Annotated in this window: 57 protein-coding genes (2 of these 57 cut by a window edge); 21 read left to right on the forward strand and 36 right to left on the reverse strand. The window is 68.6% G+C overall.

Features of this window, described 5'->3' with window-relative positions; genetic code table 11:
* Positions 1–34: the 3' end of a hypothetical protein gene (locus A5760_RS17330; protein WP_082279507.1), read on the forward strand. It extends 1,328 nt beyond the left edge of the window; the window shows 34 of its 1,362 coding nt (coding positions 1,329–1,362); its start codon lies beyond the left edge, outside the window; the stop codon is at positions 32–34.
* A gap of 5 nt (positions 35–39) precedes the next feature.
* Here the strand turns inward: A5760_RS17330 and A5760_RS17335 are convergent, their stop codons facing one another.
* Genes A5760_RS17335 through A5760_RS17345 form a run of 3 tightly spaced genes read right to left on the reverse strand, consistent with a single transcriptional unit; the run spans position 40 to position 3,106 of the window.
* Positions 40–702, reverse strand: a complete 663-nt coding sequence (locus A5760_RS17335) for a TIGR04282 family arsenosugar biosynthesis glycosyltransferase (RefSeq protein WP_064882950.1) — start codon at positions 700–702, stop codon at positions 40–42.
* The gene (locus A5760_RS17340; protein WP_064882952.1) at positions 699–1,361 is read right to left on the reverse strand and encodes a glycosyltransferase family 2 protein; all 663 of its coding nucleotides are present in this window, start codon (positions 1,359–1,361) and stop codon (positions 699–701) included. Before A5760_RS17340 ends, A5760_RS17335 begins: the two co-directional genes overlap by 4 nt.
* Positions 1,362–1,363: 2 nt before the next feature.
* Entirely contained in the window at positions 1,364–3,106 is a 1,743-nt protein-coding gene (locus A5760_RS17345) for a hypothetical protein (protein WP_064882953.1), read from the reverse strand.
* 311 nt (positions 3,107–3,417) lie between these two features.
* Between A5760_RS17345 and A5760_RS17350 the strand changes: the two genes are divergently transcribed.
* Positions 3,418–5,139 carry a hypothetical protein gene (locus tag A5760_RS17350; protein WP_064882955.1) on the forward strand — a complete coding sequence of 574 codons (1,722 nt, stop codon included), beginning with the start codon at positions 3,418–3,420 and terminating at the stop codon, positions 5,137–5,139.
* Here A5760_RS17350 and A5760_RS17355 read toward each other — a convergent pair.
* Complete coding sequence (locus tag A5760_RS17355; protein WP_064882957.1) at positions 5,136–6,164, reverse strand: NAD-dependent epimerase/dehydratase family protein; 1,029 nt, start codon at positions 6,162–6,164, stop codon at positions 5,136–5,138. The two genes, A5760_RS17350 and A5760_RS17355, sit on opposite strands and share 4 nt — an antisense overlap.
* Positions 6,161–6,937: an S-methyl-5'-thioadenosine phosphorylase gene (locus A5760_RS17360; protein ID WP_231122655.1), complete on the reverse strand. Its 777-nt coding sequence runs from the start codon at positions 6,935–6,937 to the stop codon at positions 6,161–6,163. The genes A5760_RS17355 and A5760_RS17360 overlap by 4 nt, the downstream gene beginning before the upstream one ends.
* A gap of 85 nt (positions 6,938–7,022) precedes the next feature.
* Here A5760_RS17360 and A5760_RS17365 point away from each other — a divergent pair, with 85 nt between their 5' ends.
* A complete protein-coding gene (locus A5760_RS17365) occupies positions 7,023–7,895 on the forward strand; it encodes a 1,4-dihydroxy-2-naphthoate polyprenyltransferase (RefSeq protein WP_064882961.1) in 873 nt (290 codons plus the stop codon).
* A 98-nt stretch (positions 7,896–7,993) separates the two neighbouring features.
* Positions 7,994–9,001, forward strand: coding sequence for a beta-ketoacyl-ACP synthase III (locus A5760_RS17370; protein WP_064882963.1), 1,008 nt, complete (start codon positions 7,994–7,996; stop codon positions 8,999–9,001).
* On the opposite strand, the gene A5760_RS17375 is transcribed toward A5760_RS17370, so the two are convergent.
* A complete protein-coding gene (locus A5760_RS17375) occupies positions 8,998–9,390 on the reverse strand; it encodes a DUF4229 domain-containing protein (protein ID WP_064882965.1) in 393 nt (130 codons plus the stop codon). The two genes, A5760_RS17370 and A5760_RS17375, sit on opposite strands and share 4 nt — an antisense overlap.
* A 46-nt stretch (positions 9,391–9,436) precedes the next feature.
* Here A5760_RS17375 and A5760_RS26725 point away from each other — a divergent pair, with 46 nt between their 5' ends.
* The gene (locus A5760_RS26725) at positions 9,437–9,598 is read left to right on the forward strand and encodes a hypothetical protein (protein ID WP_085977768.1); all 162 of its coding nucleotides are present in this window, start codon (positions 9,437–9,439) and stop codon (positions 9,596–9,598) included.
* 186 nt (positions 9,599–9,784) lie between these two features.
* Here the strand turns inward: A5760_RS26725 and A5760_RS17380 are convergent, their stop codons facing one another.
* The 8 genes from A5760_RS17380 to A5760_RS17415 form a co-directional block, all read right to left on the reverse strand.
* Positions 9,785–11,098 (reverse strand): MinD/ParA family ATP-binding protein, encoded by a 1,314-nt coding sequence (locus A5760_RS17380; protein ID WP_064882967.1) that lies wholly within the window; start codon positions 11,096–11,098, stop codon positions 9,785–9,787.
* A 63-nt stretch (positions 11,099–11,161) separates the two neighbouring features.
* Positions 11,162–12,145: a c-type cytochrome biogenesis protein CcsB gene (ccsB, locus tag A5760_RS17385; RefSeq protein ID WP_064882969.1), complete on the reverse strand. Its 984-nt coding sequence runs from the start codon at positions 12,143–12,145 to the stop codon at positions 11,162–11,164.
* Positions 12,142–13,776, reverse strand: coding sequence for a cytochrome c biogenesis protein ResB (locus tag A5760_RS17390; RefSeq protein WP_064882971.1), 1,635 nt, complete (start codon positions 13,774–13,776; stop codon positions 12,142–12,144). Before A5760_RS17390 ends, ccsB begins: the two co-directional genes overlap by 4 nt.
* Positions 13,777–13,823: 47 nt before the next feature.
* On the reverse strand, positions 13,824–14,603 hold the full coding sequence (locus tag A5760_RS17395; RefSeq protein WP_064882973.1) for a cytochrome c biogenesis CcdA family protein: 780 nt from the start codon (positions 14,601–14,603) through the stop codon (positions 13,824–13,826).
* Positions 14,600–15,223 (reverse strand): TlpA disulfide reductase family protein, encoded by a 624-nt coding sequence (locus A5760_RS17400; RefSeq protein ID WP_064882975.1) that lies wholly within the window; start codon positions 15,221–15,223, stop codon positions 14,600–14,602. The genes A5760_RS17395 and A5760_RS17400 overlap by 4 nt, the downstream gene beginning before the upstream one ends.
* A gap of 70 nt (positions 15,224–15,293) precedes the next feature.
* A complete protein-coding gene (locus tag A5760_RS17405; protein WP_064882977.1) occupies positions 15,294–15,902 on the reverse strand; it encodes a histidine phosphatase family protein in 609 nt (202 codons plus the stop codon).
* Positions 15,902–17,251: a glutamate-1-semialdehyde 2,1-aminomutase gene (gene hemL, locus A5760_RS17410; protein ID WP_064882979.1), complete on the reverse strand. Its 1,350-nt coding sequence runs from the start codon at positions 17,249–17,251 to the stop codon at positions 15,902–15,904. Before hemL ends, A5760_RS17405 begins: the two co-directional genes overlap by 1 nt.
* Before the next feature lie 90 nt (positions 17,252–17,341).
* On the reverse strand, positions 17,342–17,686 hold the full coding sequence (locus tag A5760_RS17415) for a hypothetical protein (RefSeq protein ID WP_064882981.1): 345 nt from the start codon (positions 17,684–17,686) through the stop codon (positions 17,342–17,344).
* A 74-nt stretch (positions 17,687–17,760) separates the two neighbouring features.
* On the opposite strand from A5760_RS17415, the gene A5760_RS17420 reads away from it, so the two are divergent.
* The 4 genes from A5760_RS17420 to car all read left to right on the forward strand — a co-directional run bounded on the left by A5760_RS17420 (position 17,761) and on the right by car (position 23,898).
* On the forward strand, positions 17,761–18,156 hold the full coding sequence (locus A5760_RS17420; protein WP_064882983.1) for a nitroreductase family deazaflavin-dependent oxidoreductase: 396 nt from the start codon (positions 17,761–17,763) through the stop codon (positions 18,154–18,156).
* Between the two features lie 10 nt (positions 18,157–18,166).
* Positions 18,167–19,354, forward strand: coding sequence for an enolase C-terminal domain-like protein (locus tag A5760_RS17425; protein WP_064882986.1), 1,188 nt, complete (start codon positions 18,167–18,169; stop codon positions 19,352–19,354).
* The gene (locus A5760_RS17430; protein WP_064882987.1) at positions 19,351–20,268 is read left to right on the forward strand and encodes a ketopantoate reductase family protein; all 918 of its coding nucleotides are present in this window, start codon (positions 19,351–19,353) and stop codon (positions 20,266–20,268) included. The genes A5760_RS17425 and A5760_RS17430 overlap by 4 nt, the downstream gene beginning before the upstream one ends.
* 63 nt (positions 20,269–20,331) lie before the next feature.
* A complete protein-coding gene (gene car / locus A5760_RS17435; protein ID WP_064882988.1) occupies positions 20,332–23,898 on the forward strand; it encodes a carboxylic acid reductase in 3,567 nt (1,188 codons plus the stop codon).
* A gap of 12 nt (positions 23,899–23,910) precedes the next feature.
* Here the strand turns inward: car and A5760_RS17440 are convergent, their stop codons facing one another.
* Genes A5760_RS17440 through A5760_RS17450 form a run of 3 tightly spaced genes read right to left on the reverse strand, consistent with a single transcriptional unit; the run spans position 23,911 to position 27,878 of the window.
* A complete protein-coding gene (locus A5760_RS17440) occupies positions 23,911–25,332 on the reverse strand; it encodes an amino acid permease (protein WP_269199193.1) in 1,422 nt (473 codons plus the stop codon).
* 42 nt (positions 25,333–25,374) lie between these two features.
* The gene (locus A5760_RS17445) at positions 25,375–26,727 is read right to left on the reverse strand and encodes an MFS transporter (RefSeq protein WP_064883069.1); all 1,353 of its coding nucleotides are present in this window, start codon (positions 26,725–26,727) and stop codon (positions 25,375–25,377) included.
* Positions 26,728–26,732: 5 nt separating this feature from the next.
* Complete coding sequence (locus tag A5760_RS17450; protein ID WP_064882990.1) at positions 26,733–27,878, reverse strand: LLM class flavin-dependent oxidoreductase; 1,146 nt, start codon at positions 27,876–27,878, stop codon at positions 26,733–26,735.
* A gap of 446 nt (positions 27,879–28,324) precedes the next feature.
* Here A5760_RS17450 and A5760_RS17455 point away from each other — a divergent pair, with 446 nt between their 5' ends.
* Together A5760_RS17455 and A5760_RS17460 are read left to right on the forward strand one after the other, a co-directional pair.
* Positions 28,325–29,188, forward strand: a complete 864-nt coding sequence (locus A5760_RS17455) for an alpha/beta hydrolase (protein ID WP_269199194.1) — start codon at positions 28,325–28,327, stop codon at positions 29,186–29,188.
* A 51-nt stretch (positions 29,189–29,239) separates the two neighbouring features.
* Positions 29,240–31,363 (forward strand): acyltransferase family protein, encoded by a 2,124-nt coding sequence (locus A5760_RS17460; protein WP_082279509.1) that lies wholly within the window; start codon positions 29,240–29,242, stop codon positions 31,361–31,363.
* A 260-nt stretch (positions 31,364–31,623) separates the two neighbouring features.
* Here the strand turns inward: A5760_RS17460 and A5760_RS17465 are convergent, their stop codons facing one another.
* Together A5760_RS17465 and A5760_RS17470 are read right to left on the reverse strand one after the other, a co-directional pair.
* Positions 31,624–32,310 (reverse strand): Rv0518 family GDSL lipase, encoded by a 687-nt coding sequence (locus A5760_RS17465; RefSeq protein ID WP_064882994.1) that lies wholly within the window; start codon positions 32,308–32,310, stop codon positions 31,624–31,626.
* Between the two features lie 90 nt (positions 32,311–32,400).
* Positions 32,401–33,636, reverse strand: coding sequence for an acyltransferase family protein (locus tag A5760_RS17470; protein WP_064882996.1), 1,236 nt, complete (start codon positions 33,634–33,636; stop codon positions 32,401–32,403).
* 367 nt (positions 33,637–34,003) lie between these two features.
* Between A5760_RS17470 and A5760_RS17475 the strand changes: the two genes are divergently transcribed.
* Positions 34,004–34,444, forward strand: coding sequence for an STAS domain-containing protein (locus A5760_RS17475; protein ID WP_064882998.1), 441 nt, complete (start codon positions 34,004–34,006; stop codon positions 34,442–34,444).
* On the opposite strand, the gene A5760_RS17480 is transcribed toward A5760_RS17475, so the two are convergent.
* From A5760_RS17480 to A5760_RS17510, 7 genes are all read right to left on the reverse strand, one after another.
* Positions 34,428–34,688, reverse strand: coding sequence for a hypothetical protein (locus tag A5760_RS17480; protein WP_064883000.1), 261 nt, complete (start codon positions 34,686–34,688; stop codon positions 34,428–34,430). The two genes, A5760_RS17475 and A5760_RS17480, sit on opposite strands and share 17 nt — an antisense overlap.
* Positions 34,685–35,230: a DUF3093 family protein gene (locus A5760_RS17485; RefSeq protein ID WP_064883073.1), complete on the reverse strand. Its 546-nt coding sequence runs from the start codon at positions 35,228–35,230 to the stop codon at positions 34,685–34,687. The genes A5760_RS17480 and A5760_RS17485 overlap by 4 nt, the downstream gene beginning before the upstream one ends.
* Before the next feature lie 13 nt (positions 35,231–35,243).
* On the reverse strand, positions 35,244–36,224 hold the full coding sequence (gene hemB / locus A5760_RS17490; RefSeq protein ID WP_082279510.1) for a porphobilinogen synthase: 981 nt from the start codon (positions 36,222–36,224) through the stop codon (positions 35,244–35,246).
* Between the two features lie 111 nt (positions 36,225–36,335).
* A complete protein-coding gene (locus tag A5760_RS17495) occupies positions 36,336–37,997 on the reverse strand; it encodes a uroporphyrinogen-III synthase (protein WP_064883004.1) in 1,662 nt (553 codons plus the stop codon).
* 23 nt (positions 37,998–38,020) lie between these two features.
* Positions 38,021–38,968 carry a hydroxymethylbilane synthase gene (gene hemC / locus A5760_RS17500; RefSeq protein WP_064883075.1) on the reverse strand — a complete coding sequence of 316 codons (948 nt, stop codon included), beginning with the start codon at positions 38,966–38,968 and terminating at the stop codon, positions 38,021–38,023.
* Between the two features lie 13 nt (positions 38,969–38,981).
* A complete protein-coding gene (locus tag A5760_RS17505) occupies positions 38,982–40,352 on the reverse strand; it encodes a glutamyl-tRNA reductase (protein ID WP_064883006.1) in 1,371 nt (456 codons plus the stop codon).
* 125 nt (positions 40,353–40,477) lie between these two features.
* Positions 40,478–40,747: a glutaredoxin family protein gene (locus tag A5760_RS17510; protein ID WP_064883077.1), complete on the reverse strand. Its 270-nt coding sequence runs from the start codon at positions 40,745–40,747 to the stop codon at positions 40,478–40,480.
* Between the two features lie 59 nt (positions 40,748–40,806).
* Here A5760_RS17510 and A5760_RS17515 point away from each other — a divergent pair, with 59 nt between their 5' ends.
* From A5760_RS17515 to A5760_RS17545, 7 genes are all read left to right on the forward strand, one after another.
* Positions 40,807–41,115 (forward strand): WXG100 family type VII secretion target, encoded by a 309-nt coding sequence (locus A5760_RS17515; protein ID WP_064883008.1) that lies wholly within the window; start codon positions 40,807–40,809, stop codon positions 41,113–41,115.
* Complete coding sequence (locus A5760_RS17520; RefSeq protein WP_064883010.1) at positions 41,108–41,398, forward strand: WXG100 family type VII secretion target; 291 nt, start codon at positions 41,108–41,110, stop codon at positions 41,396–41,398. Before A5760_RS17515 ends, A5760_RS17520 begins: the two co-directional genes overlap by 8 nt.
* A 4-nt stretch (positions 41,399–41,402) precedes the next feature.
* Positions 41,403–43,943 (forward strand): TNT domain-containing protein, encoded by a 2,541-nt coding sequence (locus A5760_RS17525; RefSeq protein ID WP_064883012.1) that lies wholly within the window; start codon positions 41,403–41,405, stop codon positions 43,941–43,943.
* Between the two features lie 54 nt (positions 43,944–43,997).
* Complete coding sequence (locus A5760_RS17530) at positions 43,998–44,657, forward strand: hypothetical protein (protein ID WP_231122656.1); 660 nt, start codon at positions 43,998–44,000, stop codon at positions 44,655–44,657.
* Positions 44,658–44,782: 125 nt separating this feature from the next.
* On the forward strand, positions 44,783–45,691 hold the full coding sequence (locus A5760_RS17535) for an HAD family hydrolase (protein ID WP_064883014.1): 909 nt from the start codon (positions 44,783–44,785) through the stop codon (positions 45,689–45,691).
* A 43-nt stretch (positions 45,692–45,734) separates the two neighbouring features.
* Positions 45,735–46,256 carry an FAS1-like dehydratase domain-containing protein gene (locus tag A5760_RS17540; protein WP_064883016.1) on the forward strand — a complete coding sequence of 174 codons (522 nt, stop codon included), beginning with the start codon at positions 45,735–45,737 and terminating at the stop codon, positions 46,254–46,256.
* Entirely contained in the window at positions 46,257–47,186 is a 930-nt protein-coding gene (locus A5760_RS17545; protein ID WP_064883018.1) for a cyclopropane mycolic acid synthase family methyltransferase, read from the forward strand.
* A gap of 72 nt (positions 47,187–47,258) precedes the next feature.
* Here A5760_RS17545 and A5760_RS17550 read toward each other — a convergent pair whose 3' ends face one another.
* From A5760_RS17550 to A5760_RS17585, 9 genes are all read right to left on the reverse strand, one after another.
* Positions 47,259–48,347 (reverse strand): lysophospholipid acyltransferase family protein, encoded by a 1,089-nt coding sequence (locus A5760_RS17550; RefSeq protein ID WP_196772116.1) that lies wholly within the window; start codon positions 48,345–48,347, stop codon positions 47,259–47,261.
* The gene (locus A5760_RS17555; RefSeq protein ID WP_064883021.1) at positions 48,329–49,456 is read right to left on the reverse strand and encodes an SDR family oxidoreductase; all 1,128 of its coding nucleotides are present in this window, start codon (positions 49,454–49,456) and stop codon (positions 48,329–48,331) included. Before A5760_RS17555 ends, A5760_RS17550 begins: the two co-directional genes overlap by 19 nt.
* A gap of 51 nt (positions 49,457–49,507) precedes the next feature.
* Positions 49,508–49,609, reverse strand: a complete 102-nt coding sequence (locus tag A5760_RS26220; protein WP_003402602.1) for a 30S ribosomal protein bS22 — start codon at positions 49,607–49,609, stop codon at positions 49,508–49,510.
* Between the two features lie 148 nt (positions 49,610–49,757).
* A complete protein-coding gene (locus A5760_RS17560; protein WP_064883024.1) occupies positions 49,758–50,015 on the reverse strand; it encodes a cell division/environmental response transcriptional regulator in 258 nt (85 codons plus the stop codon).
* Between the two features lie 138 nt (positions 50,016–50,153).
* Positions 50,154–51,029: a pyrroline-5-carboxylate reductase gene (gene proC / locus A5760_RS17565; protein ID WP_196772117.1), complete on the reverse strand. Its 876-nt coding sequence runs from the start codon at positions 51,027–51,029 to the stop codon at positions 50,154–50,156.
* A gap of 27 nt (positions 51,030–51,056) precedes the next feature.
* Complete coding sequence (locus A5760_RS17570; RefSeq protein ID WP_064883029.1) at positions 51,057–51,908, reverse strand: thioesterase family protein; 852 nt, start codon at positions 51,906–51,908, stop codon at positions 51,057–51,059.
* Between the two features lie 25 nt (positions 51,909–51,933).
* Positions 51,934–52,776, reverse strand: coding sequence for a sugar phosphate isomerase/epimerase family protein (locus A5760_RS17575; protein ID WP_064883031.1), 843 nt, complete (start codon positions 52,774–52,776; stop codon positions 51,934–51,936).
* Between the two features lie 15 nt (positions 52,777–52,791).
* Positions 52,792–53,775, reverse strand: a complete 984-nt coding sequence (locus tag A5760_RS17580; protein ID WP_064883033.1) for a hypothetical protein — start codon at positions 53,773–53,775, stop codon at positions 52,792–52,794.
* Positions 53,772–54,788 (reverse strand): Ppx/GppA phosphatase family protein, encoded by a 1,017-nt coding sequence (locus tag A5760_RS17585; RefSeq protein WP_064883035.1) that lies wholly within the window; start codon positions 54,786–54,788, stop codon positions 53,772–53,774. Before A5760_RS17585 ends, A5760_RS17580 begins: the two co-directional genes overlap by 4 nt.
* 119 nt (positions 54,789–54,907) lie before the next feature.
* Here A5760_RS17585 and A5760_RS17590 point away from each other — a divergent pair, with 119 nt between their 5' ends.
* Positions 54,908–55,702: a hypothetical protein gene (locus tag A5760_RS17590; RefSeq protein WP_064883037.1), complete on the forward strand. Its 795-nt coding sequence runs from the start codon at positions 54,908–54,910 to the stop codon at positions 55,700–55,702.
* A gap of 136 nt (positions 55,703–55,838) precedes the next feature.
* Positions 55,839–56,336 (forward strand): NUDIX hydrolase, encoded by a 498-nt coding sequence (locus A5760_RS17595; protein ID WP_064883039.1) that lies wholly within the window; start codon positions 55,839–55,841, stop codon positions 56,334–56,336.
* On the opposite strand, the gene regX is transcribed toward A5760_RS17595, so the two are convergent.
* Positions 56,333–56,863: the 3' portion of a two-component sensory transduction protein RegX gene (regX, locus tag A5760_RS17600; RefSeq protein ID WP_064883041.1), read on the reverse strand. 153 nt of this gene lie beyond the right edge of the window; the window shows 531 of its 684 coding nt (coding positions 154–684); its start codon lies beyond the right edge, outside the window; the stop codon is at positions 56,333–56,335. The two genes, A5760_RS17595 and regX, sit on opposite strands and share 4 nt — an antisense overlap.

Here is a 56,863-nt window from a genome sequence, read left to right on the forward strand (position 1 = left end):
GGCCCTCAACACGGTCATCCTGACGAACTGGTAGCGCGCCTAGAGGCCGGCCACGCGGGTGAGGCGCGCGAACCGGCTGGTGGGCGCACAGGCGTCACGCACCACCGCGACGTCGTCGACCAAGTCCACGTCGGCGAGCGCCTCAACGGTCACCACGTCAATGCCATTGTCGCGCAACGCCTTCAAGGTCAGATCGCCGGTGTCGGATGCGGACATCGGCACGGTGTGCAGGCACTGCGCCATCGCGGGCTCCCGCACGCCGAGCACCCACCAGCCACCGTCGCGGGCCGGCCCGAGCACGGCCTGCGTCTCGAGCAGCCGGCGCGCGCAGCCGGCCAACAGGTCCGCACTCACCTGGGGGGTGTCCATGCCGATCTGCAGCACCGGAAACCCGCCGGCCGCGTCGGCGTGCGCGTTGGCGAGCCGGGCCGCGAAATCCGCACCGCGCTGGGCGATCACCGTGAACGACGCCAGCCGCTGCCGGATCTCGGCGGCGTTCGCCGCGGCGTCCAGGTCGCCGGTGAGGGCGACCACCCGCGCGGCCACCGGGGCCGCGGCCACCGCGTCGAGCGTGTCGAGCAGTGCGGCGGCGGCGATTTCGGCGGCGACCCGGTCGCCGACGGTCGCCGCGAGCCGCGTCTTGGCGCGGCCCGGCTCGGGCGCCTTGGCGACCACCAGCAGGGTCACCGGCAGCTCGCTCACGAAATCACCTTCCAGAAGTCGAGGATGGCGGTGATGCTGCCCCGCAGCGAACCGCTGACCTTCGACTTGCCGCCCGTCCGCGGGCCGTAGCTGACGTCGAGTTCGACGACGCGCCAGCCGGCGGCCGCGGCACGCACCAGCAATTCCAGCGGATATCCCGACCGCCGGTCGACGACGCCCAGTTGCAACAGCGCATCGCGGCGGGCCACTCGCATCGGCGCGATGTCGTGCACCGGCAGGCCGTGTCGGGTGCGCAGCCGCCAGCTCATCACGACAGTGCCGACCCGGGCCACCCACGGCCAGTGCAGCCCGGGCACCGGCCGGCGCCGGCCGGTCACCAGGTCGGCGCCCCGCTCGAGCTCGGCGACCAGCCGGGGCAGATCACCGCCGTCCATCGATCCGTCGGCGTCGATGACCGCCACGATCGGTGTAGTCGCGGCCAGCACGCCCGCATGGACGGCCGAGCCGTATCCGGCCCGCGGTTCGGCGACGACGCGCGCGCCGTGCCGGCTCGCGACCCCGGCGGTGTCATCGGTGCTGTTGTTGTCCACCACCAACGCCCGGTAGCCGGCGGGAATGGCGGCCAGCACCGCGGGCAGCGACTCCTCTTCGTTGAGGCAGGGCAGGACCACCGTCACCGGACCGTCGGCCTCGGGCACGCTCAGAATCCGCGGTGAGGGTGTGGCTCCTGCGGGTACATCGGCTGCTGCGGGTAGACCGGCTGCTGGGAATGAGTGGGCGGCAGGGTCTGCTGGGTGTGCGTCGGTGGCGGCGCCTGGGTGGTTTCCCGGGTGCTCGGCGGCGAATACGTGCTCGTCGGCGGCTGGTGCGTGGTGCTCGGCGGCGAATACGTCGTCGTCGGCGGCGAATACGTGCTCGTCGGCGGCTGGTAGGTGGTGGTCGGCGGCGAATAGGGCGTGGTCGTCGGCGGCGTGTAAGGCGGGTTGTAGGGAGGGTTGTAGGGCGGATAGTTCGGCCCCCACCCAGGGATCGGGATGGGAATCGGAATAGGTACCGGCACAATGGGATTCGGGCGAGGCGCCCAACCCGGATTGGGATTGGGCACGACACCGGGGTTGACCGGCGCCTCGGGGACGGGGCCGGCGGGCACGCCGCCTCCCGACGGGGGCGCGACCTGCTGGGGGGCCGGGACGTTGTTGGGAGCCGGGACGGTGCCGCCCTGGAATCCGGCGTTGGGCGCATCGGCCGGGGGCGGGGGCAGCGGCGCCTGCTGCTGGCTCGGCAGGATCGGCATGAACTTGCCGGGGGTGCCGTTCTGGACGCCCACCACCGGCTGCCGGCTGGCGGTCGGTTCAACGGCGACCGCGATCGCGGTGGCCAGCGACGCCAACCCGACGACCGCGAAGGCGACGACGGCATTGCCGACCACCAGCGATCGCCGCGACAGCTTCGTCGGCGCCTCCTCGTCAACGTCGCCGTACTCGTCGCCGTACTCGTAGTCGTCGAATTCGGGGTCGTACTCATCGAATTCGCCCGGGTACTGCTCGCCCCCGTCGGCCATCGAATAGGCCAGTTGGTGGTCTTCGGCGTTCGGATCGGCGAATTCCGATGCCGGCACGACGGTGGTCTCATCCCCGGTGAGCCCCGCCGCCGGGGCCATCGCCGTGGCATCCCCGAACGCCGGGGCCATCGCGGTGGCATCCCCGGCTGCCGGGGCCATGGCGGTCTCGTCACCGGTCAGCCCGATCGCCGGCGCCATGGCCGTCGCACCCCCGGCTCCCAGCACCGCAGCCGGCGCGGCGGCGATCGCGGCGCCGCGGGCGAGCGCAAACGTGGGATCCTCGGCGACCTGCACCCGCATGGTCGACGCGTCGCGAAGCTCGTCGGCGACCCGGTTCAGATCGGGGGACGCACCGAGCAGGTACACATCCCGCGGGGCGTCGGGGTGGGCGCTCAGGTTCGCCATCATGGTGTGGAAGGCCGCCGTCGCATCGCCGCCCGACGCACCCGCCAGTGGCTGGCTGGCCAACACGGTTGGCGGCGCGTCGGGATCGCCGTCACCCGAACCCACCATCGACAGAGTCGCCGTCGCGTCGTCCATCACCAGCGCCGCGCCGGGCCGGCCGGCCGCACGCATCAGGGCGGCCACCGCCTGCGATTCCGAGAGCACCGCGACGTTGTGCACGCCCGAGTCCTCCAGCGCCCGCCGCAGCTGGTCGGCGGCGGGATGGTCGGTCCAGCACAGCCGGGTGCCGACCAGCCGGTGGTTCTCACCGGCCAGCAGCCGGTTCGTGCCGACCACGGTCTCGGTCAGCGTCCCGATCGGATTGTCAGCGAGGTCGACGACGGATTGGTCGATCACGTCGGCCCCCTGCGCGCCCGACCCGACCAGGGCCAAGCGCGCGACGGGTCCGGTGACCGCAACCCCCAAAACGACGTCCATCCCGGTTCTCCTTCACGCCGGCTACCCCGCAACCAGCAATGTCCCGGCATCATTACACTTGCGATACCGTTGGCACTATCAATCATTCAGGCGACGAGCTTCGTCTACTAGCGCAGCGTAACCAGCTTTTCGAACGACAGGACGCCTCACCGCGGAATCATCTCCGCCCCAGCAGCCGGCCACAGCCACTGCCACGGCATCCGAACGGAGAATATGTTCGCAAGCGAGCAGTGCATTTCACTCGGCGGGGTAACCCCTCGCCGAGTGCCTGAAGCTACGCCAAGAATATCCGTCCTTGAATCCCGGGGGGCATGGTGAGCCAGAGCAGCGACGAGACGCCGACCGGTCCCATCCGCGGCCAGACGCAGCAGGCACCGGCGCCGCGCATCATCCGCCCGCACGCCACGGGCGGCGCCGCAACCGCGGCGGCCGGAACGAAGCGGTACCGGCACGTCGTCGGTGACCTGACCGCGGTGGCGCTGCTTGTCCTCGCGGTATTCCTGCCGTGGAACCTCTACTTCGGCTTCGGGATCCCCGACAGCAGCACGATCCTGTTCGGGGTGTTGATCGCGGTGACGGTGCTGGCCGTCGTCGCAGTCGTGGTCGCCGGTTCGTGGCGGTCGGCGGGCGCTCGGTTCAACCCGGCGCGGGCCGCCCGGCTTCGACTGGCGCTCAATGTCCCGTACCTGCTGCTGGTGCTCGCCTTCGTGGTGTTCGACGCGTACGAGACCGTCCGCTTCGGTGGCACGGTCAACGTGCCGGGCGGTGTCGGCCCGGGAGCGTGGGCCGGGATCGCCGGCTCGCTGTTGAGCGCCCAGGCGGTGCCGACCGGTGCGCTTGCCGGACCGGTTCCGGCCGGCGACGAGTCCACCGGGTGGCACCGGTCGGCGCGGGTCATCGGCTCGCTGTCGATGCTCGCGGCGGTGCTCAGCTTCGGCTTCAACCTGTACTGGCGGGTCCGATACGCGCTGCAAAGCACCGGCGGCGCCGAGGAATTCGGCAAGCAGAACATCGCCGTGATCGCGACCGCGGTGGTGTACGGCGCGGTGGCGCTGATCGCGGTGCTGGTCGCCGCGCGGTGGCTGCTGCGCAGCGCGCGGGAAAGCCGGCTGACCACCGTCGCGCTCGGCGCATCGACGCTGGCCGCCGGGGTCCTGGTGTGGTTCCTGCCCGCCGGGCGTGACATCGACGCGTTCCACGGCATCGCGCAGAACACGTCCACCGCCGGCGTCGGGTTCGAGGGCTACCTGGCGTGGGCGGCCGGCGCGGCACTGTTCGCGCCGCGGGCCCTGTTCGGTCGCCGGAACGCCTCGCCGACCGAGGAGTCCGCGTGGCGCGCGACGACCCGAAATGGCTTGCTGCTCATCGCCGTTTGGTCCGTGGGATCGGTGGCGATGCGGATCACCGACCTGGTCGTCGGCGTGATCCTGAACTACCCGTTCTCCCGGTACTCCAGCATCGTGCTGGCAGCGTTCGATCTGGCCACCGCGGTGCTGGCGATCTGGCTGCGCCGCAGGCTGGCCACCCTCTCGGCGAGAATGGTCACGTCGCTGTGCGGGCTCGTCGCCACGCTCAGCGTCGCCCGCGTCGTCGTCGGCCTCGAGCTGGCGCCGCGGTTCGAAAACTCACCCAATTCGCCTGCGCTGCACCCGGTCTACGGCAACAACCTGGCCCAGCAGATCACCAGCACCTTCGACGTGACGCTGTGCGGCCTGGCCCTGGGCATCCTGGTGGCGGCCATCGTCACCGGGCATCTGAGCGGTCGACGGCTGGCCCGTCGCGCCGCCCGCAGGCGCGCCGCCGCGGCGAATGCGGCGGCACCCACCACCCGAGTCCCGGTGGGCCAGGGCGCGGGCCCGTCGGCTGCGGCGACCACCCGCATCCCGGCCGGCGTCCCCGGTGGAGACAACGAACCGCCCACCACGGAGATACCGCCGCTGGCCAATGCGCCCCGGATCTTCCGCGGTGACGACTCCGGCACGCGCCAGATTCCCGCGCAGAAGCCGCAGATCTACCGCCCGCCGCAGGGTTAGCGAAGGGGCGCGAAGGCGAACTCGCGCAGCCCGTCCCCCGGCGCGACGGCCGCCCGGAAACCGAGCACCTCTGCGGCCCGCGACGGGTCGGCGACGATGTGGCGCACGTCGCCGCTGCGGTACTGCCCGGTGACCACCGGGGACAACGAAGCGCCGCGCGCGTCGCACAGCGCGCCGGCCACCTGCGCAATCGAAATGGGTTGTCCCGAACAGACATTGACCGCGGTGAAACCCTCGCCCCACTGTGTCGCCGCGACGTTGGCGGCGGCCACGTCGTCGACGTGGACGAAGTCGCGCATCTGCCCGCCGTCCTCGAAAACCTTTGGTGGGTCACCTTTTTCCAGCGCCGACCGAAAGATCGCCGCCACCCCGGAGTACGGGGTGTCGCGCGGCATGCCGGGGCCGTAGACGTTGTGGTAGCGCAGCGCCACCACCGAACCACCGGTGGCCTCCGACCAGGCCAGCGCGTAATGCTCCTGGGCTGTCTTGCTGGCGGCGTACAGGCTCCGCGGCCGCAGGCAGGCGTCCTCGTCGACCAGGAGCCACTGCAGCTCCTCCCCGCCGACCGGGCACCGGTGCTCGAAGATTCCGGCGTCGAGGTCCGCGCGGCGCCGCGGCAGCGGATCCACGGGCCCGTGTTGTTCGCAGTAATAGCGCCCCTGCCCGTACACCACCATCGACGAGGCAAGCACCAGGCGCCGCACCCCGGCGGCGAACATCTGCGCCAGCAGGACCGTGGTGGCCAGGTCGTTGTGGCCGCCGTAGGCGGGGGCGTCGGCGGCGTCCACGCCCGCACCCACCATCGCCGCCTGATGGCACACCACGTCCACGCCGGCCAGCAGCGGGGCCAGCGCGTCGGCGTCGCGCACGTCGACGCGGTGACATCCCCGCGGCAGCACCGGGTTTGGGCCGTGCGCGGCGGGCAGCAGCGCGTCGACGGCGACCACGTCATGCCCCGCGGCGCGCAGCGCGGCGCCCACCCGCGAACCGATGAAGCCGGCCGCCCCGGTCAGCAGCACCCTCACGGCAGCTCGATGGGCAGGGTGACCCCCGCATGCGGCAGGCAGTGCGTGCACGTGCGGTCGGCGGCGATCCGGCCGATGGCCCGGCCGACCAGCGTTTTGAACACTTTGATGTTCTTCTCGAATTCGGCGAACACGTCGACGGTCTTCACGCCCTCCCCGGCGGTCACACCGGCATCCAGGTCGGTCACCAAAGCGATTGTCGCATAGCATATTTCGAGCTCGCGGGCGAGCGCCGCCTCCGGATAGCCGGTCATGTTGACCAGCGAGAAGCCGGCCGAGGCGAACCACCGACTCTCGGCGCGGGTGGAAAAGCGCGGCCCCTGGATCACCACCATGGTGCCGCCGTCGACCACGTCGGGCAGGCCGGTCACCGCCTCGCGCAGCGTCGGGCAGTACGGGTCGGCGAAGTCGACGTGGATGCCGCCGGAGTCGAAGTAGGTGTCGGCGCGGCCCCGGGTGCGGTCGACGAGTTGGTCGGGCACCACGACGGTGCCCGGTCCGAGTTCGGCCGTGAGGCTGCCGACCGCGCACGGCGCGAGCACCCGCCGCACGCCGAGCTTGCGCAGCGCCCACATGTTGGCGCGATACGGCACGGTGTGCGCGGAGAATTCGTGGCTGGCGCCGTGGCGGGGCAGGAACGCCACCTCGTGGTCGCCGATGGCGCCGACGGTGACCGGGGCGCTGGGCGGCCCGTACGGGGTGTCGACGGCGACGTCGCGGGAGTCGGATCCGAAGAAGGTGTAGAAGCCGCTGCCGCCGATGACTCCGAGCATCCGACCATTGTGGTGCATGACGCCCGGGGTGATCGCGGGTGCGGGGCCCGGGGATTGACCGCCCGCATCCTGGCAGGATGTTCGTGTGGCCAATTTCGGGCAGTGGATTTCCGGTGCGCGGCCGCGGACGTTGCCCAACGCGGTGGCGCCGGTTGTCGCGGGAACCGGTGCGGCCGCGTGGCTGCATTCCGCGGTGTGGTGGAAGGCGTTGCTGGCGCTGGCCGTCGCGCTCGCGCTGACCATCGGCGTCAACTACGCCAACGACTACTCCGACGGCATCCGCGGCACCGACGACGACCGGGCCGGCCCGGTGCGCCTGGTCGGCTCGCGGCTGGCGGCGCCGCGGGCGGTGCTGGCCGCCGCGGCCGCCAGCCTGACCGTCGGCGCGCTCGCCGGGCTCGCGCTGGCGCTGTTCAGCGCGCCGTGGCTGATCGCGGTGGGAGCGGCCTGCATCGCCGGGGCGTGGCTGTACACCGGCGGGTCGAAACCCTACGGCTACGCCGGTTTCGGCGAGGTCGCGGTGTTCCTGTTCTTCGGGCTCGTCGCCGTGCTGGGCACCCAGTACACCCAGGCGCTGCGGGTGGACTGGGTGGGCCTCGTGCTGGCGGTGTCGACTGGGGCGCTGTCGTCGTCGGTGCTGGTGGCGAACAACCTGCGGGACATTCCGACCGACGCGCGCTCGGGAAAGGTGACGCTGGCGGTGCGGCTGGGCGACGCCCGCACCCGGATCCTGTACCAGGCGCTGCTGGGAACCGCCGGGGCGCTGACCCTGGTGCTCATGCTGGCGACACCGTGGTGCGCCGTGGGACTGGTGGCCACTCCGCTGGCGCTGCGCGCGGCGGGCCCGGTGCGATCGGGCCGCGGGGGTCCGGAGCTGATCCCTGTGCTGCGCGATACCGGGCTGGCGATGGTGGTGTGGGCGGTCGCGGTGGCCGCGGCGTTGGCGCTGGCTACCTAACGGCCGGTCGGGGGTTACCTATAGTGCAGGCAAAGGCCTCCGAGGACGCCCCCTTTGGGGTACTTTTGCGTCGGCTCCGGAGATAGCGAAGGACCGCAATGAATCAGATTGCCGCGACCAGCGGGCCCAAGAACATCGGCTTGCTCAGCGTCGGGTCATACCGGCCCGAGCGGGTGGTCACCAACGACGAGCTGTGCGAGAACATCGACTCGTCCGACGAGTGGATCTATTCGCGCACCGGAATCAAAACCCGCCGGTTCGCCAGGCGCGACGAATCCGTCACCTCCATGGCGACCACGGCCGGGCTGGAGGCGATCGCCAAGGCCTCCCTCGAGTCATCCGACATTGATTGCGTCCTCGTCGCTACCAGCACCCATTTCACCCAGACCCCCCCGTGCGCGCCGGCGGTCGCGACGGCGTTGGGTGCCACCGGGGTGCCCGCGTTCGACATCTCGGCCGGCTGCGCGGGCTTCGGCTACGCGCTGGGCGTGGCGGCGGACATGATTCGCGGCGGGACGGCGGCCACGGCGTTGGTGCTCGGTTCGGAGAAGCTGTCCTGCACCGTGGACATGCAGGACCGGAGCAACTGCTTCATCTTCGCCGACGGCGCGGCCGGGGTGGTGGTGGGCGAGACACCCGACCAGGGCATCGGACCCACGGTCTGGGGCAGCAACGGCGCGCAGGCCACGGCCATCCGCCAGGACATCGAGTGGATCGACTTCCTCGACAACCGCACCGGCGAGCGCCCGTACCTGAGGCTCGAAGGCAGCGCGGTGTTCCGGTGGGCGGCATTCGAGATGGGCAAGGTCGGCCGGCAGGCGATGGACGCGGCGGGCATCCGGCCCGACGAAATCGACGTGTTCCTGCCGCACCAGGCCAACAGCCGGATCAACGAGGTGCTGGCCAAGAGCCTCGATCTGCGCCCGGATGCGGTCGTCGCCAACGACATCGAACACACCGGAAACACCTCGGCGGCGTCCATCCCGCTGGCGATGGCCGAAGTGCTGGAGACCGGCGCGGCCAAGGCCGGCGACCTGGCCCTGCTGCTCGGTTACGGCGCGGGCCTGAGCTACGCCGCTCAGGTCGTGCGGCTGCCGAACGGCTAACTGCGCCCTGATTCCTGGTCGCCGCCCTCGTCGGCGGCGTCCCCGTGTAGTCGGGCCTGGAGCAGTTCGCGCTCCCGGCGGCGGCGCTCCCCGGCGATCGCGAGCGCGGCGGTGGCCCGGCGGCGCAGCGGGGCGAACACCCAGATGCCCAGCGGCATCGCGATGATCAGGGCGAACAGCACTGCCACCACGATCGGGAACTGCGTGATGCCCGCCAGGCGCGCGACACCGTAGATCACGCCGGTGAGCGCCACCGCCAGCAGCGCCCGCGCCGCGATGTAGGCGGCAACGTGGACGGCGACGCGATTTCCGGACCGTTGCGCCGTGTCCTCGCCGTCGGCGTGGTTCTCCGTGCTGCCGGTGCTGTCGTCGCTAGCTTCTTGTGACACAGCCTGAGCCTACGGCGCGGGTATATTCGCCCCAAGGAGGTGTTTGGTGCTCTACCTGCTGCTCGTCGTGATTTTGGGGACGCTGATCTATGTCGGCTGGCGTGCGGCGCGCTCGCAGGCCCACCGGCCGAAGACGCGCGTCATCGGACCCGACGACGATCCAGACTTCTTGCGGCGGTTGGGTCATGGCGACAACAACCCGCGCTAGCTCGACGGTGGCGACCCGCCACTAGCTCGACGGTGGCGACCCGCTGCGCCCGGCTACGCCGCCCTTGCGATCGCCACTAGCCCGACGGTGGCGACCCGCTGCGCCCGGCTACGCCGCCCTTGCGATCGCCACTAGCCCGACGGTGGCGACCCGCTGCGCCCGGCTACGCCGCCCTTGCGATCGCCACTAGCCGAGCACTCCCGGGTTGTGCTGGTCACCGGGGAACCCGTCGGCGACAATGGCGGCCAGCTCGGTGAGCGCTTCGCGCGTCCCGCGGCGTAGCCGGTCCAGTTCGATCTCAGCGCCCTCTTCCAGGTGCGGGTCGAACGGCACCAGCTGAACCGCGCGGCAGCGCCGGGAGAAGTGGTCGATCACCTTGTTCATGTCGACCTTGCCCGGGCGGGGCTTCACCCCGTTGATCACCGCGATGGAATTGCGGACCAGGTCCTCGTGGCCGTGGGCGTCCAGCCAGTCCAGCGTCGCCGAGGCGCTGCGCGCGCCGTCGATGGATGCCGAGCTGACCACGACCAGGGCGTCGGCCTTGTCCAGCACCGAGCTCATCACCGAGTGCAGCAGGCCGGGCCCGCAGTCGGTGAGCACCAGGCCGTAGAACCGTTCCAGGATGTCCAGGATCCGCGCGTAGTCCTCGGCGCTGAACGCGTCCGAGATGGCGGGATCCGTTTCGGACGCCAGCACCTCGAGACCGCTCGGACCCTTGGAGGTGTAGCGGCGCACGTCGCTGTAGCGCTCGATGGTGCCGGCGTCGTGCAGCAGCTGGCGCACCGTCGCCGCCGTCTCCAGCGGGATCTTCTGGCTCAGTGTGCCGCGGTCGGGGTTGGCGTCCACGGCCACCACCCGGTCACCGCGGATGGAGGCGAAGGTGGCGCCCAGCGTCGCGGCGATCGTGGTCTTGCCGACGCCGCCCTTGAGCGACAGGAAAGCGACCCGGTAGGAGCCCCGCAGGGGCCGATTCACCTGGGCGACCAGGTTGTTGTACCGGGTTGCCCGCGGGCTCTCGCCCAGGTTGATCAGGCCGCCGGACAGTTTGAACAGCAGCCGCCGCCAGCCGTCCGACGGCGGCGGGGCGACCGGGCGCAGCAACATGCCGGTGGACAGCTCCGGGTACGGCGTGTGCGGCAGGTGTTCGGGACGCTGCTGCGGCGCCCCATGGATCTGGGTGGGCGGCGCGTCCTGACCGTCGTAGTAGGCGCCGTACGCGGTCGGGTCGACCCGCGGGATGCCGGTCAGCGGTGTGGGGTCCCACGGCGGCATGCCACCCGGCCTGGGCGCCGTGGGCGGCGCGGCCTGCTGGCGCTCGGGTCCGGGGACGCGGCGTTCGGTGCGGAATCCGGCGAAGGCGCGGGTAGGGGCGTCGTCGCCACCCGATTGGGCCTTCGGCTCCGCGGCCTCCCGCTGGTCCGCCGCCGACGCTGTCTGTGGAGGTATCTGCGTGGTCGGTTGTTCGGGCGACCCCACGCCCGACGTTGGATGCTCGGTCACTGCACTTCCCCCTTGTTGTGCGCTTTTCCCGTGTTGTGCGTTATTCGGGCCGGTTGTGCACCGTCACCCGACGCCCGCATAAGAATGCAGGCCGACAGTGACCAGGTTAACGAAGAACAAATTGAAGACCATGGCCACAAACCCTGCGACATTGATCCAGGCGGCTTTCCTGTCCCGCCATCCCGCCGTCGACCTGGCGTGCAGATACGCGGCGTAAATCACCCAGGCAACAAATGACACAGTCTCTTTGGGATCCCAGCCCCAATATCGGCCCCAGGCTTCTTCGGCCCAGATGGCCCCGAAAATCACGCCGAAACCGAACACCGGAAAAGCGAAAATCGTCGTCCGATATGCGATGCGGTCCAGGGTCTGCGCGTCGGGGAACCGCTGCACCAGCCGGCTCAGCGCGCTGTGCTCGGTGCGCTCGGGGTCTCCCAGCGGCGAGGTCCGCAGCAGGAACAGGATGCTGGCGATGCCGGCGACCAGGAAGACGCCCGATCCCAGGCTGACCACCGACACGTGGATCGGCAGCCAGTAGGACTGCAGCGCGGGCATCACCGGCGCGGCGTTGGTGTAGAGCCAGCGCCCGGACACCGTGAGCAGGATCAGGACCGGCAGCAGCAGGAAGACCCACAGCGGGCGGTATTGCGCGCGGCGCAGCACGACCGCCCCGGCGATCAACCCGCACAGGCAGGTCAGGTTGATGAATTCGTACATGTTGCCCCAGGGCACCCGCAGGGTGGCCAGGCCGCGCAGCACCAGGCAGGCCAGCAGCAGCCCGATGCCCAGGTACACCACCGACAGCCCGGCCCTGCCGACGCGCTCGTCGACCGGGCGCTGGGTGGCCTCTTCCACGACGCCGGGAGTGACGGAGTCGGCGCTGACCGCACCGGCCAGCACCCGGGCCCGCTGATCCGCGCGGCGCCCGCCGGTGTATGCCAGCTCGAAGGCCAGCAGCAGCAGCGCGATGACGAGGGCCACCACGGCCGACGTGAACGCCCAGTCGGAGTAGCGCGCCAGCTCGATGTTGACGTGCACCGTATTCATTTGACGTCCACCTCAGAACTCCTCTTGGAGGGTGCGGGTGTCGCGTCGCCGTGCGACGCGGTGGTTGTCTCGGCGCGAGCGGCCCCGGAGTCGAGGCCGGTCAACAGTCGCTCGGACAGCCGCTCGAACTCGTCGCCCCAACCGGAGTTGTCGGTGCGCGCCAGGCCACCCAGTTCGACGTTCACCGTACCGGGCGACCCGCCGGCGTCGGGCGTCAGACGGACCCATACCCGGCGGCGACGCACCAGCAGCGACACCACCAGACCGCCCATCATCGTGATGGCGAAGACCAGCACCCAGGTCTGGCCCGGGTCGTGCGAGACCTGCAGGTTGACGAACGGGACGGCGCCGTCGAAGCGGATCACGGTGCCGGCCGCGGGTCCCCGATCGATCCGGACCGACTGGCCCGCACGCAGATTGACCCGCTTCTCTTTGGTCAACCGATGCTGCTCGATCAGGCGGGGGTCCAGGGTGAACAGCGACTGCGGCCGCCCGGTGTCCAGCCCGGTGTCGCCGCGGTAGATGTCGACTGCCACCGCGGGGGCATCCAGCGCCGGGAAGCGCGAGGACAACAGCGTGCCTTCCAGCTGCTCGGTCGGGGCCAGCAGGCCCTGGATGGCGATCTCGTGGCTGCGCCGCTCCGCGGCGTTGGGGTAGCTGCCGGCGGGCGGGTCGATGCGCACCACGCCCGACGAGAGCAGGGTTTGCGGGTTGTCGGGTCGCCACTGCACGGTCGCCGTGCGGACCTGCCCGTCCGGGTAGGTGACGCTGAAGGTGGGCGCGTAGCCGTGCCCCTGCAGGTACACCCGGTCGCCGCCGAGCCGCAGCGGGTGGTTGACCTCCAGCCGGTAGTGCCGCCAGGTGTTGGCGGTCAGGTCCTCGCCGGACTGGTAGTCGACGTTCGCGGCGAACGAGGTGGCCTGCCCCGACGGCAGGTAGTGCGCCGCGAAGTCGTCGACGCGGATGCACAGCGGGTGCAGCGAGGTGCCGTCGACGGTGTTGCCGGCCCGGAACGAGTCGAACGCGGCCGGCGAGGCCGAGCAGAAGCCGGGTCCGCCGTCGGCGATGACGATGACGTTGCCCTCATAACCGAACAGCTTGCCGACGGCCACCGCGACCAGCAGGCCCAGCAGCGAGAAGTGGAAGACGATGTTGCCGAACTCGCGCAGGTAGCCCTTCTCGGCGGACACCTCGGCGACTTCGGCATCGGCCGGCTCGGCGCCGTCCTGGTGCCGGATGGCGGTGCGCCAGCCGCGCAGCCGTGCGGCCAGCGTGTTGGCCAGGGCGTTCAGCTCGTCGGGCCCGGCCTGCACCTGGTGACTGGCGTACTTGGGCAGCCGGGCGAGGTTGCGCGGGGCGGCCACCGGGGTCGACCGCAGGCTGCGGACGTGCTCGATCATCCGCGGGGTGAGGCAGCCGACCAGCGACACGAACAGCAGCACGTAGATGGCGGTAAACCAGAAGCTGGAGAACACGTTGAAGGCCTGCAACCGATCCAGCCACGGCCCGATCACCCGGTGCGCCTTCAGGTAATCGTCGACCTTGCCGGCGTTGAGGTTGCGTTGCGGCAGCAGCGCACCCGGTATCGCGCCCAGGGCGAGCAGGAACAACAGCACCAGCGCGGTGCCCATCGATGTCAGGGCGCGCCAGGTGTTGCGGCTCCAGGCGACAAGGTGCCTCAAATCGGCAACCTAACGTCGGACACGAACGCGTCGCGCAGCCAGGAGACGAAGTCGTTCCACACCCCGGTGACCAGCAGCGCGCCGACCGTGATCAGCAGGACGCCGCCGAAGATCTGGATGGCCCGGGTGTGCCGGCGCAGCCAGCCCAGACCCCCCACCGCGCCCGCCGAGCCGAACGCCAGCAGCACGAACGGGATGCCCAGGCCCAGGCAGTAGGCGATCACCAACACGATTCCGCGAGCCACGCTGGCGCCGTCGGTGGCCGAGGCGACGGTGATCACGCCGGCCAACGTCGGCCCCAGGCACGGCGTCCAGCCCAGCGCGAACACCGCGCCCAGCACCGGCGCGCCGGCGACCGTGGTCAGCTGCCGCGGACTGAACCGGGCCTGCCGTTGCAGGGCCGGGACGAGGCCGACGAACACCAGCCCCATCACGATGGTCAGCACTCCCCCGGCCCGTTGCAGCAGCAGTTGGTTGGTGATCAGCGTGGTGGTCATGCCGAGGACGGCGACGGTGCCGAGCACGAACACGGCGGTGAACCCGGCGACGAACAACGCCGCGGATCCGGCGACCCGCCAGCGGGCGCCCGGCGGGGCCTCGATGGCGCCTTCCGGCGGCTGTTCGTCCACGCCGACGACGGCGGCCAGGTACGACAGGTAACCGGGCACCAGCGGCACCACGCACGGCGAGGCGAACGACACCAGTCCCGCCAGCAGGCACGCACCGAGCGCCACCAGAAGCGGTCCGGCGGCGGCGATCTGGGTGAATCCCGTCATTGCTGTACCGGCCCTGCCTTACCGGCCGGGGTGGGCGATGCCTCACCGGCCAGGCGCTGCACCACCGGCTGCAGGTCGGTTGCCAGCAGTTCCCGCAGGAACACCGCCGCGACGCGGTGCTGCCGGTCCAGGACCAGCGTGGACGGGATCACGGTGGTGGGGTACTTGCCGCCGAACGCGATCAGCGTGCGCATCGCCGGGTCGTAGATGGACGGGAACGTCACCTGGCGGTCGTTGACGAAGTCCAGCGCGGCCTGCCGGTTGTTGTCCCGGACGTCGATGCCCAGGAAGGACACCCCGGCACCGCGGGTGGCGTCATACACCTGCTGCAGCTGGGTGACCTCGGCGCGGCACGGCCCGCACCACTGACCCCAGATGTTGATGACCACGACCCGGCCGGCGAAGATCGGGTCGTCCAGCGACAGCGTATGCACGGGATCGGCCAGGTCGGGACCGGCCAGCGGGCCGGGCCGGCCACGGCTGGACGGGGGGTCGTAGTAGATGTCGGTCTTGCCGCCGGGCGAGACGAATTCGAAGGTGCCGCCCTGGGCGACGGCGTCGTGGCCCGACGAGCAGCCAAGCAGGCCGGGCAGCAGCGCCGCCAGCACGGCCCCGGCCATCGCCTGTCGTCGCGCGACCAAGGCGCCACTCCTCCTCATCGCTTCGCTCTGCATCGTCGTCGGCGCGCGATCAACATGCCGCCGGTTCGCAGTACTCGACGTCGGCCAGTCGGTCGCCGTCGTAGACCAGGGTCGTCACCGAGGCCAGCCCGCACTCCCGCCGCCGCGGGTCGTGCCACAGTCGCCGGCCGGTCACGTGCAGCCGCAGCGTCCACACCGGCAGTTGGTGGCTGACGCACACCACCTCGTGGCCGGCGCCGCGGGCGCGGGCCTTGTCCACCGCCGTCTGCATCCGGGCCGCGATCTCGGCGTACGGCTCACCCCAGGACGGCCGGAAGGGGTTGCGCAGTTGCCACCACACCCGCGGGTCGCGCCAGGCGCCGTCGCCCGGGCTGACCCGTTTGCCCTCGAAGAAGTTGGCCGATTCGATCAGGTCCGGGTCGGTGTCCACGGCCAGGCCGTGCTTGGCGGCGATGGGCGCGGCGGTCTCCTGGGCCCGTTCCAGCGGCGAGGCGATCACCGCGACGATGTCGCGGTCGGCCAGCGCGTCGGCCACCGCGGCCGCTTGCGCGCGGCCGTTGTCGGAGAGATGAAAGCCGGGCAGCCGCCCGTAGAGGACGCCGCTCGGGTTGTAGACCTCGCCGTGCCGCACGACGTGCACCCGGGTGAGCTCGGCCATCAGGACTTCCCCTCCTCGGCCTGCGCGGCGGCCCTGGCCGCAGCGGGCAGGGCGCCGGCGATCCGGTCGAACGCGCTGTCGTCGAGCGCGGTTGAGACGAACCACGCCTCGAAGGCGCTGCACGGCGGGTAGACCCCTGCGTCCAGCAGCGCATGGAAGAACGGCGGATACCGCCACGTCTGGGTGGCCCGTGCGGACGCGAAGTCCGTCACCGGCGTTTCGGAGAAGAACACGCTCAGCATGTTGCCGGCCCGCGGAATCTGGTGCGCCACACCGGCCTTCGTGAGCGACTCGGAGAACAGCCCGGCCAGGCGATCGGCGTTGGCATCCAACGTGGCGTAGGCGGCGGCGTCGGCGTTGCGCAACGTGGCCAGCCCGGCCGCCATCGCCACCGGGTTACCCGACAGCGTGCCGGCCTGATACACCGGGCCCAGCGGGGCGAGGCGCTCCATCACGTCGGGCCGCCCGCCGAACGCGGCGGCCGGCAGTCCGCCGCTCATCACCTTGCCGAAGGTGAACAGGTCGGCCTCGACGGGATCGACTCCGTACCAACCACTTCGGCTGACCCGGAAGCCGGTCATCACCTCGTCGATGATCAGCAGTGCGCCGTGCTCGGCGGTGATCGCGCGCAGCGCCGCGTTGTAGCCGGGCGCGGGCGGGACCACGCCCATGTTGCCGGGGCTGGCCTCGGTGATCACCGCCGCGATCTCGTCGCCGAACCGGGCGAAGCTCTGTCGCACGGCGTCGATGTCGTTGTAGGGCAACACGATCGTGTCGGCCGCCGTCGCGCCGGTGACTCCCGGCGAGGACGGCAGGCCCAGCGTCGCCACCCCGGAGCCCGCGTCGGCGAGCAACGCGTCCACATGGCCGTGGTAGCAGCCGGAGAACTTGATGACCTTCGCGCGGCCGGTGAAGCCGCGGGCCAGCCGCACCGCACTCATGGTCGCCTCGGTGCCGGAGTTAACCAGCCGGATCCGCTCGACCGGCGCCACCCGCCCGATCATCTCGGCCGCCAGCTGGCTCTCGGCCGGCGTGGGCGCCCCGAACGACAGGCCAGAGGCGGCGGCCCTGGCGACCGCCTCGACGACGGCCGGGTGCGCGTGACCCAGGATCATCGGCCCCCACGAGCAGACCAGGTCCACGTACTCGTTGCCGTCGGCGTCGGTCAGCCGGCACCCGCGCGCCTCGGTGATGAACGGCGGTGTCCCGCCCACTGCGCTGAACGCCCGGACCGGGGAGTTCACCCCACCGGGAATGACGGCGCAGGCATCCTCGAACAGTCGGGCCGACGCTGCCGTGGCCCGGAGGGCCCCGGTGGCGTGCGCGGTCGCCTGATCACTGCTTCCCATGACGACTAGTGTCCCAGCCCTCGCGGGTCATTCCACTACAGGGTGTAGCAGAACGTGCTGATGCAACGTGGCGAGCTACTGGTGGCCGGGTTATCCGGCCCCTTGCTGGTTGTTTTCTTGGGCTGCGATGAAGTTGCGGCGCGCAGCATCGTGTTGCTTTTCCGCGGCGCGCCCGTGTGCGGCGACGTCGCCAAGACCCTCGGCGACCGCACGTTCCTGGACCTCGGCGGCACGCTCGTGCGCGACGGCGGCTTCATAGTGGCATCGCGCTCCCCGCCGGTGCGCCTGCTGGTCACGCTCGTGAGAATGCTCGGCACGCTCCGCGGCGCGCTGCACGTCCGCCGCGGTGATGGCCTTTCGGGCGGCAAGTTCCTGCCCCCTGCGCACCAGCTCCTGGGCGCGTCGGGCGGCCTCGTTACCTGCCGTCTCTTCCATGAGATGACAGTAGACGCATTGCCCGGGAAAAGATCGGGTTGTCCTCGCCCGGCGTCTGCGGGTTGGATAGTGATATGCAACTCCCACAAGGACTTGCCCGGTTCAACCGTCACGTCACCAACCCGATTCAGCGGATGTGGGCCGGTTGGCTTCCGCCGTTCGGGATCGTCGAGCACGTCGGGCGGCGTTCGGGCAAGCCGTACCGCACACCAGTCAATGTGTTCGCCACCGATGTCGAAGGCAAACCCGGGGTGGCCATCCTGCTGACCTACGGGCCCGACCGGGATTGGCTGAAGAACCTGAAGGCCGCGGGAGGCGGGCGGCTGCGCAGCAGGGGCAAAGAATTCGGCATCGCCGATCCGCGCGTGGTCAGCAAGGATGAGGCCGCGGCGCACGTAGCGCGCAGGGTGCGACCGGTTTTCGCGAGGCTGCCGTTCGAGCAGGCGGTTTTGCTCACAAAGACCTCCTGACCACCGGGTGATGCGGATCACGGCGATCGTCGAACTGGCGGTCGGGCTGGACGACGGCCGACGCGGCGGGCCGGCCAATGCGGTGGTCAACTTCGCCCACCACACGGTCTCCCTGGTCGCGGTGATCACCGACGTGATCCGGCACGGACGACCCGTCGCGGGCGTGGCTTTCGATTCGATCGGCCGATTCGCCCAGAGTGGGATCCTGCGCGACCGGATGATCCCGCGCGTGCTGGCCGCGTCCCCCGACGCGCTGCTGGATGCGTGCGGGTACGTCGATCCCGCCGCGGTTTTGGCATGCGCGCTCACCGACGAGAAGCCCGGTGGACATGGCGACCGGGCGGCGGCCGCGGCAGCGCTCGAACTGGCCTGCTGGGACCTGAACGCCAAACTGCGCGACGAGCCCGCCTGCGCCACCATCGCCCGCCATGCCGGACGAGAGCCCGCAGCGTCGGTGCCGGTGTATGCCGCCGGCGGCTACTACTACGCCGACGGCGGGGTCGATTCGCTGCGCGCGGAAATGCGGGGATACCTCGACGCGGGCTATGACGCGGTCAAGATGAAGATCGGCGGCGCCGCGCTGGGCGAGGACCTCGTGCGGATCGAGACGGTCATCGACATCGTCGGCGACGCGAAACGGGTCGCGGTCGACGCGAACGGCCGGTTCGACCGGGTCGAGGCCACCCGCTGGGCGGGCGCGCTGGCTCCCTACGGCCTGCGCTGGTACGAAGAGCCGGGCGATCCGCTGGATTACGCGCTGAACCGGGCGGTGACGGACTGCTATGACGGTGCGGTGGCCACCGGGGAGAACCTCTTCTCGGTACCGGATGCGACCAATCTGCTGCGTTACGGCGGCATGCGGCCCAATCATGATGTCTTCCAAATGGATCCGGGCCTGAGCTACGGGTTGACCGAGTACATCCGGATGCTCGACGTCGCGGCGTCGCACGGCCTTGATCGCCGCTTCGCCTTCCCGCACGGCGGACATCTGATCAACCTGCACGTCGCGGCCGGGCTGGGCCTGGGTGGCTGCGAGGCCTACCCCGGTGTGTTCGCGCCGTTCGGCGGCTACCCCGACGCCTGCGCGCTGTCCGCGGGCCGAATATCGCCCACCGATGCCGCGGGCTTCGGGCTCGAGCAGAAGGCGGGCCTGGCCGAACTGATCGCCGAGCTGACCGACGGGACAGCACGCGGATGAAGATCGCGGTAATCGGTTGCGGTGCAATGGGTTCCATCTATGCCGCCAGGCTGGCCGCCGCGGGCAACGACGTGCTGGCCATCGACCGCTACCAGCCCGGCATCGATCAGATCGTCCAACACGGGCTGCGGGTCACCGGTCCTGGCTACGACCGGGTGGTGCCGCTGCGGGCGAGCACCACCGCGCCGGACGAGGCGATGGATCTGATCGTGCTCGCCGTGAAGGCGGCCGACGTGACCAGCGGTGCGCGACAAGTGATTCCGATGCTCGGCCCGGCCACCCCGGTGCTGACCATCCAGAACGGCCTGGGATCGGCGGAAACCGTCGCGGGCGTCGTCGGCGAGGAACGGGTCGCCGTCGGAATCGCCAGCGGATTCGGCGCGGCGACCGTGGCACCCGGGCATGTCCGTCACAACGCGATGAAAGCGATGCGGTTCGGCGCCTACTCGTCGCTACCGCTCGCCACGGTCGAGTCGATCGCGCGGGCGTGGAGCGACGCCGGATTCGATGCGGCCGCCGTCACCGACATCGCCGCCATGCAATGGGAGAAGCTGATGTGCAATGCCGCCTACAGCGCACCGTGCGCGCTGACCGGCATGACGGTCGGCCAGGTGATGGACGACCCGGACATGGCGCCGGTCAGCCAGGCGGCCGCGACGGAGGCGTGGACGGTCGCGCGGGCGTCGGGCATCGCGGTCGCCGTCACCGATGCGGTCGAACACGTGCGCGCCTTCGGCGCGCAGATGCCCGCCGCCAGACCGTCGGCGCTGCTGGACCACGAGGCGCACCGGGTCAGCGAGATCGACGTCATCAACGGCGCTGTGCCGCGCCAGGGCGCCCGGGTCGGCGTTGCGGCGCCGGTGAACGCGACCCTGACCGCGCTGATCAAAGCAATCGAACGCGAATGGAGCTGACTGGGCGCAGCCAGGACGGGTATACGCCACACCGGCATACGCCGCGATGAGAGGAAGCCGCCGATGACTGAGACCGGCACCGACTCGGACCGCGAGCAGCGCATAGCCGAGCGCGTCGAGCAGCTGTATGCCAACGATCCGCAGTTCCGGGCCGCCGCGTCGTTGCCGGAGGTGACCGACGCCGCGCATCGCCCGGGTCTGCGGCTGGCCGAGGTCGTCGACACCTACCTGAGCGGTTATGCCGACCGGCCCGCGCTGGGGCAGCGCGGCTGCGAGGTGGTGCGCGATGCGTCGACCGGCCGGGCCGCGACGACACTGCTGTCCGGGTTCGAAACCATCACCTACCGCGAGCTGGGCGACCGGGTCGCGGCACTGGCCGCCGCATGGCAGGCCGGTCTGCCCGGCGGCTTCAGTCCGGGCGATTTCGTCGGCGTCCTGGGCTTCACCAGCATCGACTACGTCGTGCACTACCTGGCGTGCATCCGGCTGGGTGCGGTGTTCGTGCCGCTGCAGACCAGTTCCACGGCGGCCCAGCTCGGCCCGATCGTCGCCGAGACGGCGCCGCGCGTTCTTGCCGTGAGCGTCGAGTCCCTGGGCACCGCGGTCGATGTCGTTGCCGGCGCGCCCTCGGTCGAGCGCCTGGTGGTGTTCGACTACACCGTCGACGACGACGAGCAGCGGGCCCACTACGACGACGCCCGCGCGCGGCTCCGCGACGCCGGGCACCGCGCCGAGGTGGTGTCGCTGGCCACCGAGCTCGAGTCGGGCCGCCGGCTCCCAACGCCTACCGCGTTCGTCCCGGAGGATGGCGAAAACCCGCTGGCCACACTGATTTACACCTCGGGTAGCACCGGCGTACCGAAGGGGGCGATGTACACCGCCGACATGATGACCCGGATCTGGCAGCGACCGCACAGTCCCTCGGTGGACATCGGCAGGCCTATCCCGGCGATCCACCTGCAGTACATGCCGCTGTCGCACGTGTACGGGCTGGAGTGGCTGATCGCCACGCTGTCCTCCGGGGGCATCGGCTACTTCGCCGCCAAGAGCGACATGTCCACCTTGTTCGACGACATCGGCCTGGTCCGGCCCACCGCCCTGAACCTCGTTCCCCGGGTGTGCGACATGTTCTTTCGGCGCTACCGCAAGGAGCTCGACCAGCGCTCCGGTGATGAGCTCTCCGGCGAGCAGCTCGACGACGCGGTGAAAGCCGAACTGCGGCAAGACTTCATCGGCGGACGAGTGATATCGGCGATGTGCGGCAGCGCCCCGCTGTCCAAGCAGATGCACGCCTTCATGGAATCGCTGCTCGACATCCCGGTGGCCGACGGCTATGGCGCCACCGAGACCGGCGGCGGCATCATGCGCAGCGGCCGGATCAGGCGCCCGCCGGTCACCGACTACAAACTGGTCGACGTCCCCGAGCTGGGTTACCTCACCACCGACAAGCCCTACCCGCGCGGCGAGCTACACCTCAAGGCCAGCAACGTGATTCCCGGCTATTTCAAACACCCCGAGCTGTCGACGAAGATCTTCGACGACGAGGGGTTCTACAAGACCGGCGACATCATGGCCGAGCTGGGACCCGATCACCTGGTGTATCTGGACCGCAGCAACAACGTGATCAAACTCTCGCAGGGTGAATTCGTCGCGGTCTCGCAGTTGGAGGCGACCTTCTCGACCAGCCCGTACATCCGGCAGATCTTCCTCTACGGCAGCAGCGAGCAGCCGTTCCTGCTCGCGGTGATCGTGCCGAACAGCGACGCGGTGGGCGACGGGGATGCGCGCGCCCTGATCGCCGACTCGCTGCAGCGGATCGCCGCCGACAACCACCTTCAGCCGTACGAGATCCCGCGCGACTTCCTGCTGGAGTCACAACGTTTCACCCGTGACAACGGGCTGCTGTCCGGGGTCGGCAAGCTGCTGCGCCCGGCCCTCAAGGCCCACTACGGTGAACGCCTCGACGCCATGTACGACGACATCGAGGCCAGCCACGGCAACCAACTCGACGAGCTGCGCGCCGCCAGCAACCAGCTGCCCACCATCGATACGGTCCGGCGCGCGGCCGCGGCCACCCTTGGCCTCCCGGTGGACACCGCGCTGCGCGCCGACGCGAAATTCATTGAGCTCGGCGGCGATTCACTGTCCGCGTTCTCCTTCGCCACACTCCTGTCGGAGATCTTCCACATCGATGTACCGGTGCAAACCATCGTCAGCCCGACCGCGGACCTGACCACGGTCGCGAACTTCGTTGACGGCGAACGCACCTCGGTGTCGACGCGGCCGACGTTCGCGTCGGTGCACGGCCGCGGCGCCGCGGTGGCCCGCGCCGCCGACCTGACGCTGGACAGCTTCATCGACGCCGAGACGCTGGCCGCCGCACCCCGGCTGCCCGCAGCGACCGGCACGATCAACACCGTGCTCCTCACCGGAGCCAACGGCTATCTCGGGCGTTTCCTGTGCCTGGACTGGCTGGAACGCCTGGCCCCGGATGGCGGCACGGTGGTCTGCCTGGCCCGCGGCGCCGACCCGACCGCCGGGCGTCAGCGCATCGAGGCCGCGATCGACAGCGGTGACGCCGAACTGTCCGAGCGCTTCCGGCGATTGGCCGACAAGCATCTGCGGGTGCTCGTCGGCGACGTGGGAGCGCCCAACCTCGGCCTGGACACGCCCACCTACCAGCGCCTCGCCGAGTCGGTCGACCTCGTCGTGCATTCGGCCGCCCTGGTCAACCACGTGCTGCCCTACAGCCAGTTGTTCGGGCCCAACGTGGTGGGCACCGCCGAGATCGTCAAACTCGCAATCACCAAGCGGCTCAAGCCGATCAACTACATCTCCACCGTCGCGGTGACCACGCTGCCGGACGGCAGCTTCATCGGCGAGGATGTCGACGTGCGGTCGGCCAGCCCCTCGCGGTCCCTCGACGAGTCGTATGCCAGCGGCTACGCCACGAGTAAATGGGCGGGCGAGGTGCTGCTGAGAGAGGCCCACGACCTGTGCGGGGTGCCGGTGGCGGTGTTCCGGTCCGACATGATCCTGGCGCACAGTAACTTCGCCGGCCAGCTCAATGTGCCCGACATGTTCACCCGCCTGATCCTGAGCCTGGTGGCCACCGGGATCGCACCGCGCTCGTTCTATCAACTCGATGCGTCCGGCAATCCGCAGCGCGCCCATTACGACGGGTTGCCAGCCGATTTCACCGCCGACGCCATCACCACCCTCGGGGCCCGCGCACGACAGGGCTACCACACCTACAACGTGCTCAATACCCACGACGACGGCGTCTCTCTGGATACCTTCGTCGACTGGCTCAGCGCCGACGGGCACAAGATCGAGCGCATCGACGACTACCGGCAGTGGCTGGCCAGATTCACCGAGGCGATGAAGGCGCTGCCGGAGAAGCAGCGCAAGAGCTCCCTGCTACCGCTGATGAACGCCTACGCGAAGCCCGGTGAGCCGACGCACGGCACCGGCATGCCCGCCGAAAAGTTCCGTGCCGCAGTGCAATCCGCGGGTATCGGCAGCGACAAGGACGTCCCGCACGTGACCGAGGCGCTGATCGACAAGTATGTCACCGATCTGCAGCGGCTCGGCCTGCTGAGGACGCGCACCGGGGCGCACACGGGGTAAGCCGCAGGAGATCTATTCTCCGGAGACCGCGCCGACGCGGCCGCGCGATCGCGCAAGGAAGTACAGCCCGATCACCACCGCCCACGACAGCAGGCTGAGCCATAGCTGACTGCGCGCGGTGTGGTCGAACGCCATTTGCACCAGCACGGCGGTGATTCCGGTCAGCGTGAGAATCGACAGCACCGGGTAGAACCACATCTTCACCGTCAGCTTTTCCGCCGGCGTCCGTCGGCGCAGGATGATCTGCGACAGTGCGATCAGCCAATAGACGAACAGGATGATGGCGCCTGAGGAGTTGAGCAGGAAGAGGAACACCGTGTTCGGCGCGACCCGCGCCATGATGACGCATCCGAACCCGACCGCCGACGAACACAAGATCGCGAAGTGGGGAACGCCGCGCCCGCTCAGTTTGACCAACCGCGCCGGCGCCTCGCCCCGCTCGGCGAGCACGAACAGCATGCGCGACGCGGTGTAGAGGCCGGAGTTGAGGCAGGACAGCACCGCGGTCAGGACGACGGCGTTCATCACTTGATCGGCGCCGGAAAGCCCCATGTGTTTGAGCGCGGCCACGTAGGGCGAGGCGCCGAGTTCCACGGAGTCCCAGGGCAACAGCACCACGAGCAGGAAGACTGAACCGACGAAGAAGATCCCGATGCGGGCCACGACCGATCGGGTCGCCTTCTGGACCGCGAGTTCGGGGTCGCGGCTTTCGGCGGCGGCGACGGTGACGATCTCCGCGCCCACCATGGAGAAGATCACCACCACGATGGCGGCGAACACCGCGCCGACCCCGTGAGGAAAGAATCCGCCGTGAGATGCCAAATTGGCCAGACCTCCATGATGGCCCGGCACCAGTCCCAGGACATACACCGTCCCCACGACCAGAAAGATCACAATCGTCGCGACTTTGATTCCGGCGAACCAGAATTCGAATTCGCCGAAGGACGACACCGAGAACAGGTTGGTCGCGGTCATCAACAGCATCAGACACAGCGACAGCAGCCACAGCGGCGCATGGAACCAGTAGTTGAGCACCTTTCCGCCGGCGACCGCCTCGAAGCCCACCACGATCACCCAGAAGTACCAGTACAACCAGGCGACCGAGAACCCCGCCCAGCCGCCCAGGGCCTTGGCCGCATAGTCGGCGAACGATCCGGTCGACGGGTTGGCGGCCGCCATCTCGCCCAGCATCCGCATCACCAGGACGATGAGCAGGCCGCACAGGGCGTAGGTGAGGAACGCGGCAGGGCCGGTGTCCTGTATAACCACGCCGGACCCGACGAACAGGCCGGCGCCGATCACGCCACCGAGGGCGATCATGCTGAGCTGGCGCTGCGACAGTCCTTGGCGCAGTTGCGGATTAACACCGCCATCCGGCGTGCGGGGACCGTCACCCGCAGAACCGGAACTCACCTTGTGTTGCGTGCGCCGCATGCCCGGACGCTATCGGGCTTCGCGGCCCGCAGCAACAACGACTTACAGGTACAGGTCGCGATCGCGGATCAGGGCCGTGGCGACCACGCTAATGACCGCTGTCGCAACCAGATACCCGCACGCCAGCCACGGCGCGCCGCCGAGTGCCGCGATCAGGGCGGTCAAGATCATCGGGGTGACCCCGGAGGCGTAGATACCCGAGACCTGGTAGACGAACGACAGTCCCGTGTAGCGCGTGTTCGTGGGATACAGCGCGGAGTACAGCGTGCCCTGCGCGCCGTAGAACAGCGCGTGCACCGCGCCGAACACGACGATCATCGCCAGCCCGAACCACACCAGGTCCTTGGTGCCGAACAGGGCGAACGCCGGAAAAGCCGCCAGGCCGTAGCAGGCGATGCCGGCCAGATACACCCGCCGCGCGCCGAAGCGCTCGGTCAGTCGGCCCGACACCGGCAGCAGCACCGCCATCACCAGGGCAGCGATGGTCACCACCACCAGCACCGACACCCGATTCAGCCCCAGGGCGCCGGTGGCGTAGCTGATGGCGAACACACCCCAGGTGTTGAACGCCGAGCCCTCCGCCCACCGCGACAGCAGGCCCAGCACGGTGTTGCGCCGCGATCGCGGCTCGCGGACGATGTCGCGGATCGGCACGGTGGACGCGGCCTGCAGGCCTTGCAATTCGCGGAACGCCGGCGTCTCGTCGACCCGCAACCGGACCACGATGCCGATCACGACCAGCAGCAGGCTCAGCAGGAAGCCGATGCGCCAGCCGTAGGAGAGGAACCGCGCCGGCCCCAAAATGACTTGCAGAAAAGCGAATATGCCGGTGCCCAGGGCCAGGCCCAGCGCCAAACCGATTTGCGGGATCGCCCCGAAGCGCCCGCGCCGGTCGCCGGGGCTGTGTTCGACTGCCAGCAGCACCGCCCCGCCCCACTCGCCGCCGAGAGCGAATCCCTGCAGTACCCGCAGGACCAGCAGCAGCACCGGCGCCCACGCCCCGATCTGCGCGGCCGTCGGCAACACCCCGATCAGCGCCGTCGCGCCGCCCATGATGAGCATGGTCAGCGCCAGGCTGCGCTTGCGACCGATCCGGTCGCCGATGTGGCCGAACACCAGGCCGCCGATGGGCCGCATGACGAACCCGACGGCGAAGGTCGCGAACGCCAATAGCGTTCCCACCAAAGAACTCTCGTTGGGGAAGAACACTTTGTTGAAAACCAGGCCGGCTGCGGTGGCGTACAGGAAGAAGTCGTACCACTCAACCGTGGTGCCCAGCAGGCTCGCCGCGACGACGATGCGCAACCGCCGGCGCTGCTGCTCGGAGGATTCGTCGACCGCGTCGGGCACCGCGATCCCGGTGTCGGGCACGGGGGCGGGCAAGGTCGCTGCCATGGCCGTCAGTGCGCCGACGCAACCGCGAACGGCGTCGCCGCTGCCGGGTGCGATTGGCGGTTGGGGTGCCGCCACAAGCCCATCCGCTCGAGCAGCGGCAGGACGCCCTCACCGAACCAGTAGGCCTCTTCCAGGTGCGGATATCCCGACAGGATGAAGTGGCTGATGCCCAATTTGGCGTATTCGGCCAGCCGCTCGGCGACCTCGGCGTGCGACCCGACCAGGGCGGTGCCCGCTCCCCCGCGAACCAGGCCCACCCCGGCCCACAGGTTAGGCGCGACCAGCAGTCTGCTGCTGTTGCCGCCGTGCAGGTCCAGCATGCGGCGCTGGCCTTCGGATTCGCTGCGCGCCAGGCTGGCCTGCACCCGCTCGACGTCCGCCGGGTCGATCGCGGCCAGCAACCGGTCGGCCTCGGCCCACGCCTCGGCGGCCGTGTCGCGGCTGATCACATGAATCCGCAAGCCGTACTGCAGGATCCGGCCGGCATCGACGGCCAGTCCGCGGATCCAGTCCAGCTTCTTGGCGACCGCGCTCAGCGGCTCGCCCCAGGTGAGATACACGTCGGAGTGCTTGGCCGCCACCGGTCCCGCCGCTGCCGACGACCCGCCGAAGAACACCGCCGGGATCGGGTCGGGCGGGTTGTTCAGCTGGGCGCCCTCGACCTGAATGTGTTCTCCCGCAAAGGTAACCGGCTCCTTGGAGGTCCACAGCCGGCGCACCACATGCAAAAACTCGGCGGTGCGGGCGTACCGCGCCTCCTTGTCCAGGAAGTCCCCGTAGGCCCGCTGCTCGTGCGGTTCACCGCCGGTGACGACGTTGAGCAGCAGCCGTCCCTCCGAGTGCCGCTGGAAGGTGCCGGCCATCTGCGCGGCCAGGGTCGGACTCAGCATCCCTGGGCGGAACGCAACCAGGAACTTGCACGTCTCGGTCGATTCGACCAGCATCGCCGTCGTCAACCACGCGTCCTCACACCACAATCCGGTGGGCGTGAGGACCGCTTCGAAACCATTGTCTTCGGCGGCCGTGCAGATCTGGTTCAGATACTTCAGCGTGGCCGGCCGGTCACCGGACATCGCCGTGCCGTGTCCGCCCGCGACCAGATTCCGCGAATCGCCGTAGGTCGGCAGAAACCAATGAAACGCGAGACTCAATTCACAATCCTCTTTCGCTCCGCTTTCGCCCCTGTGCACAGGGACTCCATCCTTCTGAAGTCGGCGCCGGCGAGGGAGGGTTGAAACCTGCGAGATTGCATCCCCGGCCGGACGCCGCCTTCACCGCGGCAGCCGGCGGCCGCGCGCGCCGGGCCGCAACAGCGAGGCGCCGGGCGGACGGCCGGCGTGACCGCGTCTCCCGCTGTCCCAGAAGGCAATACGATCGCAATGCGTTGGGCGGCGACAACCGGCGGATTCGGCGCTACGCTGATCACGATCTCGTGCGATGTCGCAACTCGGCGCCGGCATCGGCCGCGCCGGGCGACGGGTCGGACGGCCGAAAAGATCACCGCTTCGGCACCGGAAGATCACACCAGATCACACAATGCTTCCAATACGGCGTGGCTCGGCGGGTAATCGCCGCTCAGCGCGGCATTATTGCGATCATGCCTGACCTCACACGCCGAGCGGTGCTCCGGATGAGTGCCGGTGCCAGCCTCGGAGCCGCCGGCGTGCTCAGCTTCAGCTCCCTGCTGGCTCCTGCCGCTTCGCGCGCCGCGACGCTGCCGCAGGCGCCCGCGCCGTTCGAGCCGCCGACGGCGGGCAAGACGCTGCCGACCCGGCTCACCGGGTCGTTCGTGTCGGCGGCCCGTGGGGGGATCAAGACCAATTACGTGATCGCCATGCCACCGGGCCAGACCAGTTCGCTGCGCCCCGTGATTGCACTGCACGGCGTGGACGGCGACGCCAACCAGATGCTCGACATGGGCGTCCCGGACGGCCTGGCCCAACTGGCCAAGGAGGGCAAGCCGCCGTTCGCGGTGGTCGGCGTCGACGGCGGCAACACGTACTGGCACAAGAGGACTTCCGGCGAGGACTCCGGTGCGATGGTGCTAGACGAGCTGCTGCCGATGCTGTCCACCATGGGCTTCGACACGTCCCGGGTCGGTTTCATGGGGTGGTCGATGGGCGGATACGGGGCGCTTCGCCTGGGCGCCAAGCTGGGGCCGGCACGGACCGCCGGCATCTGCGCGATCAGCCCGGCGTTGTACACCTCCTATCCGCTGAGTGCACCGGGCGCGTTCGACAGCAACGACGACTTCGTGCAGAACAGTGTGCTGGGCCTGCCGGCGCTGAATGCGATTCCGCTGCGCGTGGACTGCGGCAACTTCGACCGCTTCTATTTCGCCACAAAGCAATTCGTCTACCAGTTGAAGACCCAACCGGCGGGCAGCTTCTCCCTCGGCGGACACGACGTCGCCTACTGGCGCAGCCAACTGCCCGGTGAACTGGCCTGGATGGCGACCTAGCCCACGCAGATGACGCCTCGGGAGAAATCAGTCGCCGGCAGCCCACACCCCGTGGAGCGGCGGACTTCCCGAAACGGATTTCGGCCCGACGTCGAGGGGCTGCGCGCCGTCGCGGTGATCGCCGTCGTGCTCTACCACGCGGGCATCCCCGGAGTCACCGGCGGCTACATCGGCGTGGACGTCTTCTTCGTCATCTCCGGCTTCCTCATCACCGGGCTGCTCTTCCGCGAGGCGAGCACCACGAATACCGTACGGCTGGGCCGGTTTTACGCTGCGCGCGCCCGGCGGCTGCTGCCGGCCGCGGCCATCGTCGGCACCATCACCGCGATCGGCGCGGCCGCGGTGCTGCCCCCGCTGCAGGCGCGCAGCGTGTTTCTCGACGGCATCGCCAGCGCGCTGTACGTCGGCAACTACCGGTTCGCGCAGCGCGGCACCGACTACCTGGCCTCCGACGCCCCCTCGCCGTTCCAGCACTACTGGTCGCTGGGCGTGGAGGAACAGTTCTACCTGGTGTGGCCGGTACTGATGATCGCCGTGGCCTGGTCGGTCCGGCGCATCCCGCTCCTCCGCGCGGCCGCGACGCGCGCGACCCCGTACGCGGTGGTCCTCGGGGTGGTCGCCGCGGCGTCGTTGACGGCGGGCGCGCTCTGGACCCGCACGTCGCCGTCGTGGGCCTTCTTCTCGCTGCCCACCCGCGCCTGGGAATTGGCCGCCGGCGGCCTGGTGGCCCTGTCGCTGCAGCAGTGGCGCCGGCTGTCGCTGCGGACCGCATCGATCGCGGGCTGGGGCGGCCTGGCGTTGATCCTGCTGACCTGCACCCAGCTCAACTCCCACACCCCGTATCCCGGCACCGAGGCGCTGCTGCCGGTGCTGGGCACCGCGCTGGTCATCGGCGGCGGCGCCGTCACCGGCGGGCTCGGGCCCGGTCGCCTGCTGTCCCGGCCGGCGATGCGCGCAATCGGCCGGATCTCGTACTCGTGGTACCTGTGGCACTGGCCGGTGCTGCTGCTGATGCCGGCGCTGCTCGGCGAGCCCGCGGGGCTGCCGGCCAGGCTGAGCGCGACGGCGGTCTCCGCCGGACTCGCCGTCATCACCCTGCACCTGGTGGAGAACCCGGGCCGGTTCGCCGCCGCGCTGCGCCGGTCGGCGAAAGTCAGCCTGGCCGTGGCGGGCGGCGCCAGTGCCGCCACCGCGTGCGCATGCATGCTGCTGCTCAACGTGATCCCGGCCCCGGTCGGCCACGGGGTGGCCGCACCGCGCGCCAACATCATCGCGACGCCTCCGGCCAACGTCTCCGCCGTCAGCCCCCGGGAGGCGGCGGTTCGTCAGGCGTTCGACCAGGCGCGCGTGGCGCTCGCGGCGACCGTCGGCCTGCGAGCCGTCCCGTCGAACCTGGACCCGCCGCTGGCCAAGGCGCCCGCCGACAAGGCGGCCGTGTTCGTCAACGGCTGCGTCCGATCCTGGCGCGACGTCGGACACAGCGAGTGCGCGACGGGGGACACCGCCTCGCCGACCACCGTCGCCCTGATCGGCGATTCGCACGCCGCCATGTGGAATCCGGCCTTCGAGCAGCTCGCCGAGCAGCGGCACTGGCGGTTGGAGACGCTGGCCAAGGTGACCTGCCCGCTACAGGACCTGCACATCACGAGCCCGTATCTGGGCCGCGAGTACACCGAATGCGAACAGTGGCGCGCCCAGATCATGGGCCGGATGAACGCCGAACACCCGCGCCTGATCGTGCTGGACATGAGCCGGCGCTACGGCGGGGATTTCGGCTTCACCTCCTACGACCCGGCGTGGATCGACTCCCTGGGACACACCGTGGCGCAGCTGCGCGGCACCGGCGCGACCGTCCTGGTGCTGGGGCCGGCCCCCGACCCGCACTCGTCGGCGCCGGCGTGCCTGTCCGCCCACCTCGACGACGTGAACGCTTGTACGCCAACCAAACCCGCGGCGGTGGACGGCGATGGCATCGCGGCGGAGCTGGCGGCCACGGCCCGCAGCGGCGGCCAGTACGCCGATTTGACCGACATGTTCTGCACCCCCGACCGCTGCCCCCTCATCGTGGGCAACACCCTGGTCTTCCGCGACGACAACCATGTGACAACCGAATACGCGCAGTTGGTGGCACCGCTGATGGGTGCGCTCGCGGACCGCGCCCTGGCGAGCGGGTGAGTAATGAATGAACTTCCCACGGCTGACCAACGTCAGATCAGTGAAGGGTATTTGGAGGTTTTAGGGTCATGTCTCCGCTGTTGCTGGTCTGCATCGCACTAGCCGCGCCCTTCGCCGGGATCGCCTTCCTGCACGTGCAGGACCGCTTGGAGCGCTGGGACTACGAGCGGCACGCCAACGACTGAGACCGCACGTCGACGCCAAAGAGGCTGTGTCAGCACGGCTTCAGCTCGCCCAGGAAGCCGCCCGCCACACCTGAGTCAGGTCGACAGCTGCGTACGGATGAGCGGCGCGATCTTATCCGCCATATATTGATGGCCCGCATCATTCGGATGCACGCCATCGGCACCGATCAGGTCGGGGCGGCCGACGAACCAGTGTTCGGCGATCGGGTCGATGAACGTCGCCCCCGCGGCCCCGGCAGCGCCGGCGAGGACGTCGCGAATCAGGAACATCGACGGCGGCACATCGGCGGTCGGCCACGGCGGTCCGATCACCAGCAACCGCGCCGCAGGCGCGAGTTGGCGCGCCACATCCAAAGCGGCGTTGGTCTTTACGGTCAGGGTCGCGGGATCGACACCCTGGTCGTTGCGGGAGCCGAAGAACACCACCAGCGCATCGTCGGGCTGGACCGCCCTGGCGGTCAGGTCCTCGAAGATACTGCCGTGGTCGCCGGGCGTGGCATAACCGGCTCTGCCTTCGGCCGCTACGCTGCCCGAGATCCGCGAACCCCGCGATCCGAGCACCTGCCAGGCGCGCACCGGCCACGCTCTCGAGCCAAGGCCGCCCTCATCGGTTCCGGTGGTATACGAATCCCCCACCACTGCCACATGATTCAGCCGGAAGTCGAGCGTCAGTGTCTCGTAGGTGCGCACCTGCGCCGGGTATGCGATGCCTACGCCCGCCAGAAAACTCAACCCAATGAGAAAGGTGGCCAGACGACTCACTCTCACCTCCACTGTCAACGGCATCGTCGGGTGCCGCCGCGTCCTCATCAAGTATTCCCCGTGAGACGCGGCCGGCCGCTGAGGCGGCCATCACACCGCGCGGGCCGAAACCGCTTCCAGCGGACGGTCGATCGGATGCAGCTTACCGTTTGAATCGGCGGGATCGCTTCGGGCGCTGACGGCCCTGACGTCGACCATCTTGCGCATCCAACGGCGGGCGGGTTCTTCGACACCGTGATACAGCAGCACCGAGAAGGCCACGGCAATCGCGAGCAGGCCGATGATGTTCCATTTCCACGGGTTATCCAGGGTCGGGAGCTCGAATTGCTCTACGGCCCAGCCCCATGCGGTGTGCACCAGCTCATGCACCATGTACAGGCAGAACGAGATCTTGCCGCCGTACACCATCGCCCGCGTCGACAACACCCGCGGCAGGCTGCCGAGCCCGATGGCCAGCGATATTACCAGCGGAACGAACAACACGTCGACGACGCCGCCGCTGTCATTCTCCACCACTCCCGATATCGGGTGCGCGCCAAACCAATACAGCACGCCGACCATCGCGGCCAGCAGCAGCAGGGAGACGTATCCCGCGACACGGCGGCCACGGTCGCTCAGCCGCAGCCTGCGCACCGCGGCGCAGGCCAGCGCGCCCGCCGTGAATTGCGTGACAATGCGGGGCAGCCAGCTCCACGGCGTGTAGAAGTGGCCGCTGGCGAGCAGCATCACCACGGGCGGCAGCGATGCCGCGAAGGCCAGGACCATCAGGCTGCGCGCCCTGGTCGCCTGTTTCATCCGTAGCAGGACCAGCACCAGGACGGCGAAGAGCACATAGGCCAGCCATTCCGCGCTGATCGACCAGGCCGGCCCGTCCCAACTCGAGTCGTCGAAGAACGGCACAAACCACAACTGCACCAACAGGATCTGGCGCACGTAGCTGATGGCGGTGAGCGAGGCGGCGTCCGGCGACGGCACATGACCGACGTGCAGGGTGAAGATCACCCACAGCGCGGCCAGGTGCAAGGTGACCAGATACACCGGCCACACCCGGGCCAGGCGCAGCCAAAGGAAATGCAGGGTCGCGCGGGTCGACCAGGACCGGCCCATGCGGTCGAGATAGTTGTACGTCAGCACGAACCCGCTGAGGATGAAGAAGAGGTCGACGCCTTGGGCGCCGCAGTTGAGCACCGGCGCGAGGGCGTCGCGGAAGTCGGGCGACACGTCGGCGAGCATCGGCCGGAAGTGGAACAGGACCACCCAGAGCGCGGCGACGATACGGAGTCCGGTCAGGGCGGTGATCTCGCCCTTGATCTCTCCGCCCCGCACGCTGCTCTTCCCGTCCGAATCCTGCCGTTTCGTTCTGCTGCTACTTCAGCTGGGCGGGGAATCTCGCCTTTTCACAAGCCCCCCGACTAGCAACCGGCAGCCTTGGCAGCCTAGCAGCGCGATCGGCGGGATGCGTGGACGGTTGTGGTGTGGCATACGGCCTTCCGGGGTAATCCGATAGCCCGATAGCCCGCTGGGCGTTTGCTCAGCGCCGATTCGCGGTATTCCCTCAATCGCTTCTTAACAAAGCATTAGACACGGCTTCCGGTCTCCTTAGGCTTGCGGCCTAACGTCATAAACACCCTTTGGTGAGCGTGGAGGCGCCCCCCGAAGGCCGCGCGAGCGCCACGGAGAGTGAGGGGTCCTCATGACGATCGCAGGCAGCCAAGCTGGCCACGACAACTGCGTGTTTGACTGCGACGGCGCACAGGTCCGGGCGCACCACCGCCACCTGGCGACGGTGGTGCACATTCGCGGCGAAATCAACGAGAAAAATGTCGATCGCATCAGCGACCACATTGCGCGCTTCACGCTCGGAGAAAATCCCGTAGTGCTCGACGTCGCCGATGTCAACGAATTTGCTGAGGCCGGCATCTCGCTCCTTTATGCGTTCGATGCCGATTGTCGTGCCGCCGGGGTGGATTGGACCCTGGTCGCCAGCTCAGCAGTGACCCAGGTGCTCGATGACGCTGGTCATGACGCCAATTTTCCGATCATGCGCTCGGTCCACGAGGCGCTGCAGGATCGGGCCGACGCCATCGTGTTGCGTCGCCGGATGGCGTTGCCGTTTGTCAGGAAGACGCCTTAGCGCGCGAGCGCGCGCGTCGCAGCCTGGCAGTCCCGACGACCGCCAATACCCCGGCGCCCGTCAGCAGCACCAGGGTCAGCAGCAGCAGTTGCGGGTCGTACAGCAGCGACGTGGTGGAGGGCTGCCCGTCCGCGATCGGTGCAACGGTCACCGTGTGATGCGAGTGCCACCAGGTCAGTCCCGAGCACACCAGCCCAACGCCGGCCAGCCCTAGCTCGAGCATGGCGCGGTAGCGGGTGTTCATTGCGCCGTCCCGGTGTCGTCGTCCCGGTCTCCGTCGATCGATCGGGTGGGCTCCACCCGCTCCTGGACCAGTGGGGTTAGAGCGGCGCGCAGCTGACGATGGCGACGCGCCCAGGCCTGGACCGTGCGCTCACCGGTGAGCTTGAGACCGATGCCGACGCGCTTACGCGGCACCCCGACCAGTTCGCCGAGCGCGCGCGACGACTGCCACCGCGCCAGGTCTTTCCCGGAGGCTTCGTGGTTCTCGGGCTCGGGATACACCTGGAGGATCTCGCGGACCAGGATTGTTTCGGCGCCCTGGCGCAGGGCGTCCTCGGTGAGCTCGACCGAGACGTGGATCCGTGCGGCCTTCACCTGTATCGCGAGGAACGCCGATACGAGCACCAGGAAGATCGCGGGCACCACCAGCGACACCGGGGCACCGCTCCAGATTTCGATCAGCACCATGGCCACCGCCGCGGCTGGCCCGCAGGCCAGCCACCACCAACTGGCGCCGGGTTCGTAGAACAACCGCTTGGGTTCGGCGACGCCGTCGGTAGTCATCGCAAGCCCCATCTCACGAGAGCCACCCTGCCGCATCCGCGGCCCAATAGGTGAGAACGATATCGGCTCCGGCGCGCCGGATGCTGGTCAGCGACTCCAGCGCCGCGGCGCGCTCATCGATCCAATTGTTCGCGGCTGCAGCGCAAATCATCGCGTACTCCCCCGACACTTGATAGGCGGCGACGGGAACGGGCGAAACGTCGGCCGCGGCCGCGACCACGTCGAGGTAACTCATCGCCGGCTTGATCATCACGATGTCGGCGCCTTCGTCAAGGTCGAGCTCGATCTCGCGCAGCGCCTCGCGGGCGTTGCCCGCCTCCTGCTGATAGGTGCGCCGGTCTCCGGAGAGGCTGGAACCGACCGCCTCACGAAACGGGCCGTAGAACACCGAGGCGAACTTGGCGGCGTAGGCCAGAATCGCCACGTCGGTGAAGCCCGCGGCGTCCAATCCGTCGCGGATCGCGCCCACCTGTCCGTCCATCATGCCGCTCGGCCCCACCACGTGGGCGCCCGATTCAGCTTGCGCCACAGCGAGATCCACATACCGGGCCACGGTGGCGTCATTGTCCACCCGGCCCCGGTCGTCGAGGACACCGCAGTGTCCGTGGTCGGTGAACTCGTCCAGGCAGGTGTCGGCCATCAGAACGGTCGCCTCGCCGAGGTCCTTGGCCAAGTCCCGCAGCGCGACATTGAGGATGCCATCGGGGTCGGTCCCGGCCGACCCGATCGAATCCTTGCCCTCGTCACGGGGCACGCCGAACAGCATCAGTCCGCCCACGCCCGCGGCGACGGCACTGGCGGCCGCGCTGCGCAACGAATCACGGGTGTGCTGCACCACGCCCGGCATGGACGTGATGGGCCGAGGTTCGTCGATGCCGTCGGCGACGAACATCGGCAACACCAAATGCCTTGGCTCCAAAGACGTTTGGGCCACCAAACGGCGTAATGCCGGGGTGGTGCGAAGCCGGCGCGGACGGTGCCGCGGGTAGGCCATGCTAGCTCCCTCGGTGGCGACCCGCTGCGCCCGGCTGCGCCGCCCTTGCGATCGCCACTACATCATGGTGGCGACCCGCTGCGCCCGGCTGCGCCGCCCTTGCGATCGCCACTAGCGCCTGCGGCTCTTTTTGCGCGGCGGCGGCAGCGCACCCTCGGCGCGCAACCGCGCGGCGTGTTCGGCCAGCGCGTCGACCAGCGGGCCAACCGCGGCGGTCTCGGGCTGGACATCCACCCGCAGACCGAATTCGGCCGCGGTCTCCGCGGTCTTGGGACCGATGCACGCGATGATCGTCCGGGCGTGCGGCTTGCCGGCGATGCCGACCAGGTTTCGCACCGTGGAGCTCGACGTGAAGCACACCGCGTCGAACCCACCGGTCTTGATCATTTCCCGCGTTTCCGCCGGCGGCGGGGCGGCCCGCACCGTCCGGTAGGCGGTGACATCCTCGATCTCCCAACCACGTTCGCGCAGACCCTCGGCCAACGTCTCGGTTGCGATGTCGGCGCGCGGCAGCAGCACCCGGTTGACCGGGTCGAAAATGCTGTCGTAGGGCGGGAAGTCGTCAAGCAGGCCCAGTGAGGACTGCTCGCCGGCCGGCACCAGTTCGGGGCTGATCCCGAACGCCCGAACCCGGTCGGCGGTCGACTCGCCCACACACGCGATCTTCACTCCGGAGAACGCGCGCGCGTCCAGACCGAACTCGCCGAACTTCTCCCACACCGCGCGCACCGCGTTGGTGGAGGTGAACACCACCCACTGGAAGCGGCCGTCGACCAAACCCTTGACGGCCCTTTCCATCTGGGCGGGGCTGCGCGGCGGCTCGACCGCGATGGTCGGCACCTCGATCGGCAGCGCGCCGTAGGAGGTCAGCCGCTCGCTCATCTCGCCGGCCTGGTCCTTGGTGCGCGGCACCAGCACGGTCCAGCCGTACAGCGCGCGGCTCTCCCACCAGTTCAGCTTCGCCCGGCTGGCCACCGTCTTGCCGATGGTCACCACCAGCGGACCGGTCAACGGGCCGGCGGGGTCGGTACCGCCCAGCACCGCCGAGTCGGTCAGGCCGTGCAGCGTGGTCTCGATGGAACGCTGCTGACAGGTGGTGCCCTGCGCGGTCACCACGCACGGCGTGCTCTCGGCGAGCTCGTGCTCGATCAGGGTGCGCGCCGCGTCGGCCAGATGCGACGAGGTGGCCTGCAGAATCAGCGGACCGGGCGCCGCGGCCAGCGCCTCCCAGTCCACATGTGGGTCGCGTACGTCGGCAACCGTGTGTGCGGAGCCTAGCGGCAACCCCGCATACGTCGGGACGGCATCGCTGGGAGCCAGCCCGGGCACGATCTCGATGTGCAGGTGGCTCCGCGCGATGGCGTTGACCTCGGTGATGACCGCGTCGACCGTCAGCGGGTCGCCGGCCACCAGCCGCACCACGTCGACGCCCGTGCGCGCCTCGCTGGTCAGTGTCTTGGCCACCTCGGCGGGGTCACCCAGCGCCGGGCGGATATCGGGGCCGCCGGAGATCACCGCCGGCTGCACCTTGCCTTGGTCGGAACCGCCATCGCCGTTGGTGGCGGCCGGCTCGGCCGGAGCCGGGCCGGACACCGGTGGCAGGTCTTTGCCGATCAGGGCCAGCACCGGCTCAGGCACGTCGGGGTCGGTGAACACCAAAGCGGCGTTCGCCAGCACCGTGGCGGCCCGGGTCGTCAGCAGTCCCGGGTCACCCGGGCCGGAGCCCACGTACGTGATGCGGCCGGGTGTCGGCTTACGCCCTCGCGTCGTCATTGTCGCTCCCACGTAACTCGCATTTAATTTCCTCGCGTCGGGTCTTGCCGCGCTTCGCTCATCAGCTCTCGGGCGCCCAGCTCGAACAGCTCCGCGGCCACCGAGAGCCCAAGCTCCCGTGCCCGACCGGGACTGCCGATACCGGACGCGCGAATCACGTCGGACCCGTCCAGCGCCGCCACGCAACCGCGCAGCGACAGCTCTTCGAAGATCCGGCCTTCCTCATCGATGGACTCGACCACTTCGGCGATCGCGCCCACCGGTGCGGAGCAACCGGCCTCCAGTTCGGCCAGCAGGGCTCGCTCCGCGGTGACCGACGCTCGCGTATCGGCATCGTCCAGTTCCGCCAGCACTGCCGCTAACCGGCTGTCACCGGCGCGGCATTCGACGGCGAGCGCGCCCTGAGCCGGTGCTGGCAACATCTGCACCGGCTCTAGCGTCTCGGTGACATCGTCGAGGCGACCGATCCGGGCGAGTCCCGCCCGGGCTACCACGATCGCGTCGAGATCACCACTGCTTACCCTGTTCAACCTGGTATCTAGGTTGCCTCGTAGGGGGCGAATTTCCAAACCGAGACCCAATGCCCTAAGCTGCGCGGCCCGCCGCGGTGACGATGTGCCCACCAGCGAACCGGCCGGCAACTCCGCGAGCACCAGTCCATCGCGCGCGACCACCGCGTCGCGCGGATCGTTGCGCAGCGGTATCGCCGCCACAGCAAACCTCGGATCGTCGGCGGTGGGCAGGTCCTTATGGGAGTGCACCGCGGCGTCGACGCGGCCCTCCTCCATGGCCTCGCGCAGTGCGGTGGTGAAGACACCCACCCCGAGCGACTCGATGGGCGCCGATGAGCGGTCCCCCTCCGTGCTGATGGTCACCAGCTCCGCCGGGTGTCCGAGCGCGATCAAAGCGTCTCTGACGACCCCGGCCTGGGTGGTGGCCAGCAGGCTGCCCCGGGTGCCTATCCGGATCACGTTCGCCAATCGCCTACTCGGCGGTCTGCTGCGGGGTGGCCGCGTCGAATCCATTTGCAATGACCGGCAATTCGCCCGCGGCCACGGCATCGACGGCCGTCTGGTCGAGTTCGAAGAGTTCGCGCAACGCCTCGGCGTAGCTGTCGCCGCCGGGCGCGCTGGCCAGCTGTTTGATCCGAACGGTCGGCGCGTGGAGCAGCTTGTCCACCACCCGTCGCACGGTTCGGGCCACCTCTTCGCGCTGGGCGCTCTCGAGCCCGGGCAGCCGGTTGTCGAGCCGCAGCAGTTCCGCTTCGACCACATCGGCGGCGCGCTGGCGCAGCGCAGTGACCGTCGGCGTGACCTCGGCCATCCGCTGTCCGGCCAGGTAGGCAGCAACTTCGGTGGCGACGATCCTGCGCGCGGCGTCGACGTCCGCGGCCGTGGCGTGAGCCGAGGGCTCGTGCTGCACACGGTCCACGTCGACGACCCAGACGCCGGGCAGACCGGCCACGGCCGGGTCGACGTCGCGCGGCATGCCCAGGTCGCAGATCACCAGTGGGTTCGTCTCTTCGTCGCGCTGCGCGGCGGCCAGCGCGTGGTGCACGTCGGCCAGCGAGACCACCGGGGTCACCGCGCCGGTACAGCTGACGACGACATCGGCACCCGCCAGGGTGTACGGCAGGCGCTCCAGGGGCACGGCGTCGGCCCGCACGCCGGCGTCGCGGATCTTGCGGACCAGGCGCTGGCCCCGGGACAGCGACCGGTTGACCACGTGGACCTGCCCGATGCCGGCGCGAGACAGGTGTGCCGCGGCCAGGGCGCCCATCGCTCCGGCGCCGACCAGGACGGCAGTCTTGCCCGACAAGCCGTTCAGACGCCGGTCGGCCATGTTCAGCGCGACGGACACCACCGAGGCGCCGGCGGCGTCGATGGCGGTCTCGGAATGCACCCGCTTACCCACCGAGAGGGCCCGCTGGGCCAGCTCGTGCAGAATCCGGCCGACGGTGCGGTTGGTCTCGGCGTTGGCGTAGGCGCGACGGACCTGACCGAGCACCTGCTGCTCGCCGATCACCGCGGAATCCAGCCCGCTGGCGACCGCGAACAGGTGCTCGACGGCGGCCTCGCTGTACCGGACGTACGCGTATTTTGTGAGGTCGGTCATCGACATGCCGGACTGTTCCGACAACACCTGCCCGATCACCGCTAACCCGCCGTGGAACGCGTCCACCACCGCGTAGACCTCGACCCGGTTGCATGTCGACAGCACCATCGCCTCGGTCACCAGTGGCGACTGCAACACCCGGTCGACGATCTTGCCCTGATCGGACTCGTCGATACTGAGTTGTTCCAGGACGGAGACCGGCGCACTACGGTGCGAAACCCCGAAGAGCAAGACGCTCACGGCAGCATCACCTGGCCAGCTCCCTTGCTTCCTCCAGTAACTGAACTGATGTCCACGGTAAACGTTTATCAGCTGGGCTACCAAATAATTGCCCCGCGCTGGGCGGCCGGACACCGCCGGGCGGCTCAGCGGCCGAGATCGGCCCGCAGCCGGGGCTCATCGATCTCCCAGTAGCTGTGTTCGCGGCCGTCGAGCAGGATCACCGGCAACCGGTCGCCGAACTCGGCCCGCAGCGCGGTGTTGCCCGCCGCGGCCGAGGCGTCGACGTCGGTCGTCGACAACTCGAAGCCCAATTCACAGGCCAGTTCGGCCAACCGCGCATGTACGCGCTCGCAGATGGTGCAGCCGTCGCGGGTCAACAGCTCCACCTGCGGCCGGCCGGTCGCGTCAGTCATGACCACCAGTGTGTCATCGGTGACTTGTGGGGCCATCTACCAGGCGTTATGTTCCGACTATGGCCGACGAAACGCTGCGGGTCGATCCCATCGTCATGCAGGGCGCTGCCGTCTCGCTCAGCGGTGCGGCCGAGCAGCTTTCGGCCCAGCTGTCCCAGCTCGACGATCAGGTGGGTCAGATGCTGGGCGGTTGGCAGGGTGCGGCGGGCACCGCGTACGGATCCGCGTGGGAGCTGTGGCATAAGGGTGCCCGCGAGGTAGAGCTCGGGTTGTCGATGCTGGCGCACCTGGTGGGCCAGGCCGGCGGGGCGTATCAGAGCAACGAGGCGGGGTCCGCCCAGGCGGAGCGGGCGGTGCGCGGTGGCTGAGGCGTTTCGGGTTGATCCGCAGGCGTTGGCCGACGCGGTGCAGCGGATGGCGGCGTTTCAACGCTATGCCGAAGACATGATCGCCGAAATCGATTCTCGCGTAACGCGTTTGCACACATCGTGGACGGGTGCTGCCGCGGCGGCTCACACCGAGGCGCATCAGCACTGGGTTGGCGGCGAGGCGATGATGCGCGAAGCGCTGGCGCAACTGGAGAAGGTGGCCACGACCGCGCACGGCAACTACACCGGCGCAATGTCGACGAATCTCGGCATGTGGTCGTGAATACATGGCGCCGCTGGCGTGTGACCCGACTGCCCTAGACCGCGCCGGCGCCACGGTACTGGCCACCGGTGAATCGTTGGGATCGGTGATCTCAGCCTTGACCGCGGCGCTGGCCGGCAGTGCGGGCATGGCCGGTGACGATCCGGTGGGTGCGGCGCTGGGCCGCGCTTACAACGATGCAGCGGCCAAGGTGATCGAGGCGATGACCAGCACCCGCAATGGGCTGTGCAGCATCGGCGACGGCGTGCGGATGTCGGCACACAACTACGCGCTCGCCGAGGCGATGTCGGATGTCACCGGCCGCGCCGGGGTTCTGTCGGCACCGCCGGTGACCGCGCCACTGACCGCGGCGCCTCATCCACCGTCGGCCGTTGGCGCCGGTAGCAGCGCCCCGGCGGGCTGGAGCTGGGTCGCGCCGTATATCGGAATGATCTGGCCCACTGGCGATTCGGCGAAGTTGCGGGCCGCCGCGGCGGCGTGGGCGACCGCAGGCGTCAACTTCATGACGACCGAGATCGCGGCCGGCGGCGGCACAATGGCCGCCATTGCCGCGCAGCAGATTCCCGAGGCCGCTGCCATCAACAAAGCGTTGGCTGATGCGACCGGCGCCACCACCAGCGTTGCGCGGCAATGCCAGACGATCGCCGCGCAACTCAACAGCTACGCAGCCAAGATCGACAAAGTCCACGCGGCGATCCTGGATCTGTTGTCCCGCATCTGCGATCCGCTGACCGGGATCAAAGAGGTCTGGGATCTCCTGAGCGACGAAGACGAAGACGAGATCAAAAGAATCGCCGACGACATCGAAACGGTGGTCGACAGCTTCGCCCAGGAAGCCGAAACGCTCGGCGACCAGATCAAGGCCACCATGTCCGAGGCCGCCACCGCCGCAAAGGATATGGCGCACTGGGCGGATAAGGAGTGGGACCACTTCTTGCACGGGGCACCTGTGGGCAGGGCACTCAATCAGGTAGGCCAGACCCTCAAAGGCGTCGGCGTTGAGGGCTGGGATTTCCTCGAGCTGCTCGCGAAATTCAGCCCAAGCCGGCTCCAAAGCGATCCGGTGGGCTATGCCAAGGACGTGGCCGACATGGTCTCCGGGGAGTTGCCTCTCGTCGGCTTGGGGCCCGACGGAGGGCCCGGAGTGGCCGAGTCGTGGAAGGCGCTGGGTAAGGACGTCACGCACTGGGACGAGTGGGGCACGAACCCCGCCGAAGCGCTCGGGAAATCGATATTCGACGTGGCAACCCTGGCCTTACCCGGTGGACCGCTCTCCAAGCTGGGAAAGGTCGGGCACGGTGCTGCCGACGCACTGAGAGGTCTGAGGAAGCCGCCCGAAATTCCGAAGCCTCCGGCGGTCAAGCCTCCGGCGGAGCCGGCCCCGGCTGCCCCCAAGCCGCCGGAATCGGGCCAACCGGCGCCCGCACCCGCGGGCAAGCCAGGGCCCTCGGGCAAGCCGGCGCCGGGGCCCGCGGACGGTCCGCTGCCACACAGCCCCACCGAATCCAAGCCGCGGGCGGTCGAAAAGCCCCCTGCTGCCGAGCCGCCCAAACCGGTCGCGACGCCACCCGGAGCCGGAGGCAAACCGGAGGTGCCCGCGCCGGCCGGAGACGCGCCGCCAGCTCATTCCAAACCGCCCGAACCCGTCCCCGCCCACGCGCCGGCGGCGCCCGGCGAACCTCCGGCTGCGCCGGCTCCCCACGCCGGCCCGCCGGGGTCTGCACCGGCGGCTCCGGCGGCTCCGCACCTGCCGACGCCGCCGTCTGCCCCTATGAGTGGCGGGTTCCCCGCCGAAGCACCGCCCGGCCTGGGTGAGGTTCCCCACGGGGGTGAACCGCCCGCCCATCCTGGCGAGCCGTACGGCGGGGGTCCCCACCCGCCCGGCGACGGCGATGGCGCGCATCCCCCTGGGGAGGGGCATGAACCGGCCGGTTCGCACCAGCCGCACGACGGCACAACCCCCGATGAACCCGCGGACGGGCATCCCCCAGAAACCCCCGCGCCGTCAGATTTGCAGCCATGGCACCAGGCGCAACTTGCGCTTGCCGAATCACCCGAGCAACTCGTCAACGACCTCGTAAAACACGGATGCCCTCGGGAACTCGCCGAATCAGCGGCGCACAGCCCTTATGAGGGAATGAACGCTCAAGAAATCTTGAACAAATGGTGGGACCCGGCGAAGGGAACGTGGCAGTGGCCGAAAGCCAACGGCTTCGCAGATAGCATATACGAAACAGCTCGCAGCATTCCCAAGGATACGTGGCTGGACAGGATCGGAGAAGTCAGCGACAATAGGGGTGATTTTATGGGTGCCGTCGGTGACAGCTATCCCGACCGCGGCCTGGCACCGGGTTCATCTGGCGATTACAATCGCTTCCACGGCACAGGCAAGGAATTGCCAGACGGCTGGGAAGTCCGGTATGGAAAAGTGGCTGACGCATTTGGCCAGCCAGGCGGTGGAACACAATGGGTAGTCGTTGACGAAGACGGTCAAATCGTGCTGATCAAGTTCTTGATCGAGAACGGCTACCTGGACTGGGGATAGCACGAGTGCCAAGAAGCGAGTTTAAGGGTGTAGATGGATGCTAGCGGTACAGGTATGACAGACGGTGTCGCAGAGGTGATTCGGTTCTACAATTTGTGGCGTAGGATCGCCAACTTCGTTGGAAATGGACCCTACGACGAAGCCGAGTGGGTCGACGATCGTCTGTACTTCCGTTCCGACTATTCCGGAAAACTGAAAAAATGGCCTGAGTGGGCGGAGTTCGGCGATTGGGCGGCATGGATCATCGCACCCAAGTCGGAAGGATACATTTGCGTATTGCATTCGCTAAAGCATGAACGAGAAGCAGAGCGGAACGAACGCATAGAGGTGATGTTTTCTCGCTTCTCAGATGCGGGTAAGTACGTTATTTCGAGATTGGGTGACGGCATCCGCAGCCATCGCGATATACGGTTGAAATCCCTATTCCTAAACTGGGAGGCGCGTGGGCTTGATTCACAGATAAGAGTTGAGTCAGCCGATCTGAAAACCATTGACTTCCTAACCACGGAAAGACCGACCATGGCAAGGGACTATGCGGAACAACATCTAAGGAGATACACGCTCGAATACGATCCGGACTCTTACGGATTTGCACTGGATTACGAGCAACCGAGGATGGAAGTCCTCGCACTGTCGTTCGATGAACTGACTTCCGCCCTCCTCGAGGGCATGCCGGACAGCATCACCTCTCAGGTGCCGCTCTGGCGGGAGTAGGGCACGTCCCGGCCAGTCCATCGATCACCCGAGGCGTCAACGCCCGCACGCCATCTGCCCGATAGGGTTGGAGATCGGGCACCCGCTGGGTCGCCAGGCAACACAGCGATCTAGGAGGTTTGACGATGACTTCCTCTGACCCGGTCAACGCGGACCAATCCGGTTACGTCGACCTGGAGTCGCTGGCCGCGGACGCCAGCGCCGCCCGCGCAATCGAGGGCATGCAGGAAGCCGCCGCCTCGGAAGATCGCCCGCAGCCCCCCGTCGACCTGACCGCCGCCGCCTTCTTCGACGTGGACAACACCCTCGTGCAGGGCTCGTCGGCGGTGCATTTCGGACGCGGACTGGCCACGCGCAACTACTTCACCTATCGCGACGTGGTCGGATTCATCTACGCGCAGGCCAAGTTCCAGATTCTCGGGACGGAAAACAGCAACGACGTCGCCGCCGGCAGGCGCAAGGCGCTCGCCTTCATCGAGGGCCGATCGGTCGAACAACTGGTCACCCTGGGCGAGGAGATCTACGACGAGATCATCGCCGACAAGATCTGGCCAGGCACCCGCGAGCTCACGCAGATGCATCTGGAAGCCGGCCAGCAGGTGTGGCTGATCACCGCCACGCCCTACGAGCTCGCCGCGACCATTGCGCGGCGGCTCGGCCTGACCGGCGCGCTGGGCACGGTCGCGGAATCGGTCGACGGCGTCTTCACCGGCAGGCTGGTCGGCGACATCTTGCACGGCACCGGCAAGGCGCACGCGGTGCGGTCGCTGGCAATTCGCGAGGGGCTCAATCTGAAACGATGCACCGCTTACTCGGACAGCTTCAACGACGTCCCCATGCTGTCGCTGGTGGGCACGGCCGTCGCCATCAATCCCGACGCCCGCCTGCGCGCCCTAGCCCGCGAGCGCGGCTGGGAGATTCGCGATTTCCGCACCGCTCGCAAAGCGGCGCGGATCGGGGTGCCGTCGGCGTTGGCGCTGGGCGCGGCCGGTGGTGCGCTGGCCGCGCTGGCCTCTCGGCGGCAATCACGCTGATAGGCTGCGCCGCTGAGACACAATCGAGCGGAGGCCATACGCCATGACAGTCCCCAAGGAAGCCGAAGGACTCATCGGCAGCCATTACCGCGCACCGGACTACTTCGAGGTCGGGCGCGAGAAGATCCGTGAGTTCGCGCTGGCGATCAAGGACGACCACCCGGCCCACTTCGACGAGAGTGAATCCGAAAATGCCGGGTACTCGGACATGGTGGCGCCGCTGACGTTCCTCGCGATCGCCGGGCGCCGCGTGCAGCTGGAGATTTTCACCAAGTTCAGCATTCCGATCAACATCGCTCGGGTCATTCACCGCGACCAGAAATTCAAGTTCCACCGGCCGATCCTGGCCCACGATAGGCTGTACTTCGACACATACCTCGACTCGGTGATTGAGTCCCACGGCACCGTGCTGGCGGAGATTCGCAGCGAAGTGACCGATGCCGATGGAAAGCCGATCGTTACGAGTGTCGTCACAATGCTGGGAGAGTCTTCAAATCAAGCGGACGTTGAGGCTACCGCCGCGGCAGTGGCATCCATATCCGCGGGGAAGTTAGGGGCGTTGTAAATGTCTGCAGACGGGGACACGGGAAGCACACAACTGAAGCCGCCGGTCGAGAAGGTCCGATCGCACTACGACAAGTCGAACGAGTTCTTCAAGCTCTGGCTTGACCCGTCGATGACCTACAGCTGCGGCTACTTCGACGAAAACCCGGATCCGCAGAATCTGACCAAGACGCTGGAAGAGGCGCAATACGCCAAGCGCAAGCTCGCGCTGGACAAGCTGAACCTCGAGCCGGGCATGACGCTGCTGGACATCGGCAGCGGCTGGGGCTCGACGATGCGGCATGCCGTCGCCGAGTACGACGTCAACGTCATCGGCCTGACGCTCAGCGAGAACCAGCACGCACACTGCGTGGCGGAGTTCGAAAAGATGGACAGCCCCCGCCGCAAGGAGGTGCGGATCCAGGGCTGGGAGGAATTCCCCGGCGACCAACCGATCGACCGCATCGTGTCGCTGGGCGCCTTCGAGCACTTCGCCGACGGCGCCGGTGACGCCGGATATGAGCGCTACGCCACCTTCTTCAAGAAGTACTATGACCTGCTGCCCGACGACGGCCGCATGCTGCTGCACAGCATCGTGGTGCCCACCGCCGAGGAGGGCAAAGCGATGGGCTTGCAGGTGAACATGACCCTGCTGCGGTTCATCAGCTTCATCTTGAAGGAGATCTACCCGGGCGGAAAGTTGCCCCAGGTCGACCTGGTCGACAAGTACGCAACCGACGCCGGTTTCAAGATCGAACGCCACCACTTCATCGGCAAGAACTACGTCCCGACGCTGACCGCCTGGGGGGATGCCCTCGAGGCGCACAAGGACGAGGCGATCGCCCTGAAGGGGCAAGAGACCTACGACATCTACTTGAAGTACTTGCGGGGCTGCTCGGACCTGTTCCGCGACGGCTACACCAACGTCTGCCAGTTCACCATGGTCAAATAGTCGGCTTCTTCAAAGGTCAACGCCACCACGGATTTCCGCGGTGGCGTTTCCTTATTGCGCGGCTCGGCCGAGTCAGCCGAAAAAGATGTTGCGGCGGCCGGCGAGCAGCCGGTACAGCGTCTGCTGGATGGTCTCGCGGACCTGGTCGGTCAGCTCGAAAGTGACCATCGGGTCGTCGGCGTCGGCGGCCGAGTAGTCGTCGGTGTAGATCGGCTCACCGAACGCGATGTGCCACTTCGACGGCAGCGGAATCAGACCCACGGGCCCGGCCAGCGGGAACAGCGGCGTGATCGGGAAGTATGGCAGCCCGAACAGCCGCGCCAGCAACTTGACGTCCGTCAGCATCGGGTAGATCTCTTCGGACCCGATGATCGAGCAGGGAATGATCGGCGCCTTGGTCCGCAGCGCCGCGGTGACGAATCCGCCGCGGCCGAACCGCTGCAGCCGGTAGCGGTCCTCGAACCGCTTGCCCAGCCCCTTGTACCCCTCCGGGAAAACGGCGGTGAGCTCGCCGCCGGCGAGCAACCGGTGCGCGTCCGTCGTGCAGGCCATGGTGTGGCCGGCCTTGCGGGCCGCCTCCCCCACGACGGGCAGATCGAACACCATGTCGGCAGCGAGCAGCCGCATGTCCCGCTGCGCGGGGTGCTCGTCGTGGACGGCCACCGACAGCATCAACCCGTCGAACGGCAACACACCCGCGTGGTTGGCGACTACCAGCCCGGCGCCCTCGGTCGGCAGGTTCTCGATCCCGCTCACGTCGACCCGGAACCAGGACCGGAAGAACGGCCGCAGCAACGGCCGAACGATCGCGCTGTTGAAGTGCGGGTCGAAGCCGAACTCGTCGACGCTGTAGTCGCCGGTGAGTCGCTGGCGGAGGAATCCGGCAACCGAGGCGACGCGCTGCGCCAGGTCGTTCAGCGGTGCATCGGCGGGCGAGGCCCCCGCGGCGCGCCGGTGCTCATCGATTTCACGGACGACCGCGGCGATCTGCTCGGCCGATGCGCGGCCGTTCGGATCGGACAGTAACGAAGGATGCTGACGAGACGACTCTGCTCTTTGATCGGCTCTCCGACGAGCCGCTACCCGACCCCGATTAGTGTGCAGTGGAATGACATTCGCTCTGGTTTCACCCGCCACGATACCTACCTGACCCCACCCCACGGAATTGGATTTCGGCTACCCCAACGCTGAGCTAGGGCTATGGCGCGACCTTCCCAGGAGCGTACCCGATGTGGGTCGATTATGGGAGTCAAGCTTCGGCCGCGGACGTAGTCGTCAAAAGCGTCCGCAGTCGACCATTTTGGTTGATAGCCAAGTTCTGATCGCATTCGGCTGGTATCCATCACTCGCCCATAACTCAAGTAATCAAACTGATCTCGACTGATCTCGTTGTAACGGTTTGCGCGCCGTAACGAGTCCAGCGCCCACACGCCGAAACCCGGTACCGGCAAAGGAATCCGGCCGGCCCGCCGGATCGCCTGCGACAGCATGATGATGCCGTCGGCGGCGATGTTGAACGTTCCCGCCTTGCCCGCCATCGCCGCGCGCTCCAGCGCACCCAGCGCATCCTGCTCGTGCAGCAGTTGCAGGCGTGCGTCGCGGCCGAGCATGGTCGGCACCAAAGGTCCGGCCAGATAACGCGACAGCGTGGTGTCCATCGCCGGGCCGATCATGTTGCCCAGCCGCAGAATCGTCACCGCGATGTCCGGCCGGCGCCGTCCCAAACCGCGCGCGTAGGCCTCGATGTCGAGGCTGTCCTTGGCGAAACCGTCGCGGAAGGGTCGACGGCTGGTGCTGTCCTCGGTGAACATCACCGGATCGTGAGCACTCGACCCGTACACCTCGGACGTCGACTTGAGCACCACCCGGCGCACCGAGGGCGCCTTCTGACAGGCCGCGAACAGCTGCATCGCGCCCATCACGTTGATCTCTTTCAACGCCGCGGTACCGCCAGACCTCGGCGCGTACGACGCGGCCGCCGCATGCACCACCGTGTCCACGTCGCCGTTGCGAATCACCTTGGCTATGAAGGGATTACGGATGTCGGCGCGGACGAACTCGGCGCGGCCCATCCGGCGCAGCATGTCCTTGCTCGGGGCTATTGCATCCACCGCGATGACCCCTTTGATCATCGGGTTCTGCGCGAGCCGAGCCGTCAGGTAACCGCCCAGAAACCGGCAGGCACCAGTGACCAGCACGACTTTTGGGTAATGCACCGTGTTGCCTGCGGTGTCACCCGGCCCGGCGTTCTCCCCATTCGACGGATCCACCCGAACAGCCTAGCGGCCAGGCGAGATGGCGGCACTATGCCGCGGACGGGGTTACTTACCGAGTTTTCTGCGCTGCACCCGGGTGCGACGCAGCAGCTTGCGGTGCTTCTTCTTCGACATACGCTTGCGCCGCTTCTTGATTACTGAACCCATGAACTCCGCTATCTGACCGGTGACCTTGCTTCAAAGATTGGACCCGGACACTTTACCCGGCGGAACGCATCGAACACCAAACCGGCGTCGACCGATCGCCGCGTAACCGCGAAGCCTGGGTGCCGCCCGTGAGCGGCACCGTTTCAGGTCAGCCGGCGTCGAAGTAGGACGTCTCCAGCATGTCGTGGACGGCCTTGGCGTGCACCCGGAAGGACCGGCCCACCCGGACCGCGGGCAGCTCGCCGTTATGCACAAGCCGATACACCGTCATCTTGGAGACCCGCATCAACGCCGCTACCTCAGCGACGGTGAGAAACTGCGTCCTGCCCTGCTGGCCGTCAACGGAACTGGCGTCCCGTGGCTTACCTGCAGCATCTCGCGCTGATGGCCCGTTACTAGACGTCATCGCAACCCAATCGTGTCAGGCACGCGCATGCCAGCGGCTTCCCCTCCGCTGGCACCCACACGTGCTTACACAAGGAGAATAGCGGGACTAATGGGGTTACTGGTACTGGTGGGGGACAATCAGTTCAAAAAACTTGGATTACTCTGATGTAATTCTTAGCTGCTCAGAGCGCATTTTGGCGGCTTGAACGGCCGCGTCCACGGCCGCGCGCAGGCCCGCCCGTTCCAGCTCACGCAGGCCGGCCGCGGTGGTACCGCCGGGCGAGGTCACCGTCGCTCTCAGCTGCGTCGCCGTGGCATCCACCCGCAGCCCCGGGGCCTCGGCCTCACCCAGCTGCCGATCGGCGTCCATGCGCTCGAGCAGCATCGCGGCCGAGCCCGCCATGGTCTGCGCGGTCAGGTCGGCGGCCACCTCGCGGCTCAGACCCGCGGCGACGCCGGCGTCGACCAGGGCCTCGACCAGCAAGAAGAAATACGCGGGTCCGGAGCCCGACAGCGCGGTGACGGCGTCCATCTGGCCCTCCGGCACGCTCAGCACGCCGCCGACGGAGTCGAACAGGGCCGAGACCCCTTCGAGCTGCGGCGCGGTGACGAACCTCCCCTTGGCCAGGGCCGTGACCCCGGCGCCGACCAGGGCCGCCGCGTTCGGCATGGCCCGCACCACCGGCGTCCCGGCCGGAAGCTTCGACTCGAAGTAGGTGATGGTGATCCCGGCCGCGACCGTGACGAAGACCTGCTCGGCGGTGTCGCTCTCGGCGGCGGCCGCCGCGCGGGCGATCTCGGCCATCACCGACTCGACGTCGGCCGGCTTGACCGCGACCACGACGAAGGACGCGTTCTCCACCGCGTCGGACACCGAGCTGATCAGCACCGAATACGTGTCCGCCAGATACTTGGCGCGCTCGGGGACACGCTCGACCACCACCAGGTCCTTGACCTGCCGGCCCGCCCGCAGCAGACCCGACAGCAGTGCCTCCCCGATGCTGCCGCCACCGATGATCGCGATTCTTGCCATGCCGGACAGCATCGCAGACACCGCGTCCTAGCGAGCGGCAGGGACCAATGCCAATTGGCGGGCCTGCACCACCAGGCGGCCCAGGCTGTCGACGACGGTGTGGTCCTCGTCGAACCAGTCCTGCCCGATCTCGGTGCAGGTCGCGACGATGCGCAGCCAGCCGTCGGCCGGCAGGCCCCGCAGAAACGCCGTGAGCTGGATCGTGGGCGCCCAGCCGGTGCGGTCCACGGCGAAGGTCACCGGCGCCGACAGATCGCCGCACATGAGCGCGAACAGCGCGTCTGGGGCCACCCCCCGGGGGCGCGCCCACATCTGGATCACCGGCGGGCGCCCGTCGCTGCGCGGCGCCATCGTCGACAGCACCGGCCGCACGTCGCAGCCCTCCCCCAGGTGCACCAGGCCGGCCAGCGGATGACCCGGTCCGATCGGCTCGATGTCGTCTGGGGGCTCGGGCGCCATCAGGTCCAGCACCGGGTTGGCCGACAGCAGCGGCTTTGCTACCCCTTCCGAGCCGTCCCGATGCCAGTGCTCGGGCTCGCCGAGGTTCACCACGGCGTGCACCGCGGTGCGATCGCCCTGGTTGAGCTCGACATCGACGGCGCTGATCCGGCGGCCCCGCTTGCGGATCGAGGTCACCAACTGCACCTGACCGGGGTCGGGCGCCCACAGGAAGCTCGCCGACACCGCGACCGGCTGCTGGGCCGACTCGAGACCGTCGGGCCGGGCACCGCAGGCGGTGCGGGCGGCGTTGGCGCACAGCGCCAGCATCGCGCCGCCGTGCACCTTGGGACCGATGGTCCAGCGCTTGTCGAGCTCGCCCTCAAAGACGCCTGAACCGACCTCCCGCAACGTCATTGCGGTGGTGAATAACGCACTCATGTTGTCTGGATTTCTCCCGGCTTGGTCAGCGCAGCAGATGCGTGCGGGCAAACTGCAGCGATTCGGCGAGCATGGCCTCGCGCTCGTTGGCGGAACGCGCGCTGGACGTCGACACCTCCAGGATGACGTGGCCGGCGAAATGGCTGCCGGCCAGCATCTGGCACACCTCGGCGGTGGGTTGGGTGCCGCGCCCGGGCACCAGGTGCTCGTCGGCGGGCAGGCCGTTGCCGTCGCACAGGTGCAGGTGCACCAGCCCCGCCCCCATCCGCTGCGCCATGTCGAGCGAGTCGGTGCCCGCGGTCGCGGTGTGGGACAGGTCAAGCGTGTAGTGCGCGTGGTTGCCGTCGAGCGGGTCGAAGGAGGGCGCGAACGCCGAGATGGCCGCGCCGGGCCCGCCGCCGCGTTTGCGCATCCGTTCCAGCGACTGGCCGGCCCCGAACAACCGGTCCGCCCGGAACGGGAACATGTTCTCCACCGCGACCATCACGTCGCTGGACGCTTCCAGCTTCGCCACCTGCTCGGAGAAACCCTCGGCGTAGCGCCGCTGCCAGCGAAACGGCGGGTGCACGACCACGGTCTGGGCGCCCAGCTGCTCGGCGGCGTGCACGCTGCGATCCAGCTTGGGGACCGGGTTGGCTCCCCACACCCGCTGCGAGATCAGCAGGCAGGGCGCGTGCACCGACAACACCGGGACGCGGTAGCGCTGCGACAGCTTCTTGACGGCGGCGACGTCCTGGCTGACCGACTCGGCCCACACCATCAGCTCGACGCCGTCGTAGCCGAGCCGGGCCGCGTACTCGAAGGCCGCCTCGGCCCGCAACGGGTACACCGAAGCCGTGGAAAGGCCGACTTTGATGGCGGGGCGCACTGTCTACGGTGCCGCTTAGCCCGATTGCAACGACAGTGCCAAGGGCCCCAGGGTGATCAGCGCACCCACCGCGACCGCGATCAACGTGCTGGCGATGTCCTCGGTCTTGCGAACCACCCGCACCCCGGCCACCAGGCCCAGGATGACCAGCACCGATAGCACCAGCGCCACCAGGCTGTTCCAGCGCCACAGCTGGTCGAAGGCCACGAACAGCCCACCGCCGAACGCGACGGCCAGCATCGACTGCAGCACGACCACGCCGCCGCGCCACACCGCGTCGAATCTGCCCTGCTCCGGGTGAGCGTCCGCGCCGGCGTCGGCGTGCCGGTCCTCGAGATCGAGGTGCTCGTCGCCGCCGAGCACTCCGGCCGGCAGCGGCCCCGAGCCGTCCTCGTCGTCCTCGTCATCCCCGGATCGCAGGAAGGAGCGCACGTAGGCGGAGTCCTCCAGCGCCGGTTCGGCCTCGCGCACTTCGGAGTCCATGACGTCCACCGGGACGTCGCCGTAGTGGTCCAGCGGGTCGAAGCTCATGTCCTCGGCCCCTGAGCCGGCCTGGCCGGTGCCGTTGGCGGACGAGCCCGGGCCGGCTTCGGGCAACGGCCGCGGGTATTCGCTGCGCTCGGGCCCCGGCGCGCGCTTGGGCTGCGGCGGTGACTTGGGCCAGCGCGGCTCGGGCTCGGACCAGTAGGGCGCCTTTGGCTCGGCTTTGCTTACCGGTTCGGCCTCCCGGGCGGCGGGCTCGGCGGGCGGGGCTGCATCGACTGCGTCGATCGTGTCCGTGGCTTCGTTGGCGTTGCTTCCGGTTTCGTCGTCGTCATCGCGGATCGCCGGGAGGTCGCCGGTCAGTTCGGCGACGGTCACCGAGTCGCTGTCGCCGCGCCGGCGGCGACGCCGCCGGGTGACCGCCGGGGCGCCGATGGTTCCGTTTCTTGCCAGCAACTCGGCAACCGAGATGGGCCGGGTGCCGGGGCTCTCTGCCTCGAAGTGCGGTCCGGTCATGGTTTGTCGCCTCTCGATCGGTTCTGATTCCGATCAACTACCTGACCTCCAGCATTGCGCACCGAAGGCTCCATGAGGGCCGATCCGTCGGCTTCGCTGTCGAGTTTGCGCAAGATGAGACCTTCCCGTAATGCCCACGGGCAAATATCCACTGATTCGATCGACAGCGCTCGCATACTTGCCTCCGCCACCAGAGCACCCGCAACGATCTGCGGTGCCCGTTCGGCGCTCACTCCTTCCAGTTCTGCCCGGTCAGCGGTCGTCATCCTAGAGATGAAAGATATGAGTTGCCTGAGGCCGTTTGCTGTGAGCGTCCTTTTGACCCGCGGTCCAGCGCCCGAGGGCGCCGCACCAGTGAGCCGCGCCAGCGAGCGGAAAGTCTTCGATGTCGCCACCGTCAGGTCGGGACCACCCGCCTCGAGGATGTTCACGGTGGCTTCGGAGAGCTCGGCGTCCAGCCAGTCCCGCAGCATCGCCACCCGGCGCCGGCCCGGGGGATCGTCGGGCAGCCACTCGCGGGTGAGCCGTCCGGCGCCCAGCGGCAGCGACAGCGCGACCTCCGGCTCCTCGTCCACGCCGCTGGACATCTCCAGCGAGCCGCCGCCGATGTCCAGGTTGATGATGCGGCCCGCGCTCCACCCGTACCACCGGCGCACCGCCAGGAAGGTCAGCCGCGACTCGTCGACCCCGGTCAACACCCGCAGTTCGACGCCGGTCTCCTTGCGCACCCGGCTCAGCACATCCTCGGAGTTGCCGGCGTCGCGGACCGCGGATGTGGCGAACGCCATCAGCTCCGCGCAGCCCGAACTGTCGGCGATCTTGGCGAATTCGTCGATCGTGGAGATCAGCTTCTCGGCACCGCGTTTGGTGATCTTGCCGGCGCTGTCGGTGGCCTCGGCCAGACGCAGAGTGGCTTTCGTCGAACTCATCGGGGTCGGATGACCGCCGCGGTGGGCATCGACCACCAGCAGATGCACCGTGTTGCTGCCCACGTCGAGAACGCCCAATCGCACGTAAACAACCTAACGAAGGCTCGGGGGCGGTGCTTTGCGCGACCCGGTTAACCCGCCGTGATCGCCGCCATAGGGACCCCGAGTGTCAGCGGCTCGGATGGGCCGAAGCGTGGTCTAACGTGGAACACGTGGCGAATTCGCACCCGGAACCGGGACAAGAGGTCGAGCTGGACTTCGCCCGCGAATGGGTGGAGTTCTACGACCCCGACAACCCCGAGCACCTCATCGCGGCGGACCTGACCTGGCTGCTCTCCCGATGGACCTGCGTGTTCGGCACCCCGGCCTGCCGGGGCACGGTGGAGGGCCGGCCGGACGACGGGTGCTGCTCGCACGGTGCGTTCCTGTCCGACGACGACGACCGCGCCCGCCTGGACGACGCGGTGCAGAAGCTGACGGACGCCGATTGGCAATTTCGCGAAAAAGGGTTGGGCCGCAAGGGTTATCTGGAGCTCGACGAGCATGACGGCCAGCCGCAGTACCGCACCCGCAAGCACAAAGACGCGTGCATCTTCCTGAACCGGCCGGGTTTTGCGGGCGGCGTCGGCTGCGCACTGCACAGCAAGGCTCTCAAGCTGGGTGTGCCGCCGCTGACCATGAAGCCGGATGTGTGCTGGCAGTTGCCGATCCGTCGCAGCCAGGAGTGGGTGACGCGGCCCGACGGCACCGAGATCCTCAAGACCTGGGTCACCGAATACGACCGCCGCGGTTGGGGTTCCGGCGGCGCCGACCTGCACTGGTACTGCACCGGTGATCCCGCCGCTCATGTCGGCGCCAAGCAGGTGTGGGAAAGCCTGGCCGACGAACTCACCGAACTGCTGGGCGCAAAGGCGTATTCCGAGCTGGCCGCAATGTGCAAGCGCCGCAGCAAGTTAGGACTTATCGCGGTGCACCCGGCGACTCGCATCGCCGAGTAGCCGCACACTTCAGGCTGAAACCCGGTAAGCCGCGGTCGGCGACGGGAGCAGGCGATGGACGACGAAAAGCGATCGGCCGCCGCCCCACGGTGGCGTGGCACGGCAGGGCCATCCCCTCGTGTGTTAAGAACGGTGCGTGCCGGTCCCCGAATTCATCGTCGAGCTTCGCCGCTCCATCGGCCATGCACCGCTGTGGCTGCCCGGCATCACGGCAGTGACGATCAGAGATCGAAAAGTGTTGCTGGTCAAGCGATCCGACAACGGTGCGTGGACGGCCGTGACGGGGATCGTAGAGCCGGGCGAGAATCCGGCGGACTGCGCGGCGCGCGAAGTGCGCGAGGAGACCGGGGTCGGCGCGCGAGCCACCCGCCTCGCCTGGGTGCATGTGACCCGACCGGCCGTGCACGCCAACGGTGATCATGCCCAGTACCTGGACCACGTGTTCCGGATGGACTGGCTGTCCGGGGAGCCCTATGCGGCCGACGACGAGAGCACGGCGGCCGCGTGGTTCGACCTCGCCGACCTTCCGCCGATGACGGCGGACATGCGTCGGCGTATTACGTTGAGCGCCAACGACGATGGCCGGACCGTCTTCGACATCACCGATCCGCCGCCGACGGAGCCGTCCGGCTAGCCTTCGAGCTTGTAGCCCAGCCCCCGCACCGTCACCAGGTGCACCGGGTTGGCCGGGTCGGATTCGATCTTGGACCGCAGCCGCTTGACGTGCACGTCGAGTGTCTTGGTGTCGCCGACGTAGTCGGCACCCCACACCCGGTCGATCAACTGTCCGCGGGTCAGCACCCGGCCGCTGTTGCGCATCAGATACTCAAGAAGGTCAAACTCCTTGAGCGGCAAGGTGATCGCATCGCCATTTACCGAGACGACGTGACGTTCCACATCCATCCGCACGGGGCCGGATTCGAGCACGCCATCGCTGATCTCGGAATCGTCGTCACCGCCACGGCGCAACACCGCCCGGATCCGCGCGATCAACTCGCGCGCCGAATACGGCTTGGTCACATAGTCGTCGGCACCGAGTTCGAGACCCACAACCTTGTCGATCTCGCTGTCGCGGGCGGTGACCATGATCACCGGCACGCTGGAACGCGCCCGCAGTTGCTTGCAGACGTCGGTGCCGGAGATTCCGGGCAGCATCAGGTC

It is taken from the genome of Mycobacterium colombiense, from assembly GCF_001665835.1.
GTDB classification, from domain to species: domain Bacteria; phylum Actinomycetota; class Actinomycetes; order Mycobacteriales; family Mycobacteriaceae; genus Mycobacterium; species Mycobacterium colombiense_A.

Bases quoted from the DNA above. Each gene is read 5' to 3' on its own strand.
- A5760_RS17345 (WP_064882953.1), bottom strand. From the start codon at position 3,106: ATGGACGTCGTTTTGGGGGTTGCGGTCACCGGACCCGTCGCGCGCTTG.
- A5760_RS17350 (WP_064882955.1), top strand. From the start codon at position 3,418: ATGGTGAGCCAGAGCAGCGACGAGACGCCGACCGGTCCCATCCGCGGC.
- A5760_RS17360 (WP_231122655.1), bottom strand. From the start codon at position 6,937: ATGCTCGGAGTCATCGGCGGCAGCGGCTTCTACACCTTCTTCGGATCC.
- A5760_RS17370 (WP_064882963.1), top strand. From the start codon at position 7,994: ATGAATCAGATTGCCGCGACCAGCGGGCCCAAGAACATCGGCTTGCTC.
- ccsB (WP_064882969.1), bottom strand. From the start codon at position 12,145: ATGAATACGGTGCACGTCAACATCGAGCTGGCGCGCTACTCCGACTGG.
- A5760_RS17390 (WP_064882971.1), bottom strand. From the start codon at position 13,776: ATGGGCACCGCGCTGGTGCTGTTGTTCCTGCTCGCCCTGGGCGCGATA.
- A5760_RS17395 (WP_064882973.1), bottom strand. From the start codon at position 14,603: ATGACGGGATTCACCCAGATCGCCGCCGCCGGACCGCTTCTGGTGGCG.
- A5760_RS17400 (WP_064882975.1), bottom strand. From the start codon at position 15,223: ATGGCCGGGGCCGTGCTGGCGGCGCTGCTGCCCGGCCTGCTTGGCTGC.
- A5760_RS17405 (WP_064882977.1), bottom strand. From the start codon at position 15,902: ATGGCCGAGCTCACCCGGGTGCACGTCGTGCGGCACGGCGAGGTCTAC.
- hemL (WP_064882979.1), bottom strand. From the start codon at position 17,251: ATGGGAAGCAGTGATCAGGCGACCGCGCACGCCACCGGGGCCCTCCGG.
- A5760_RS17415 (WP_064882981.1), bottom strand. From the start codon at position 17,686: ATGGAAGAGACGGCAGGTAACGAGGCCGCCCGACGCGCCCAGGAGCTG.
- A5760_RS17420 (WP_064882983.1), top strand. From the start codon at position 17,761: ATGCAACTCCCACAAGGACTTGCCCGGTTCAACCGTCACGTCACCAAC.
- A5760_RS17425 (WP_064882986.1), top strand. From the start codon at position 18,167: ATGCGGATCACGGCGATCGTCGAACTGGCGGTCGGGCTGGACGACGGC.
- A5760_RS17430 (WP_064882987.1), top strand. From the start codon at position 19,351: ATGAAGATCGCGGTAATCGGTTGCGGTGCAATGGGTTCCATCTATGCC.
- car (WP_064882988.1), top strand. From the start codon at position 20,332: ATGACTGAGACCGGCACCGACTCGGACCGCGAGCAGCGCATAGCCGAG.
- A5760_RS17440 (WP_269199193.1), bottom strand. From the start codon at position 25,332: ATGCGGCGCACGCAACACAAGGTGAGTTCCGGTTCTGCGGGTGACGGT.
- A5760_RS17445 (WP_064883069.1), bottom strand. From the start codon at position 26,727: ATGGCAGCGACCTTGCCCGCCCCCGTGCCCGACACCGGGATCGCGGTG.
- A5760_RS17455 (WP_269199194.1), top strand. From the start codon at position 28,325: ATGCCTGACCTCACACGCCGAGCGGTGCTCCGGATGAGTGCCGGTGCC.
- A5760_RS17475 (WP_064882998.1), top strand. From the start codon at position 34,004: ATGACGATCGCAGGCAGCCAAGCTGGCCACGACAACTGCGTGTTTGAC.
- A5760_RS17480 (WP_064883000.1), bottom strand. From the start codon at position 34,688: ATGAACACCCGCTACCGCGCCATGCTCGAGCTAGGGCTGGCCGGCGTT.
- A5760_RS17485 (WP_064883073.1), bottom strand. From the start codon at position 35,230: ATGACTACCGACGGCGTCGCCGAACCCAAGCGGTTGTTCTACGAACCC.
- hemB (WP_082279510.1), bottom strand. From the start codon at position 36,224: ATGGCCTACCCGCGGCACCGTCCGCGCCGGCTTCGCACCACCCCGGCA.
- A5760_RS17495 (WP_064883004.1), bottom strand. From the start codon at position 37,997: ATGACGACGCGAGGGCGTAAGCCGACACCCGGCCGCATCACGTACGTG.
- A5760_RS17510 (WP_064883077.1), bottom strand. From the start codon at position 40,747: ATGACTGACGCGACCGGCCGGCCGCAGGTGGAGCTGTTGACCCGCGAC.
- A5760_RS17515 (WP_064883008.1), top strand. From the start codon at position 40,807: ATGGCCGACGAAACGCTGCGGGTCGATCCCATCGTCATGCAGGGCGCT.
- A5760_RS17525 (WP_064883012.1), top strand. From the start codon at position 41,403: ATGGCGCCGCTGGCGTGTGACCCGACTGCCCTAGACCGCGCCGGCGCC.
- A5760_RS17530 (WP_231122656.1), top strand. From the start codon at position 43,998: ATGACAGACGGTGTCGCAGAGGTGATTCGGTTCTACAATTTGTGGCGT.
- A5760_RS17535 (WP_064883014.1), top strand. From the start codon at position 44,783: ATGACTTCCTCTGACCCGGTCAACGCGGACCAATCCGGTTACGTCGAC.
- A5760_RS17540 (WP_064883016.1), top strand. From the start codon at position 45,735: ATGACAGTCCCCAAGGAAGCCGAAGGACTCATCGGCAGCCATTACCGC.
- A5760_RS17545 (WP_064883018.1), top strand. From the start codon at position 46,257: ATGTCTGCAGACGGGGACACGGGAAGCACACAACTGAAGCCGCCGGTC.
- A5760_RS26220 (WP_003402602.1), bottom strand. From the start codon at position 49,609: ATGGGTTCAGTAATCAAGAAGCGGCGCAAGCGTATGTCGAAGAAGAAG.
- A5760_RS17560 (WP_064883024.1), bottom strand. From the start codon at position 50,015: ATGACGTCTAGTAACGGGCCATCAGCGCGAGATGCTGCAGGTAAGCCA.
- proC (WP_196772117.1), bottom strand. From the start codon at position 51,029: ATGGCAAGAATCGCGATCATCGGTGGCGGCAGCATCGGGGAGGCACTG.
- A5760_RS17570 (WP_064883029.1), bottom strand. From the start codon at position 51,908: ATGAGTGCGTTATTCACCACCGCAATGACGTTGCGGGAGGTCGGTTCA.
- A5760_RS17580 (WP_064883033.1), bottom strand. From the start codon at position 53,775: ATGACCGGACCGCACTTCGAGGCAGAGAGCCCCGGCACCCGGCCCATC.